Origin of the sequence: Metabacillus sp. B2-18, assembly GCF_021117275.1 — a bacterium.
Taxonomy (GTDB): Bacteria; Bacillota; Bacilli; order Bacillales; family Bacillaceae; genus Metabacillus.
Map to the genome: position 1 here is coordinate 4130830 of NZ_CP088245.1, position 57671 is coordinate 4188500.

The window sequence follows — 57671 nt, forward strand, 5'->3', positions numbered from 1 at the left end:
CAGCTGCGATGGATTTAGTTTAATAAATTTTTTCATATTACATCCCATACTCTTCGAAATCAACAATATCTTTATTTTTACCGATTATTAACAAAACATCACCGAGCGTAATTTTCTCATCAGCACCAGGTGATACAAAAATTTCTTCTCCCCTTTGAATGCCGACAATATTACATCCATACTTTGAACGTATATCCAGATCTAAAAGTGTTTTATTACACAATTTTTTTGTAGCTACGACCTCTACCATGCTGTATTCTCTTGATAATTCAATATAATCGATCATTTTTTCAGAAATAATATGATGAGCAATTCGTTTGGCCATATCTCTTTCAGGATGTATAACACGATTCACGCCAATTTTATCTAATACCTTTTGGTGGTAGTCATTCTGAGCTTTAGCCCAAACCTGTGGAATCCCTAATTCCTTTAAAATTAATGAGGTCAGTATACTCGCTTCAATATCATCACCAAATGATACAAATGCATGATCCACATTTCGTACACCTAACTGCTTTAGAATTGTTTCATCTATCGCGTTGGCTCTTACGGCATGTGTTGCATAGGCAGCATATTGCTGAACCTTTTCTTCACTTTTGTCAATTGCGAGCACTTCAATTCCGAGCTCGTGAAACTCTTTCACAAGGCTTCCACCAAAACGTCCTAAACCAAATACAGCGAACTGCTTTTTCACCAAAATTCCTTCTTTCAATATAAAAGTATAAAAGCTATCTTAGCTACCGTTATCGTTTAGTTATGCCTGTTGCCATCAATATTATTGCACAAAAAAAACACAAAGGTATTGAACCCCTGTGTCTGTATTTAGGCACATGTTCATCCCTTCAACGCTGACGAGGTTAGCTGTCGGATTCGGGCAAAAGAGATTAGCCCTACAAACGCAAAAAACGTTTGATTCACCCCAAGTCAAATTTGACATCTTTCATGGGTCCCCCGCTCCTACTTATAGGATTAAGCGATTATTGATACTCTATTCTATTTTTATGTTTAATCTATAAAAACTAGCATAAGCAAAAACTTAACGATTATGAATGTTATCTTACTCCTCTAAGTATTTGGTCGTAAAGTATTAAATTTTTCTTTAAAAGACGAAATTTGAATAAAAGAACTCGTTTAACCGTTTACAAATATATTTTACTTAATCACTCTTTTTATTTCACTTTTATACATGCACCTACAAAAAAAGAGACAATCCAGATAGTTTGTCTCTTTTTGCTTTATTCTTTATTGTTTTTAACCGAAGAGTCGTCATCATCGATCAGACCCTTTGTTGCATTTTTAAATTCTCTTAATGTTTTACCGGCTGCTCTACCAAGGGCAGGTAATTTATTTGGTCCAAATAATAATAGTGCGACAAAGATAATGAGAAAAATTTCTCCAAAGCCTAAGTTCATCATTGAACACTTCTTTCTAAAAGAATGATAGAAACATCTTTTAAAGTATAATGCATTATTTCGGAGATAGCAAAATAGATTTAAGATGTTTTTCTCACTTGCACATAGAAAAATACTGATAAAAATAAAGCTAGAAATAACGAAAAAGGAACAAGAAGCAACAGATGCTTATTTCCACTTTCCTTCTCTTTTACTTCGTCTGCAACGACAACTTTACTTTCCATTTTTTTATTTGGTTGTTCACTTTGTATTTTTGTAAGCGTAATCTTTTTGATAGATCTACCATTGTCCCCGCTCATTTCAAGTTCTCCAGCAGCACTAACTTCTTTTGTAACGATTTCTCCTATATGTTTTGTAATATACTCATCTTGATTAAGAACATATCTGTTGTCTAAGTTATCTTTAAAATGTTCATTTGCCATAACCAATTCAGTTTCAAAATTTTGGAACCCATAATCAAGCAATGTGACATAGCATTTAATGTAACAGCTATTAAACTAATTTTTTCACGGTTTGCAGTTGTTACTAGTGTAAATCCTGATTCCTGTACAAATCCATTTTTGCCACCAGAAATACCTTCATACTCTTTATCTCGAACCATTTCATGATGGTTTACAATGGTTGTATCCCATGTTTGACCGTCCCAGGCTAATTCACTAGTTTGAAATATCTCCATAAACGTTTCATTTTTCATTGCGTATCGAGTAATTTTTGCCATATCTTCAGCAGTTGTCATGTGTTCTGGATCATAAAGTCCATGAGGATTTTTAAATATTGTGTGCTGTACGCCAATTTCCTCTTTTAAATAAGAATTAAAATCAATAATAAACTCATCAATCGTTCCACTTAAATGTTCAGCTATTGCCACCCCTGCGTCATTACCAGAGTTTATAACCAGACCTTGAATTAATTTTATTAAAGGGACCTGCTCATCAACCTCTAGATAAACACGTGTACCATCCACATTTCTGGCATTCTCACTAACTGTCACAATATCTTCTAAATGACCTTTTTCAATTGCATAAATCGCTGTCGCAATCTTTGTAATGCTGGCAGGCGGCATTTGTACCTGACTATTTTTTTCATATATTGTTTGACCTGACTGGGCATCTAGTAGAATGAATGATTCGCTATAAAGTGGTAAATCTTGATTTTCTAAAGCAGAAATACTATTTGGTATAAATATTGTCCATACTAACAGAATGAAAAAAACAGATTTTATTTTGTTTTTTATCATGTTGTTACTCCTATCAAATTTATGTTCTATTCCATATTAGCATAACAAGTAAAAGATTAAGAGAGCAATGTAAGGTTTTAGTAATTGATTCTTTATTATTGACTCTTTTAAAAAGACAGTATATAATTTGAAACTGACGAACGTAAGGAAGGTTGATCACTATGTCAGCAATTGAAATAAAACATTCTGCATTACAACAATTCGCCATGCATGGTTATGATGGTACCTCACTATCATTAATAGCAAACGACGTTGGGATAAAAAAGCAATCTATTTATTCTCATTTCACAAACAAAGATGAATTATTTCTGACCATCTTAGCTGAGGTAATTGAAGATGAGAAAAACTACCTCCTCACTTACTTTTCAGAAAATGAAAAACTTGAATTAAGGTCGAAGCTCTATCATTTTTTGACAAACAGTTGTCAAAGGTATGAAAGAGAAGCTTCAATGAAATTTTTATTAAGAAACGGGTATTTACCTCCGTCACATTTACATGGACAAGTGATGGACAGCCTTTATTCCTATTACGATGAAGTTGAATCAATCGTTATCAATAATTTACAAAGTCATCAGCCTGAATTAGCATTTCCATTAAAAGAGGTGGCTGTTTCATATATCGGACTATTCGATTCTTTATTAATCGAGCTTCTATATGGTGGATTTGAACGTTTTCAGCGACGGTTAAATGCTTGTTGGAATATTTATTGGAAAGGTATATCCAACTAAAGGAGGATAAGACATATGGGCAAATATTGGTTTCTTGTTTATTTTGCCGTTATTTTTGAAGTTAGTTGGGTAACAGGCTTAAAACATGCTAACAGTACGCTTGCATGGATCATGACTGTTATATCAATTCTTATTAGTTTTTATCTATTAATTCAGGCAACGAATCGACTGCCGATTAGCACTGTTTATGCTGTATTCACCGGATTAGGAGCTACTGGAACTGTTATTATTGAACTTCTCTTTTTTAGTCATGAAATTAACTGGGTTAAAGTTGGACTTTGTGCAATCTTAATTGCAGGGGTTGTTGGTCTGAAAATGGTGACAGACGATCACCAAACCCCTTCTTCGAAAGGAGAGATTTAATGATGGACTGGTTATTCCTTATTTTAGCTGGCCTTTGTGAAGTTGCTGGTGTTGCTGCGATCGCCCGATTTAATATGCAAAAAAGTTGGCTTAATGCATTTTTTCTAGCTTTAGGTTTTGGTACTAGCTTTTTCTTTCTGACCATAGCTATGCAAACTATTTCAATGGGAACAGCCTATGCTGTCTGGACGGGAATCGGAACAGTTGGCAGTACATTGTTTGGCATCTTCTTTTTAGGAGAACCTGCTGGGTGGAAGAGATTATTATTTATCTCAATGATTATTTCAGCAACAATTGGTCTGAAATTTATACCGTCTTAGACGTTAGAAATAGGCAGTGCATCTGATGCACTGCCTTAACTTTATCTTCTAGGTTTAGTCGGATCACAATTTGGCTTTTCTGTATTTGAAGCTTCTGCAACCTTCATTAAGTAATAGCATTCTTCCCTCATCATATGATCTGCCATTAGTGGGGAAAAGGTACTAAGCATTTCATTATTTAATTCCATTTCCTCTATTTCCGCTAAAAAGCCTCTAAATAATTCAATCTCCAGCTTTACATCTTTATTCATTTTGGTTAAGGCTGGGAATGAGTCCACATTTGCTCGTAAATAACCTGATAATTCTACTGCTTTTAAATAAAAATCCTCGAAGTCTTTTGTAAAAACATCACTCTTTTGCTTTAATTGCTTTTCAGCTCTGTCTAGTGTGTCCGAAATAGCTCCTGCATGTCCTGCAGCATCTAACAACCACAATAAATGGTGATGAAGCTCGTGAAAGATTGGTGGCTTCTCCTTCTTTTTCAAATAAGAAAGAACCAATAAATATTCTTCAAGCTCATTGACCATATGATTTATAAATGAAGGTGGAAGATGTATGGTCATTTTTTCAACGAGATGTCTTTCAATAATAGAGAGCTTAAACTTACGAAGTTCTTTTGCATATTCTTCAGCTTCTAATGTTAATGCAACAAAGTTCGTTTGTTCTCTTGATTTTTTTAATAATGTGTCAAATATATCTTTAAATTCCTTTGCCTTCTCTATATCCTTCTGCTCATTTACTGACAAAGCATTTAAAATAAACCGTGCATGATCTCCAAGAACTTGTAGCCAAAACTGATGTTCAAACGCTGCCGCTTGCTCATATGTTTTCATCTTCATCCTCTCCCCTATCGTTATTCCTTAAACTTTATGACTAAAGGGCTTGTATTAGTAAATAAACCTGAAAAAAGCAGCATATCCTCCTTGATGAAGAATATACATAACCATGTTCATACCAAAAAAATGAGGAGGGTTTCTTCATGTTTTATCACATCAAGGAACTTCAATACAATGCGAAACCCGATCGTCCAGATGCCGTTTATGCAAAAAAACTTCAGGAAATATTAGGTGGTCAATACGGAGAGATTTCTGTTGCGATGCAATACTTATTTCAAGGTTGGGGAACAAGATGTCCTGGTAAATATAAAGATATGCTTCTAGATATTGGTACTGAGGAGCTTGCACATATTGAAATGCTCGCCACAATGATTGGCAGGTTACTTGATAACGCTCCACTTAAGGACCAAGAGGAAGCAGCAAAAGATCCAGTTATTGAAGCGGTTCTTGGCGGAATGAATCCACAGCATGCCATTGTAGCTGGATTAGGTGCTCTCCCAGTCAATAGTGTTGGTGTCCCATGGCAAGGAGCTTACATCATTGCTAGTGGTAACTTATTAGCTGATTTTAGAGCAAATTTAAATGCTGAGTCACAAGGTAGGCTTCAAGCAGTACGTTTATATGAAGCAACAGATGATCGTGGCGTTAAGGATATGCTTTCGTTTTTAATAGCTAGAGATAGAATGCACCAAAATCAATGGTTGGCTGCGATTGCTGAATTAGAGGCCAAGGAAGGAAAGACTGTACCTAGTACATTCCCTATTAATCTTGAAGCACAGCAATTTTCTTATAAATTTATGAATCTTTCAAGAGGAGAAGAAAGTGCTAAGGGACGTTGGGCGAGCGGTCCAAGTATGGATGGTCAAGGTGTATTCGAATACGTTCAACACCCACAGCCACATGCACCAAAACCAATTCCACGCCCAGCACCACCTGTTTATCATGACACTCCTCCAGGAGCCTGTTAAAAAACATGAGGCAATCGGTACATTCCGATTGCCTCATGTTTTTTCGTAAAAAGTTAATGAAAAATATGTCTTTCCCAGTACATCATAAGCTCGTCTTCTTCCACTTTTGTCATAGATAACTTTTCTAGAACTTTAATAGAAGCAGTATTGGTCTTTAAGCATTCTGCTATCACCTTTTGTACTTCTCCTGATTTGAAGGCCCAATTAAGGAGTGCTTCAACCGCTTCAGCTGCATACCCTTTTCCTTGTACTTCTTTTAATATTCCATATCCTACTTCCACGATACCATTTTCAGGTTTTCCTTTAAATCCAATATCGCCGATCAATTGTTCATCATCTTTACGAAAAACGAGCCATACTCCCCAGCCTTTGAGATCAGAATCTACTTCTACTTCTTCCAAGTAGTGCTGAACATGTGGACCTCTGTCCATCTCCACTGGTAATAATTCCTCTTCACAGGGTTTAATTATTAATCGGTTCGTTACAATTTCCATGTCTTTTCCTCTTCCTTTGACTAACTAGTTAATGATGAAGATAGCGGGAGAGTGATAGAAACGGTTGTCCCATTTGAATCACTGTTAATTTGCACTTCACCATCATGCTGCTTCACAATCTCAAAGCTTACCATTACACCCAATCCTGTACCATTTTCCTTTGTAGTAAAAAATGGCTCACCTATTTTCTTAAGAATTTCATCGGGAATTCCTGGTCCTTGGTCAATAATTTTAATTATGAGAGATTGATCTCCAACTTTTTCACTTTTGACTAAGATCATCCCACCATTGGTATAACTCATTGCTTCAATTGCATTTTTAATAAAGTTAATAAACACTTGTTTTAATTTGTTTTCATCACATAAAACCTCTAATGAATCCTTTGAGAAAGACGTTTGAATATGTACATCATGTAAAATTGCCTGTGATTTGGTTAGCGCAACTACATGTTGCAATATACCTTTTATATCTTTATTGCAGTATTTATCAAGTTGTGGTTTTGCTAAAGCTAATAATTCGCTTAGGATTATTTCAATCCTATTAATTTCAGCTGAAATCACCGAGAAAAATTCTTGCTTATAGCTCTTCCCACTCTCCATTAACTGCAAAAACCCTTTAATAGCAGTTATTGGATTTCGAATTTCATGTGCAATCCCTGCTGCCAATTGACCTGCGACAGAAAGCTTTTCAGAGTTAACCATCACTTCGTGTGCTAATTTTCTCTCAGTAATATCTCTAATAAGTAAATTAACAGCTCTATCTCCTTGATAGATTGTTGGAATGGCTTTAATTTCAACATCAATCTCTTTATCTGTTAATTGAAGCAACTTCTCTTCATAAAGTTCTGATGCAACACCGTCTTCTTCTGCTTCTTTCAAACATTTAATCAGATGGCTTTCTACTATTTTTGGAATAAAATCCTGAACATTCTTATTAATAACATCTTCTTTCTTTTCGCCGCCTAACAAGATCGATGCTACTGTGTTCGCATATACAAACCTCCCGTTTTGGGTTATTATGACTCCATCAGGGGAATGTTCAATAAGACTTCTGTGTAGACGTTCACTTTCCTGTAGTTTTAATTTTTGACTATTAAACTTTGTAATATCCTTTGCAATGCCGTAAACACCAATCACTTCGTTATCAAAAATAATTGGTGAATTTGTTACTTCTATTTCCTTCTGTGTTTTATCCTTTGTATAAATCTTGCATTCATAATGCTGAAGGTCACCGTTCAATGTATTGTGAAAAACCTCGTCAACATAATCAAAACTATTACTTACAAGGAGATCATTGTAGCTTAAGCAATATAATTCTTCTTTCGAATATCCCGTTAGTTCTTCACAAACGTTATTTACTCTAACATAATTTCCCTCTAAGTCCATAGCATAGTAAGCTTCCTGCTTTAATTTTGCAAACTGTTGATCAAAAAAACTACTATTCTTTATGAATTCATCTAGCTTCTCTCTCTTTCCTTTATTCATTGTGCTACTCATGATGCTCCCCTTCCGTATCTTCTTCTATTTTATGTATGAATAAATGCGGTTTCTTATTTTATACGTATTAGTAATAACAATGTCTATTTTAATTTTACACTATAAATTTTTCAAACTGTTCAATTTTTTAGAAAAAGCTTAAGTTAAAATAGACAAATAAAAAGCCAACACTCCGCAATTGATCCGAGGGGGTTAGATCATTGCGAAAGTGTCAGCTAGTAAAACATCTATATAAAGAGTAACAGCAATTCCTATTACTAAATTGCTTTATGCATTTGTACTATCTTTGTTTGTAAGCTTAATCGTAACGGTCATTTTTTCTCCTGCTCGGTAAAGAGTTACTTTTACTTCTTCACCAATTTCCGTTTCTGAGTATAGAAACTTTCTTAAATCACTTGAACTTGTGATTTCTTGATCGTTCATTGAGACAATCACATCTTGTTGCTTGAGACCTGCTTCATCTGCCGGTGATGCTGGTGAAACATTCCCAACAATAACGCCTTCTGTCACTTCTTCAGGTAGACTCATGTTTTGTTGTAAATAATATTGAGGTACCTCACTCATCTCAACTAATCCTACACCAAGGAAAGGACGTTGGATTTTTCCATTAGACAATAGCTCTTCAGCAATAGGAACTACATCGTTACTCGGAATGGCAAAGCCTAGCCCTTCTACACCGCTATCACTAATTTTTAAACTATTAATTCCGATAACCTGTCCACTCATGTTTATTAATGGACCTCCACTGTTACCTGGATTAATTGCTGCATCTGTTTGAAGAACATCAAGTGCCCAATTACCTTCAGATGTTGTTACATCAATTGTTCGATCAATACCGCTTATGATTCCTTGTGTTACGGTTCTTGAGAATTCTTCTCCTAATGGATTTCCAATTGCGATCACATCTTCACCTGTACGAAGTTGTGATGAATCACCTAAATCTGCCACAACTTCAACATGCTCTGCATCGATTTTGAGTACAGCTATGTCAGTTAATGCATCCGTTCCAACTAGCTCTGCTGGAACTTTCTCTCCATTATAAAGAGTTACTTCAATTGATTGTGCTCCTTCAATAACGTGGTTATTTGTTAAAATATATCCTACATCACCTTCTTTTTTAAAGATGAATCCTGAACCTGTTCCAGCTTCAACACTTTCTGATGAGCTGTTAAAGAAATCTCTGCTTGTTTGTGTTTGCATATTCGTAATCCCAACAATTGCTGGCGTTAGGCTATCAACGATATCAGCAATAGAGCTAGAATTTGTAGATAGTTCTTGTGTTGAGACATTAGGGGCAGAATCATTATTTTGAGTAACAGCTTCAACTGCAGCTGTATTTTGTTCTACTGTCGGTTGTTGCTCCTGTGTATAAGTCGTCACACCTAATACTAATGCTCCACCAACAATTCCACTTAGCAGTGAAGAGAAAATTGGTTTGATACTTTTTTTTGTTTTTTTCTGTTCGCGTGTAATGTCTGTTTGATCATAATATCCCATATTTTTTCCTCCTATAATAATCAATCGTTATCTTTTATAAAATCAGTGAAATGATTTAGATGCCTTGAGAACTTACAAACCCACCTATAATGAGTAAAACAAAAAGAAGGGAAACACCTGTAAAAATTAAAGCTCTCATTTCATTATCTCCTTTTATCACGTCCACCTAAAGTGTTCGCTTTTTTGCTTACCTTAACTATATGACAAGAGTTTGGGATAATAATGAGAGAATTGTGGGAAATTGTGAAATTTATCAAGAATTGAAATAGAACATTGTATAATAGCGATGAAAGGAAGTGACACGATGAGTTACAATGTATACTTAGTCGAGGATGAACAGAATTTAAATGAATTGTTAACCATGTATCTCAAAAATGAAAAATGGTCTGTTACCTCTTGCCTTACCGGGTCCCAGGCAAGAGAGCTAATAGACAAGCCTCCTCATTTATGGATCCTGGATATTATGCTTCCTGATATTGACGGATATCAATTAATTCGTGAAATAAAAGCAGCGTCACCTAACGTTCCTGTTATTTTTATCTCTGCTAGAGATGCTGATATTGATCGTGTTTTAGGGTTGGAGCTTGGTAGTGATGATTATATTTCAAAACCTTTTTTACCAAGAGAACTTGTCATTCGAGCACAAAAACTATTATCAAGAACATATATAGAAGAATCAAATGAATCTAGTAAAGTTATTACTCTTACTCCCTATGAAATAGACGAGCAAGTAAGAATTGTTTACTTTAATAATGAAGAAGTTAACTTAACATCAAAGGAATTTGATCTGCTTCAATTGTTTATACACAATCAAGGTCAGGCTTTTTCTAGAGAGCAAATTCTAACGAATATTTGGGGAGAAGATTATTTCGGAACAGATCGAGTTGTTGATGATTTAGTCCGAAGATTAAGAAAGAAAATGCCGGAACTGAAACTAGAAACAATCTATGGATTTGGCTACAGGATGTTAAAGGGATGAAAAATAAACCGTTAGCCTTTCAAATTTGGGTAGTATTTTCAGGCATTCTTTTAGTTATTTCATTATTATTAGTGATTTTTTTCCCCACCACTTTACGAAGCTTTTTCACAAAAGAAATTTATAAAACGATTGAAAATGAACAGCTTGTATTAATGGAATACGGTAATCCTGGAAACAGTCTGCAAAATGACAAACAAAAAGACCGTACTGTTTCCCATTTGTTTTTACCTATCCAAAGTCGATACTATTTATATAGTGAAGAGCTACCAGCTGATTTTATTCGTCAAACACAGGATTTAGCTGCACAGCAAACAGCATCTAGTGAAAGATATGAAAAGAATTTACGAAATCAAACACTTTTTTATGTGATTCATAAGCTAACAATCAACGGTGAGCCTAGTTACTTACTATCCTATTCATGGGATTCTTATCGGAATGATCTTGTGTTCACCCTATTTCGACAACTCATGATTGTCATGGCCGTTGTTTTTTTATTTAGCTGGATACCGTCGATTTGGCTAGCAAGGTATTTATCAAAACCACTTGTTAAGCTTGAAAAGCATGTAAAAGACATTTCTGAGCAAGCCTGGCACGAACCAGTTGAAGTAGACCGAAACGATGAAATTGGAAAACTCGGGCACATGATTGAAAAAATGCGTCAGCATCTTGTAAGGAAAGACGAAGCTCAGCAAACGCTTCTACAAAATATTTCACATGATTTAAAAACACCTGTTATGGTTATCCGTGGGTATGCTCGATCTGTTAATGACGGTATTTTCCCGAAAGGTGATCTTTCCAGTACAATGGATGTTATAGAAGATGAATCAGAAAAGCTTGAGAAAAAAATAAAAGATTTACTATACTTAACGAAGCTTGATTTTCTATCCACAAGAAAGCCGAAAAAAGCTCCGTTTCGCCTCGATATGCTTATACACGAGGAAGTGGAACGAATTAAATGGGCAAAACCCGAACTTACTTGGAATTTAAATGTTGAAGACGCAACAATTATGGGGGATTCAGAGCAGTGGGAAAAGCTGCTGGAAAATCTACTTGAAAATTCCTTACGTTATGCTGAGACAGCCATTTCAATATCAATGTCAAAATCAGAACATTATCTTACTTTAAGCTTATGGAATGATGGACCGCCTATTGACAAAGAGATCATTGGACAGCTTTTTGAACCTTTTCAAAAAGGACAAAAAGGAGAATTTGGAATCGGATTAAGCATTGTTAAACGTATTGCAGATTTGCATGAATCTAAGGTGTGGGCAGTAAACGAGAGAAATGGAGCTGCTTTCTATATAGAAATTCCTATAGGCTGATCGTAATAAGGAGATCTAACTCAAATGTTAGATCTCCTTTTGTATTATTTAGGGTATGTCATTTCTTCTGGCTTCACATATTGATCAAATTGATCTTCAGTTAATAGCTCCAATTGTAAAGCAGCTTCTTTTAATGTTAATCCTTCTTTATGAGCTAGCTTAGCAATTTTTGCTGCATTTTCATAGCCAATATGAGGGTTTAGCGCGGTAACGAGCATTAATGAATCTTTCACATACTTTTCGATGACTTGGATATTGGCCTCAATCCCAACTGCACAATTATCATGAAACGAAACAATTCCATCTGAAAGGAGTTGTACTGATTGTAAAAAGTTATAAATGATAACCGGCTTAAAAACATTCAGCTCAAAATTCCCCTGACTCGCTGCAAACCCAATGGCAGCGTCATTTCCCATTACTTGAACAGCAACCATCGTTAGCGCTTCACTTTGAGTTGGGTTTACTTTTCCCGGCATGATAGAGCTTCCTGGTTCATTTTCTGGAATTGTAATTTCGCCAATTCCACATCTTGGCCCACTAGCTAACCAACGAACATCATTTGCAATTTTCATTAAGTTAGCAGCCAATGCCTTTAACGCTCCATGAGCATATACCGTTTCATCATGGCTTGTTAAGGCATGAAATTTATTAATTGAAGATTGAAATCTCTCATTTGTAAAATCACTTATTTCTTTTGCCACACGATCACCGAACTCAGGGTGGGCATTAATACCAGTACCAACAGCTGTTCCACCTATAGCTAAATTTTTCATATAGGATGTGGCTTGCTGAATCATCTCCTTCGTTTGCGAAAGCATATGTGTCCAGCCACTGATTTCCTGGCCCAACGTTAATGGTGTCGCATCTTGCAAATGAGTACGTCCAATTTTCACAATGTCCTCAAATCTCTTCTCTTTTTCAATTAACTTAGCATGCAGCTTTTCAATTGCAGGTATAAGCTTACTTTCTACTGCTAAAACTCCGGCTATATGCATAGCAGTGGGAAATGTGTCATTTGAACTTTGACTCATATTCACATCATCATTTGGATGAATAGCTTCTTCTATTCCTTTTTCCTTCAAAAGCTCATTTCCTCTTCTGGCTACAACTTCGTTAACATTCATATTACTTTGTGTGCCACTACCTGTTTGCCATACAACCAGGGGAAAATGATCATTTAATTTTCCTTCTATGATTTCGTCACAAGCCTTAATAATTGCCTCTGCCTTTTCTTTATGTAATTTTCCAAGTGAATCGTTTACAATTGCAGCACTTCTTTTTAAAATGGCAAACCCAGTAATAACCTCGTTCGGCATCTTTTCTCCACCAATTTTAAAATTTTGCTTGCTGCGTTGAGTTTGTGCTCCCCAATACTTTTCAGCTGGTACTTGAATCTCTCCCATTGTGTCTTTCTCTACACGATAATCCAACTAACACACCTCCGAAAAATAAATTCACTTCACTTTCTATTTTATGGGTTTTTAGGTTATTTTAAAAGTAATGACACTTTTTGTTAGTTTCATATAGTAAGCAAAGAATTTAATATTATTTCATATGAATTAAATTTTAAATAAATTTTTTCTTAAATCTTAGTTTATTCATTAGACAAACTAAGAGTTGGTTGTTATAATAAAAAACAGTTAATGATCATTTACTAAGTTCGCCATGTTGTGAAAGCGATAACAGCACGATCATACTCAAACAGAAGGGAGTCCAATAATAGAGCAAATATCGTAATTCAATCTACTAATCTAGCTATGGATAGAATCTTAAATTGATGTTCTATGAAAAATGTGTTTTATATTTACTACATAATTTCAATTTTTAAGAAAGGAGAATAGAGGAATATATAGTTAAAAAGTAATTATCTATACGATCTAATTAAAGCGTTATCATTCCTCTTAAAATTATTATGAAAAAACAAAATTCAATTTATATAATTGCTATTACTCTTGTAGCTACACTTGGTGGTTTACTTTTCGGTTATGATACAGCTGTTATATCTGGGGCTGAAAAGTCTCTAGAAGCGTATTTTATTGATAGCCTCGGACTTGATACCTTTGTACATGGAGTCACAACATCTAGTGCACTAATTGGTTGTATTATTGGTGGACTTATTTCTGGCTATTTTGCTTCTACCTTTGGTCGAAAGAAGTCATTATTAATCGCAGCAGCACTGTTTATCGTTTCGGCATTAGGCTCAGCTTACCCTGAATTTTTATTTTTCACAAAAGGTGAACCGTCTATATCTTTATTAGTTACTTTTAACATTTACCGAATTATTGGAGGTATTGGTGTTGGCCTGGCTTCCGCAATCTGTCCGATGTACATCGGTGAGATCGCTCCAGCGAATATTCGTGGTCGATTAGTTTCATTTAATCAATTTGCCATTATTTTTGGGATGTTAGTTGTATACTTTGTTAACTGGGGAATTGCTAAAGGTCAATCATTAGCATGGATTAACGATCTTGGCTGGAGATATATGTTTGCATCAGAGGCAATTCCAGCTTTACTATTTGCCGTATTTTTATTATTTGTTCCAGAAACACCTCGTTACTTAGCTATGAAAAAACAAGATAGTAAAGCCTTACAAATTTTAGAGAAAATTAACGGATCATCTGAAGCAAAATCAATTTTATCTGAAATTAAGAAAACGGTTACGATCCCTAAAGATAAGCTATTTTCATATGGAAAACTAGTCATTGTTATTGGGATTTTATTATCTATATTTCAACAATTTGTTGGAATCAATGTTGCTTTGTATTATGCACCTCGTATTTTTGAAAGTATGGGTGCTGCTAAAGATGCTTCTATGTTACAAACCATTGTAATGGGACTTGTTAATGTAGTGTTTACGGTTATAGCCATTTTAACGGTTGATAAGTGGGGACGTAAGCCACTCTTGATTATTGGATCAATCGGAATGGCATTAGGAATGATGGGTGTTTCTACTATGGCATTTACAGGTGTAATCGGAATCAGCACACTTATTTTCATTATAATATATACTGCTTCATTCATGATGTCTTGGGGACCTATTTGCTGGGTATTAATCTCTGAAATATTCCCTAACAAAATTCGTGGGCAAGCAGTTGCTATTGCAGTTGCAGCGCAATGGGCTGCCAATTATTTTATCTCTTCTACGTATCCAATGATGATGGAATATAGTGGTGGTTTAACATACGGGTTTTACGGCCTTATGAGTATCCTTTCTGCAATTTTTGTTTGGAAGTTTGTTCCTGAAACCAAAGGTAGAACATTAGAAGATATGGAAAATATATGGATTACAAAGCAAGATAAATATAGTGCATAAAAAACAGGCGTTGGCTAAGACCAACGCCTGTTTTTTGACTTTAAATCGCCTGCAAACCAGCTTGATTCAAGAAATTCCAAGGTTTATTATAATGCGGCTGGAAGAAGAAATCGACGAAGCCTAGCTCATCCATTGTCATGTTATTTTGAATACAAACAGATAACGTATTGATAGACTGTGTCACATCGATCTTAGACATGACCTGAGCCCCAACTATTCGTTTCGTGTCTTCCTCATACACTACTTTCAGCATAATGTCTTCAAAAGTAGGCATAAACTCTGGGCGGTCATGCTCTAAGATTGTGATACTTTTCACATTTAATCCCATACGAAATGCTGAAGCTTCAGTTAATCCTGTTGTTGCAATGTTTTGATCATAGATTTTTATACCTGAAGTTCCTTGTGTTCCCATATATCTAATCGTAGGTTTCACTAGGTTTTTTGCCACCAATGTCCCCATACGAACTGCATTTGTCGCAAGTGGAATATAGGCATAATCACCTGTTGGGTTGTAACGAATGGCACAGCTATCTCCAGCAGCAAACACATCTTTGTGACTTGTTCTCATATACTCATCAACTTTTATTGCACCATTAGTAAGCATATCGACTTGTCCCTTTACTAATCCGGTATTCGGCTGGAATCCGATACATATGATAACTAAGTCAGCATCATAATGACCTTTAGTTGTTTCAACAGCAGCCACCTTTCCTTCTTTTCCTGTGAATCGTGTGACTGTTTCTCCTAATGCTAAACGGATATCTCGATCTTGAAAATCCTTTTCTACTATATTTGTAAATGGTTCATCTAAATATTTGCTTAAAATTCTTTCTTCTCCATCAATAAGTGTTACATTCTTACCACTCATTTCAAAAGCTTCAACCAACTCGATCCCTATATATCCTGCACCTACAACAACAATGTTTTGTGCATCCTTTGCTTTTTCAATAATTGTGTTGGCATGGTGGAAGTTCTTACATAAAAGGACATTCTCCGTGTTAATTCCTTCTATTTTCGGTATGACTGGCCAAGAGCCTGTTGTCATGACAAGCTTATCAAACGTATCTTCAACTTTCTTATTCGTTGTAAGATCACGAGCCTCAATTGTTTTCTTTTCAATATTAATATCTAACACTTCATGCTTCAATTTCATCTTTACGCCGTGCTTTTCTAATTCTTCAGGAGAACAATAAAATAAACCATTAGGATCTTTCACTACTCCGCTAACATGTAAAGCAATCCCACAAGATAAAAAAGAAATATTGTCATTTTTTTCATAAACCGTAATTTCTGCCCCCGGGTAAAGCTTAATCATATTTGAAACAGCAGCAGTGCCTGCGTGTGTACATCCAATAACAGCAATTTTCATTTTGTATTCCTCCTAAATTATATTGTGAAGTTTTTCACATGTGTTTGTGAAATATTTCACATCCACTTGATGTCTTTATTATATTTTACTTATTTCAAAAATACAATACTTTTTTGTGAAGTTTTTCACAATCTTATTTAAAAAGGTGCAGCCTCCTGCTTTAGTGAGGTTGCACCTTTTTAAACTTTTGATTCTATTCCTGCTCAAGATCGATTGTTAACCCTTCGACATACTTACGATTCAATAACTTTTTCTTCTTTCTTACATCTTTTGCATCAAAAACCTGGTCCATGTCATATTCATCTGGATACAGTTCCTCCGCTTGGATAAAAGGCTGAACTCGCTTGTGATTAAGCGTCATTTTTTCTCCCTTTACAATTAGCTTCATTTCTCCAATAGCATTGGCTGTCATTTCAACAATTCCCTTTGTTTGAAGGTGAGGAATCCAAACTGCATCCCCTATTTGATACTTCCCTGTATGCTTTTCACTTCTTACTTTGTCTATTTTACGTTCAGATTTTTTCCTATTCTTTGTTTTTGGAACAATCGTTACTTTCTCTGTTAAACGGGAGTTGGAAATCTCTTTTGCTCGGTTAATAATATTGGTGGGCATACCAAGCTTCTGCGCAATTGAGAATGCCTGACTATCCCCTCCTTTACCTACAATCAGTTTATAAAGAGGCTGAAGAGTATGAATATCAAAATCCATTGATCCATTTTGAAAGCCTTCTGCTTTTTCGGCATAATCTTTTATTTCACTATAATGGGTTGTAGCAATTAGCATAGCACCTGAGTTATAGATTTCTTCTAGTATAGAAATGGCTAATCCCATTCCTTCACGTGGATCTGTACCTGAGCCAATCTCATCTAAAATAACAAGAGTATCTTCACGTGATTGTCTCAAAATATCAATCACATTTCGAATATGTGATGAAAACGTGCTTAATGAATGCTCGATGCTTTGGTGATCACCAATATCAACAAAAATGTTTTTAACAATGCTAAAAGTACTAAAAGAGTCAGCTGGTACATGAAGACCTGATTGAACCATCATTGATAACAAGCCAACCGTTTTTATTGTGACTGTTTTACCTCCTGTGTTAGGACCTGTGATAACAAGTGCCATATATTCTTGGCCTAATGACAAAGTTAAAGGAACAGCATTCAATCCTAATAAAGGATGTCTGGCATTGATAATTTCGAAGCCCTCATACTGCTTTATTTGGACTTCACTTCCTTTCATCGATTGACTTAACTTTGCTTTAGCAAAAATAAAGTCGTAAGATACCATTCCTTCTATATTAATTTGAAGTTCTTGTTTGTATGAGGCAGTAAGATCTGTTAAGTGACCCAAAATCTTTTGAATCTCCACCTCTTCTTCAACTTTTAAATAGCTAAGCTCATCTTGAAGTTTATTTAAATCATGCGGCTCCATAAAAACGGTTTGCCCACTTGATGATTGATCGACTATTGCACCTGAAAACTTCCGCTTGTATTCATTTTTCACTGGGACAACATACCGTCCATTCCTTACGCTAACAACTTGTTCCTGAAGATAAGTTGAAAAAGATTTCATGACTTGCGTTAGTTTTGATTTAATCTTTTCTTCAATTGTGATGATCTTGCCTCTGATCTTTGCTAATGAACGGCTAGCATAGTCATCTACTTGATTGTTTCTTATACAACGTGAAATTTCATCAGCCAAATCAGACAGTTCATACAAAGAATAGGCATATGAACTTATTGTGGGTGCATGGTATTCCTGCTTTATCATAAACCTTTTGATTTTCTTCACACTGTCTAAAAAAGCTCCTAAAAATTCAAATTGCTCTGGAGTTGGCATATATCCTTTATCAACTAGTGTAATGATTTGTTCAACACCGTGGAGGGAATGCACAGGGATACTCGATGATTTTTCAATAATAGTGCAAGCTTCTGTTGTTTCATTTAACCATCTTTTTATTTTCCCTTCATCTGTGATTGGTGTTAGTTCTCTAGCTCTTTGCTTGGCTTTTTCACTCATAGCAAATTTACTGAGTAGGTCTAAGACTTTGTTAAATTCTAAAACTTCAATTGTTTTGTTGTTCAATGGTTTGAACCTCCGAATATTTCTTATTTTGATTTAAAGTAAAAGCTGTTTTTGGGCTTTTAATGTTATTAAAAGTGAGAACTTGGTCGTTCCATTTTGCTCCAGACACTTGCTTTCCGCGGGGAGGAAGCCAAGCCTCCTCGGCTTTGCCTGCGGGGTCTCGGCCTTTCCTCTACCTCCCACAGGAGTCAAGTGTCTTCCGCTCCATTCCACTCTCATTTTAAAAATAGTTACTAAAACAACATCTTTGCTAAAAACAGCCAAAATAAAAAGAGGTGATGAACAATGGTTGTTCATCACCTCTTAAAACCTCTGCATGTGCCTAGGAGTCTACACTTAAGAACAAATGACTTAATGCCATTTGTTTTTTTGTAAACATAAAAATCCGTACTTAAACAAGCACGGATTTATCCACGAGCACTATGCTAAGAGATCGTAAATTGTGTACATAACCGTTTTTGTTCTTAACTGTCTACATGGGTACACTTTAATAAACCTTTCAATTTGAAAAGTTTTTAAAAGCTTTTACATGTAGATGAAGTATTTACTTCGATTAGTTAAGAACAGAAACCCTCACAAAACACATCTCCTAAAATATAATTACTTATAAAATATCAGAATCTAAAGTGAATTGTCAATATAAGGTTATTTAATTAAAGCCCTTTTCGAATTTCCTCCACGCTTTTTCCACCTAGGAAGGCGTGACCAGCTTTTATATTCATGATTGTCTCAAAACCTGATTTTTGATAAACTTTCTCTACTTGTTCGTTTATTGGGAAAACCCAAAAACGTTCAACATTTTTCTTTTTTACTTCTTCCTGAATGTAATGGATAAGTTGCCCTATTAAACCTTTTCCACGATATTCTTTCAATGTAGCCACACTCTCTAACCTTGCATTTTGTTCATGAAAAAATACACAAGCTGTTGAACAAGGAACTCCATCATATTTTAATAGATAATGTGTATAGCACTTTTGTGCAAATTCCTCTTTAAAGGCATTTTCTCGAATACTGCCACCTAACTCTTGGATTTGGCACTCGATCTCAATAGCAGCTTGCATATTTTTCGTTGTTATTTTTTCAATCGTCACTTTTGGATCAACAGCAATCTCAACATTTCTCTTCCATAATTGAACAGGACTCTCAAATTCCTCAAATCTAAAACCCTTATCTTTTAATACAGTTAAAAATGCTTTCTGCTTTTCATAATTTGTTAAATAAAATCTTGGAATAATGTTCTTGCTTTGATAAAAATCAATGACTTCATTTATGATCTCTTCTGTATTACCTTCATATGATGAAAGATTTGCATGATTCGCATCATAATAGGTTGGTTGATTTTCATTATAAAAAAGATAGCCCCAGCTCTTCTCAAGCTTCGTTGAAAAAGATGATAGATAAGCTATATCCAGTTGATGAATATATGTTTCGATCATAATATATTCCCCACGTTCCATTTAAATTAAGGTGTCGCTATCCTCATCATATAGCTTTTAATAGAAACATTCTACTGATTTTTTGTATCACATCACTCATAACTCCATATTAAAGCTGGTATAATTTAAAGCGTTATCAAAGGAGGAATCTTCATGTCTTTTTTACAACAAGTTTCTCAATCTGAGAAAGCACCGATTAAAACGCGTTTCTTTTATGGATGGGTGATTGTCGCCATTGCTGCGGTCAGCGTTTTTTTCTCAGGACCTGGCCAAACTTATTCCATATCTCTTTTCATTGATGAATACATAAAGGACTTTGATTGGAGTCGTTCGACAGTCTCTTCTATTTATTCGGCCGCCACTTTACTTGCAGGACTTTTACTATTTCTTATTGGTCGTTTAATCGATAAATATGGTCAGCGAAAAATGGTGGTTATTATTTCGATTATGTTAGCTATCGCATGTTTTTGGAACGCAAATGTTACTAATATGTTTATGCTTTTTGTTGGATTTTTTCTTATCCGTTTATTTGGTCAAGGGTCCATGACCTTGCTACCCAACACATTAGTCGCACAATGGTTTATCAAATATCGGGGACGTGCCTTTAGCTTCATGGCAATCGGCGGTTTTATCAGCTCTGCCTCCTTTCCGATTCTTAATGCTTGGCTAATTAAACACTATGATTGGAATACAACATGGCTTGTTTGGGGGACTTTACTAGTAATCTTCTTTATACCGCTTGCCTTTTTCTTTATTCGCAATAAACCGGAGGACATCGGGATGTTACCCGACCATACTAGTGTTATAAACCAAAATCAACGTTCATCTGGTGAGAATCAACCTGAGCTCGAAGAAAATTGGACACTGCAAGAGGCAAGGAAAACACTCTCCTTTTGGCTCCTGCTTTTTTGTGTGGCCATTCCCGCTTTAGTGAATACCGGGTTAACGTTTCATCTTGTTTCAATTCTTGGGGAGGGTGGAATAAAACCAACAACAGCGGCAATGATTTTAAGCTTAATGGCCATTATCGGCTTTCCTATTTCCTTTATATCCGGCTTTCTTCTAGAACGAGTAAAGGTTAATATTTTGTTAGCAGCTGTTTTTATTGGTGAAGTGATTATGATTATCCTTCTTCTGTTTACTGATAGCTTTTTAATGGCTATCATTTTCGGAGTAATCTGGGGAATTACCGGTGGACTTGAACGAATTACACTTGCTGTTGTATGGCCATCCTATTATGGTCGGACACATATTGGAAGTATTAAAGGTCTTGCCATGACTGTAATGGTCATTGGCTCAGCTTTTGGTCCCCTCCCTTTTGGTGTAGCCTTTGATTTTTTCAAAGGTTATGAGGAAATCTTGCTATTTACTTTGATATTACCTATTGTCGCAGTAATTGCCTCTTTATCTGCTAAGCAACCTGTAAAGAAGCAACTCACGAACTAAAACATCCCTCCTTTTACGGGGGGTTTTCACTTATTTTTCACCTTATCATGCTAAAATACGTTAAAATGCTTTCTCGAGAGGAGTTTCATAAGTGAATTTATTATTAGCCGAAGATGATGTAAAGCTTGGTGAGCTTACTACATATATGTTAGAAAAAAAGGGGAAATATCAAGTTGATTGGGTGGAGAATGGTGAAGATGCTTATGACTATGCAATAGCTTCACACTATGATGTCATTATCTTAGATTGGATGATGCCTAGAGGAGACGGAATTGAGGTTTGCAAAAAATTACGTGTTGAAGGTTATGGTGGGGCCATTTTAATGTTAACAGCAAAAGATGCGATTCAGGACAGGGTGATGGGACTTGATGCAGGTGCAGATGATTATCTTGTTAAACCTTTCGAAATTGAGGAATTATTAGCGAGAATAAGAGCATTAGGTCGCCGCAATTTTTCTCCAATACGTGAAGAAGTTCTTAAACTGGATGAACTTATTCTTAATCGCACAAGTCAAACACTTCAAGTTGATCAACAGATTGTTCAATTAACACCTCGTGAGTATCAGCTACTGGATTTATTAGTGCAAAATAAAGGACAAGTTCTTACACGAGACATTATTTATGATCGAATCTGGGGAACCGAAACAGATGTTTCCTATAAAACGATAGATGCAACAGTAAAGCTGCTTCGTAAAAAACTGTCTTCATTTGGAAAAGGCGATTGGTTGCAGAGCATAAGAGGAGTTGGCTATAAGCTTGAAACGTAATAAAAGAGATCTATTTATGAAAACACAACAAAGCTTAACGGTAAAATACAGCTTACTTATCCTTCTGTTCTTACTACTGTTTATTACCATTTTATATGCTATTGTGTATGTATGGTCAACAACAGCTGAGAAAAATGAATTAAGGGAAATGGCTCTTCAAGAGGAGGACATCATTGAACAGCTTCTTTCATTTAACAATGGTCCTAATACTCGTATAGATGAATCACAGTTTATGTCAGTAAACAGTAATCAACTCTTCTTTTATGTTGTAAATAATCGAGGAGAATTAATTTTGCAAAATGAGCAGCTCTCTTTACTTAAAGGTAAATTTCTTCCTTTAATAAATGATTGGCATCCTAATGATGAGCAAATCAAGACAGAGGCCGTGAACATTGATGAGAAATTTATCAGAGAAAGTAGAGGTCGAGATAAAGAGGAATTTTCAGCTTATACTCCTAAGGAGCAAAATCTGAAAGTCATGATGATTGCTATGCCAATTTACGATCGTAATCAGCTAGTTGGATATCTTTATATCGGTCAAAATATTACGGATTTATCAGATCTATTAAGGGGTTTAATTATTATCTTGGGAATCACTGCACTTATTTTTTCTGGTATTGCTTTTTACTTTAGCCGAGTTATGTCAAGACGAGCAATGGTGCCGATCAGCACAGCATTTAGAAGGCAGCAGGAATTTGTCGCAGATGCATCACACGAGCTCCGAACTCCGTTAAGTGTCATGATGTCTTCTCTTGACATCCTTGAAATGGAGGATGATCAGAGAAACAATATGTCCTCAAGGATGATCGGCAATCTAAAGGATGAGGTAAAACGAATGACAGGCTTGGTTGGCGATCTCCTTCTGTTAGCGCGCTCTGATACAGATGATCCACACGCGATTTCATTTGAGGTTTTTGATATACAGCCTGTTGCGGACCGAACTGTGCAAGCTTTTGAGCCTCATGCTCTTGAGAAAAATATACAGCTTGAATTTGAAGGGGTGTCCTCTCTTACAATTTTCGGTAATAAAGAACGAATAACTCAGTTATTCTACATACTTCTTGATAATGCTATAAAATATTCACAGCAAAATGGCAGGGTTCAGTTATCGATTTCCTCTGAAAAGGATTCTGCCGTCATTTCTGTTTCAGATGATGGGATTGGTATGGATGAAAAAGAACTCCCACATATCTTTGAACGCTTTTATCGAGTTGATAAAGCAAGAACAAGACAGCATGGAGGTCATGGACTAGGCTTATCCATTGCGAAATGGATTGTTGATCTACATAATGGAAAGATTTCTGTTATAAGTAAATTGAATGATGGAAGCACGTTTATCGTGAAATTACCTTTAAAAAGCAGCATGTAGGGTGGAAACTCCTGCTAGCTGCTTTTTATTTATTTGACTAAAATCCCCCCCACTTACCCTGCATTGTAGTCTTGATGGTTTATCCACGATTCGATTTGCATAAAAAAAATTCCTCTCGGCTCTATTTTTCACCGTCTTTTCACCAAACTCTATTAAATTAATATTCATAGCAAGGCATGACACATCAAAAGGAGGTGAATGGATATGAAAAAGAGTCCTTTATTTTGGATAGGATTAAGTATTCTAGCTCTCGTTTCTGTCACGATTGTATTGAATGTAATTGGTCATTTCTTTCATACCTTACATTATATACAACCACATATGGGATATGGACGTGGTGGTGGATCTCATACTTTTTGGTTTTACGGTTACCTAAATAACCTGAATTTCTTGCCCTTCCTTTTTCACATAGGATTAATGATGATTGGTTGGTGGATTTGGAAAAAAGCAGATGGTAGAACCGTCAAGAGGTGGGTTGGAATTCTTTTGCTAACGATTGGATTGTTTTCAATCCTACCATTGCTTTTAGCAGTTCCAATTTTATTCATTGCCGTTTATTTCACTACAAAAAATAAGAAATCAACTGCAGATTACAAGTATGAGCGGACTATTTTTACGTACTCAACTTACCCCTCAACAAATAACATTCTTGATGAATGGGAACGCTCGACTAAAAAGGAGGAAAACAAATAATGGGTATTTTTAAACGAGTAAAAACGATTGCTTTAGCAGATATGAATGATGTGTTGGACAAGCGGGAGGATCCTATTAAAATGGTCAAGCAATATAGTAGAGACCTTGAAGTTGAGCTGGAGAAAGCACAGGCTGCATTAGCGAATCAACTTTACTTAGAGCAGAAGCTTGAGGCTCAAATTAAACAAGTGAAACAGACAATTTGTGACCGTAAAAGACAAGAGCAATTAGCTCTAGAAAAAAACAATGACAACATGGCTAAACTAGCGATTCAAGATCGTCTAGATTCAGAAAAGCAGCTAGCCCTTTTAGAAGATCAATTTTTGTTCATTCAAAATCAAACAAACCAAATAAAAGCTCAAGTCATTACTTTAAAAGAAACTTATGCAGATCTAAAAAATCGCCAGTCCTTATTAATCTCTAGGGCAAATGTTGCTAGTACAACAAATACAATTAATAGTAAAGCCTATTCTTTTCAGTCTAAAAATATTGCGAACGAATTTGCTAGAATGGAAGACAAGGTCTTACACCTAGAAGCTGTAGCAGCAACACATGATTACTTATCAGAAAAGACCGCCCTATATGAAAAAAGCAGTTCTATTGAAGTTGAAGAAGAATTTCTTAAAGCCAAAGAAGCACTGAACAAAAAAAGTGAGTAAAAGTTACAGGGGCCGCTATCGACAGGCCCCTTTACTTTTTACAATTACAGTACATCATACCCCTGATCTTCAATAGCATCCTTCATCTTATCTTTCGTTACTTTTTCCGGATCAAAATCAATATTTACTGTACCTCTATCCAAGTCCACCTTTACAGTAGATACCCCTTCTAATTTACCTACGCTGCCTTCTATGCTATTAACACAATGTTGACATGACATTCCCTCTACTTTAATTGTGACAGTTTCCATCTTGAAACACTCCTTATTTTTTCATTAACCTTCCAACTGTGACTAACAACTCATCAATAATTTCCTCGTCACCATTTTGAATTTTTTCAACAACACATGTACGTAAGTGACCTTCTAATAGCAATCTCCCAACACTATTTAATGCCGATTGGGTTGCAGAAATCTGAGTAATCACATCATCGCAATAAGTATCTTTTTCAATTAGTGCCTTGATGCCTCTAATTTGTCCTTCAATACGGTTCAAACGAGTAACTAAATTTTTCTTTACTTTCTCTGAGTGATGACTGTTCCTTTGTTCATTAAGATGACACGAATCCTGAAAATCATTCTCTGAGCTCATCCAATCTCCTCCTTATGTATCTTATTCTATTATACCCCCAGGGACTATACAAATCATTTAGTTAATCCCTTAGCAAAAGTCTATATTAAAAGGCCGACACCATTTGTGCCCGCCTTATCTTATGTACTATTTTTTTGTTTGTAGCTGCTTATCTAAATAAAACGTTCCGAATGGGATAAAGGCAAGCAACACAGCCCACAATGCCCATAGGATGGACCACCCTTTTCTAAACTTCACAATTGCCACCATAAGCAGGTAAGCAATAAATAGAAATCCATGGACTGCGCCTACTAACGTAACTGCAAATGGGAAGTCTAAGAAATATTTTAAAGGCATAGCGATGAGTAAAAGAACCAAATATGAAATCCCTTCCAAAATTGCTGTTAAACGTAGTAACCCTAAAGAGGTATGAAACATTCTCTCAACTCCATTTTCTACAACATAGTTCCATTATACATGTCCTTAGGAAAAATAAGGGCTATTAAGTTTGACAATTTCATAACATTGCTTGTTCTATGGATAAAGGAATTTTTCCTTTTCCATACTATAAAGGGAGGTGTGTTTCTATGAACTTTTTACATAAATATGGTATTGAGAAACAAAGTGAAGGTGTTATCCTCACTCTTTATGTTTCAGATTTTGATACTGAGTTTGCAAATGAGTTAGGAACATCAGGTACAGCAACACATCAAGATGAAATCAGTGAGTATGCAAAGCAACGGTTTCCTAATTTAAAGATTAATGCCATCAAAATCGTTGCAGGTGGAATACTTATAGGGATGTTCTCTTTTACATCTTTAACACAATCTAAAACAACTGTTAAAGCTGCAACTCAAGATCATACTTTGCTAAATACTCTAACGTATTCCGTTAAAAGTGGTGACTCATTAAGTCTTATAGCAAAAAAGTACCATTTAACAACAAATGAAATAAAATCATTTAATCAATTAACAACTGATACCATCAAAGTTGGACAAGTATTAAAAATTCCGCTACTTAAATATGATGTAAAATCAGGTGATTCACTTTCGGGACTGGCAAAGCAATTTGGAACAACAATTGATCGAATTAAACAACTCAACAGCCTAACATCAGACGTGATCTACCTTGGACAATCTTTATATGTTCCTGTATCCGATACAGTATCAACTTTGCCATCGTCTACAACCAATAAGTCAGAAACAAGCACCTACATTGTTCAGTCAGGTGATTCTTTGTCAGTAATTGCTAAAAGGTTTCAAACAACTGTCTTATCTATAAAAGAAGCTAATTCTTTGACAACTGACATCATTAGAGTGGGACAAACATTAAATGTACCAGGAAAAGCAACTGAACTCCCACCAGTAACAACCCAACCATCACAAGAAATAACAAAATATACTGTGGTGAGTGGTGATAGTTTATCTGTTATTGCAAAAAAATTTAATACTAATGTGGAGGCTATAAAAAAACAAAATTCTTTAACAACAGATATCATTTATCTTGGTCAATTGCTACTCATTCCGTCATCAAGTGAAGCTAAATCAAGTGAAGCTAAGTCAACTGTAGAAAATGAAACAGCCTCTGGTACCTATAAGGTTGTGGCTGGTGATACTCTTTCCGGTATCGCAAAAGCATTTGGGCTATCAGTGTCCTTTATAAAAGAAATAAACAACCTAACATCTGATACGATTTACTTAGGGCAAACTCTACAATTAAAAAAGCAGCCAACAACGATTAACTATGTAGTTAAAAGTGGTGACACTCTTTCTGAAATTGCTAAAGAGCATGGTACGACAACAGAAGAAATGATTAGAATAAATCATTTAAATAGTACAAACCTTGCTGTTGGACAAGTTCTTACCATTAACAGCACGAACGGGACCGCTTCTGCAACACCCGAAAGCTCCATTACTTATCGTACACATACTGTTCAGTCAGGTGATAATATTTGGAACCTTAGTGTAAAATATGGCATACCTCAAGCAGAACTTTTAAGAGCAAATAATCTAACAACATCAAGTAAATTATCAATCGGGCAAAAGCTAAAAATTCCTGTACATCAAATTGCAGTGCAAAAAACAGTTAGTGAACGACATGGAGAATATTTAACGTGGTGGACAGAGGCACAATATGTTTTTCCTATTGGCAAGGTTGCAACAGTCATTGATTTTCAGACAGGCAAATCTTTTAAAGTAAAGCGTACAGTTGGAGCCAATCATGCTGACAGTGAAACACTAACAACAACTGATACAAATATAGCCAAAAGTATATGGGGAGGCTTTAGCTGGTCCACACGTGCTGTAATCGTTGAAGTTGACGGCCGTAAAATTGCTGCAAGTATGAGCTTTTATCCCCATGATGTAGACTACGTACGAAATAATGGCATTAATGGGCATTTTGATATTCATTTTAAAGACTCCACAAGACATAAAGATGGTAAGATTGATCCTTACCACCAAGAAAAGATCCGTATAACTGCCGGTGTAGAATAAAGATAACTAATATACCGTTGATCTCAAAGTATAGAAAAAAGGGGCCTAATAGCCCCTTTCCATTAATTAGTACCAGCCATATCCATAACCTGGATAACCCGCACCATAACCTGCACCGTATCCACCAGTGAAGCCACCAGCTCCAACAATAATTAAAAGAATAAATAAAACGACTAGTAAAGCAAAGCCGCCGCCATATCCTACTGTACCACTCATTCTAGTTCACCTCCAGATGATTTACCTTAATACAATATGTAAAACGTCTAAAAGTGATCTAGGCATTTGACTAGTAGTCTTCTTTTGCTTCTTTAACTTTAAACTTATGAATCGTGTTCTCAAGCTCGTGAATTGTTTTGGATAAAGATGAGGCAAGATCGCCCAATTCCTCAGCTGCAGCTGCTTGTTCTTCCGTCGTAGCCGTTACTTCCTCCGTTGTGGCAGAAGATTCTTCAGCTACTCCGACCATTTCACTGATTGCCTTTTCAACTTTTTCTTTATTACTATTAATTTTGCTGATTGACTCTTCAATATAATCAATTTCATTTATGATTGAGTCGGTACCAGATAAAATATTTTCAAATGCTTGTTGAGTATCATGGATGGAAGTCGATTGCTCCTTAAATAGTGCAATCGTCGTTTTGACAAGCTCAACTGATTGTTTCGTTTGACTTAAAATACTAGTAATAACAGTTTCAATTCGTAAAGAAGAGCTTTTCGTTTGATCAGCAAGCTTACGGATTTCCTCAGCTACTACTGCAAAGCCTCTACCTGCTGCTCCTGCTCTTGCAGCCTCAATACTTGCGTTTAGTGAGAGTAGATTGGTTTCTTCACTTACGCTCTTAATCATTTCGACAATGTCCTTAATCTGGGCTATTTCTATATTTAATTTGTCCATCGTTGTGTCAACCTGGCCAATATTTGTGCCCATTTCTTCACTTTTCTTTGTTAATTCTTTTATCGTTTCGATTGACTGACTACTTAACTTTTTCGTTGTTTCAGTAATCGATGAAACTTTAACCATATTTCCTGCTACCTCGTTGATTTCACTTGATAGCTCCTTCATTTCACGATTTGTTTTCTCTGAATAATCAACCTGACTAACCGCTCCTCTAGCCACCTCATCAATTGCTGTTGCAATTTGTTCTGAGGCGGATGCAGATTCTGAAGCGATACGTTTTAGATCATTCGAACGGTTAACAGCATAAGCAGAAACCTTTTTATTTTCTTCTATCATGATTGTTATATTATCAATCATATTGTTAAAGCTCGTTCCAAGCTGACCTACTTCGTTTTTATATAAATAATCCGCACGATGGGTAAGGTCTCCCTTTTCAGCTTCCTTCATAATCTCGACGATTCGATTAATTGGTTTAATCATGCTTCTAGCTAAAAAGATACTAACAAAAACAGATAATAAGACAAACGCAAAAATAATGATATATACCAAATAAAGTACGTTTTGAATTTCTTTCATTAAATAAGATTTAGAAGTGGATACTGCTACATTCCAGCCATTTTCGGTTTCTTTAATAGAAATTAAATTGTCTTGTGCATTTTTATGATCTTCAAATTTTGTTCCGATTAATTCTTCTTTATTACTTGAAATCACCATACCATCTTCGTTGAAGATCGTTATTTCTCTCGAAGAGACATCAAGGTCACTTTCAAACACCTTTTCAAAAAGTGTTCCATTAGCAACAAGGATTAGAGTTCCCGTGCGGTTATACTTACGAAATAAATATACGTTTTCGTAATTACCATCTATACCTGACTTCCAAAGTACACCTCTTGATAGATTTTGAACTTCTTCCGAAAGAGTAGAATTTATACTTTCAATATTAGTATCTTTTGCATGACCCTCGTCTCCAAAGATCGTTTTTTCCTCATTAATAAAAAACATGGCTTTTGCATTGTTATTAGTTGAAGTAATGCTTAGAAAAAAGACTACCGCATCTTTATGCAAAAGGAACTTCTCATAATCTGTTAATCCTTCTACTGATTCAAATTTTTCCATTAGCTCTAAATTTGAAAAAGGCACTAACGTTAAATTTTCAATCTCTTTTAATGAGTTATTCACATTTTTTGTTACCTGTACACTAATATCTTCATTCATAGTAGAAACTTTATCTTCAATTGTATTCTTCGATACAAAGTAAACAACGTTTCCAATGATCAAACTAGGAATAATCGTAAATAAAAGCAAAAACATGATAATTCTTGATTTAAGTGTCATCCCATTCAAAAAATGAGGCGTTTTTATTACACTCTTTCTCTTTTTCTTGGAAGCTTCTTCTCTTGATGACGTCCGCTTTATTCTACTCTTTATTCGTTCCATCATCTCTTTCTCCCCCCTTCTTAAATTTAAATTGTTAGGAAAAGACATGCAAAATTTATTACAAAGACAAAATTCCTAATCTTTTTCTAACAATTATGTATTCGCTTTCAATTATACTATATTTCGACCAAATTTTTCATAATATTTTAATATTTTCTCTCTTTTCTAGGAGAATTATCATGGTTACACTTAAACTTACGCATAACTGTCTGTAGTACTCTATTCCTATAAACAATTGTAGAATACTGTCGATAAAATCTAATATAAAACATTTTTTGGGGGGATTTCTTTGTTCAATCATCTTAGATGGAAAAACACCAAGATTGGAGGCAAGTACTTTTACATATTTTTAGTTGTCATCGTTACCTTTCTAGTTTCAATTTTTATTACGTACGGATTGCTTAATAAAACAAGTCAAACAATTGACCATTCATTAGCAAAAAATGAAATAGCTTTATATAGTTCAGACTTGGCTTCTCTTTATCATGAAAAGTACAGTCAAATTCCAGAGTATCTACTTCTTGCTGATGAAGAAAGACTAATGAATTATTTAGAAGACAGCCGAACATTTGTAGACATTGCTAAAAAGTTAAAAGCTCAATTAACAAACAAAGAACAAATTGACATTTTTAATAAAATCATCGAAAACAACCATAAATTAGATGAATATTTCTTTAGTACGATTGTACCGAATGTCCAACAAATTAATTCAGAAGAATTTAACAAGCTACAAGGAGATGCTAGCTCATTAAAAAATGAAACTAGTGAATTAAGCGAACAGTTAAAAACAATCGCAACAGAATCTAACAAAGCTTCTTTAACAGAATCACAAAATGCCATATCTACTACGATCAAATTATTAATGATCTCAGTCGCCGTAGCGATTATCGTTTCAACTATCTTACTCATTTTCATTAGCAGAAAAATTTCATCACATTTAAATCAATTGGTTTTAACAAGTGAAGAAATTGCCGGTGGTAACCTAACGTTTGAACCTCTAACGAATGATGGAAATGATGAAATTGGAAAGCTGTCTCAAGCAATTAATCACATGGGTAGTCGTTTAAGAGAAATGATCTTAGAAGTTTCTCATATCGCTTCAGATGTTGATCATCAAAGTTCCGCGTTTGCTGAATCTGCCTCAGAACTAAAACAAGGCAGCACACAGGTGGCAAATACAATTGATGAATTAGCCTCAGGTGTTAACAACCAAGCAAACGAAGTATCAGATATCTCTGAGCATATTAAGGAATTCAGTAATCGTTTAATTGAAATGAATCAGGACGGAAGCAAATTGGTGCAGTTTTCCGATGACATGTTAACAGTATCCGTTAACGGTGATCAGCAGATGAAGAGTTCTTTAGAGCAAATGAAGCTTATTCATATGATCGTTGAACGATCAGTTGAGAAAGTGAAAAATCTTGAATTAAAAACGGAATCAATCACAGAGCTTGTTACAGTCATTAAATCAATTGCAGAGCAAACAAATCTTCTCGCACTTAATGCCTCAATTGAAGCAGCAAGAGCTGGAGAAAGCGGGAAAGGCTTCGCTGTTGTAGCCTCAGAAGTTAAGAAACTAGCAAACGAAGTAACAGCTTCAATTGAAAACATTACTTCTATTGTTACTAGTATTAAAGAAGAGACAACATCAATATCAAATGAACTAAATAGTGGGTTTCAAAAGGTAAATGAAGGAACGGAACAAATTGAAGTAACAGGTAAGTACTTCTCAGATATTAAGGAAAAAGTTTACGATATGACAAATCGTGTAAAAAATATCTCATCAGCTTTTCATTATTTTGAACAAACAAGTCAAGAAATCAATCAATCCGTTGAACAAATTGCAGCCATATCTGAAGAATCAGCTGCAGGGTCAGAGGAAATCTCTGCTGCTATCTTCGAACAAACGCAATCAATTGATACTATTTCAACAAGTGCAAGCACGCTATCAAAAATGGTTATTCGAATGAATGAGATGATTGGTAAATTTAAGGTTTAAGTCAAACTAAAAGATGGAGGTCACAAGGTGCTTAGATACTACAAAAAAACAAGCTTAAGTCTACTCCTTTGTTTTGTTGTACTCATAACTACAGCCTGCTCGTCAACAGAAAAAGCAACATCAACAAAAACAGCAGGTAAACTTATTACAAATGACAATGTCCCTTACGTTGGATTTTTATTAGATACTCTTGAAGAAGAAAGATGGTACAAAGATAAGCAATTATTCGAGGAACATATTAAGTCATTAGGTGGACAAGTAAAAACTCTTGCAGCCAATGGTCATGATGCTGTTCAACTAAAACAAGCTCAATTGTTAATTGAAGAAGGCGTTGATGTTCTAGTTGTTGTCCCACATAATGCAGAAGAAGCGGCAAAGATTGTGGAACTTGCTCATGAAAATAATATAAAAGTCATTTCCTATGATCGACTTATTACTAAGAGTAACCTAGATTACTATATTTCCTTTGATAATGAAAAAGTAGGTGTTTTACAAGCAACCGAAATTGTAAAGAACACCTCAAAAGGGAAGTTTGCGTATATTGGTGGTGCAGAAACAGATAATAATGCTATTTTGTTTAGAAAAGGCGCTATGTCAGTTCTACAGCCATTAATTGATAAGGGTGACATTACCTTAATAGCAGATCAGTATACAGATGGATGGGATCCGAAAGTTGCTGAACAAAATATGAAAGAAGCATTAAATAAATCAAGTAATCAAGTAAATGCAGTGGTTGCTGCAAATGATGGAACTGCAGGTGGAGTTATTTCAGCACTAGAAGCTGTCGGGCTAGCAGGCAAAATCCCCGTTTCAGGACAGGATGCTGAATTAAACGGTATTAAACGTATTGTTGAAGGCACTCAAACGATGACTGTTTACAAACCGATTAATGTGATTGCGACCCAGGCAGCGGAAATGGCGTTTAAGGTTGCTAAAGGAGAAAATCCAAAAACGGATACTACCATTAATAATAATAAAATAGAAGTTCCTACGATTTTATTAGAGCCTACTGCCGTAACGAAGGAGACAATTGATTCAACTGTTGTGAAGGATGGCTACTTAGCTAAAGAAGATATTTATGGAAAGTAAAGTTGATTAGTAACTATTTATAAACAGAAAAACGCTGGTGACTTGAAATACAAAGCTACCAGCGTTTTTTCTAATTTTTATTAAACTGCAATTGTATCTTCTTGCTTCTTAACTTGATTTCTTTGCTTTTTTGATTTTCTAAAATAAAGAAGCTCATAAACAACTGGAATCACTACAAGAGTTAAGAGTGTAGCTACACTTAGTCCCCCAATTACTACAATGGCAAGACTTGCAGAAACTAAGTTTCCTGACTCTGCTTCTTTAAATAGTAGTGGTAGCATAGCTGAAATAGTAGCTACTGCTGTCATAATGATTGGTCTCATACGAATGGTTGCAGCTTCAACTACTGCATCACGAATAATCATCGTTTTCTCATTTTGCTTCACTCGATCAAGTAGGACGATCGCATTTGTTACAACAATTCCGATTAACATAAGTGCCCCAAGTAATGCTGTTACATCAACGGAAATACCACTAATCATAATTCCTAGAATTGCACCAATTGCAGCTAGTGGAAGTGAGAACAGAATAGCAATCGGTGCACGGATTGTTTTAAACGTAATCACCATGATTAAGAACACAATTCCAATGGAAGCGAGCATTGTCATAAATAAGTCATTAAAGTCACTTGCTTGGTCTGCACTAGCCCCGCCAACAAACACGTCAATATCATCTGGAATGTCTATTCCTTCTGTTTCTTTATCTCCAAAAATCTTACTATTTACTTCAGTAGAAATTTCTGAAAGTTTTTCAGGATTTACATTAGCTGTTACCCTCACATATTGCTCACCATCTTTATGGAATGTGCTAGTAGGCTCTTCAGTTTGTTGAAGCTGGGCAACCTTCGAAATAGTTGTCATTCCGTTTGCTGTCATAATCGGAACTTCAGATAAGTCTTTTTCCGTGTCAGGTGTGTAAACAGGCTCAAGCATGACCATTGTTTGTTGATCATTTACTTCAATTGTGCCAAGCGGTGTTTGATTGAGCATAACAGATGCTTGTTGTGCGATTTGATCGGCCTTAGCTAAGCTAGGATTAACAACAAAGGAATAAACTGTTTTTGTTTCTTCTTGGTTTGATGAAACCTTTTCAACTCCGTCAATACCGTTAATTTCTGCTGTGATTGTTTCTGAAAGATCTGTTAATTCCTTAACATCCTCACCAATTACATCTACGGTAATTGATGTAGAACCGCCACTCATCATAGATGCTTCAGTTACTTCTAATGTAGCATCTTTATATTCTTCTTTCTGTGTGTTCACCTTGTCTATGAATGCCTGCATATCTGCATCTTCTTTAAGAATTGCCATAATCTGAGTTTGAGTGGGATCTCCTACCTCACCATATTTTGCAGAATCTGCAGAGTTGCCAAGTTGCAAATAAACATTTTCAAGCTCATCTTGTTCCATCACAAATTCTTCAAGCTTTGATGACTCTTCTTTTACTTTTTCTATTGGTGTTTCATTAGGATATTTTAACGAAACATAAACATAATCTGCTTTTGTTTTATCTACAGAGCCTTTAGGAAGTAACATATATCCCCCAATTGACCCTGCGAATAAAATAAATGATGTTAAAAGAACAACCCATTTATGATTCAGTGACCAAGTTAAAAATCTAGTAAACTTTACAGAAGGTTTGTGCTCTATCATTTTTGCATTTTTTAATAATCCTGCACTCATAACCGGAACAATAGTTAAAGCAACGATTAGGGATGCTAGTAATGAATAAGTGATTGTTAAGGCGAATGGTAATAGGAAATCTTGTAAGCTGCCTCCTATTAATCCCATCGGTAAAAAGACAGCAACTGTTGTTAACGTCGATGAAGTGATTGCAGATCCTACTTCTTTCGTTGCATCTATGACCATCTTGACTGAAAACTTCTCAGTTTGAGCTCTTCTAAAGATGTTTTCTATAACAACAATACTATCATCTACTAAACGGCCTACCGCAACAGCTACTCCACCAAGTGTTAAAATATTTAATGTTACACCTGATTGTGCTAGTAGAAACAGTGTAAAACCTAATGACAATGGAATCGATACGATTGTAATTAATGTTGAGCGTAAGTTACGTAAAAAGATCATAATAACAATAGTAGCAAAAAGTGCACCTAATAAAACTTCTTTAATCATACTGTGAACAGATGATTCAACCATATCTGCTGATGCTAAAACCACGGTTGTTTCTAACTGATTGTATTTCTCGTTAATTTCTTCTGATACTTTCTCAGCCTCTTTACTGATTGTTACAGCATTCGATTGACTGTCTTTTGTAATAACAAAGGTTAAAGCATCAGAACCATTTACTTTTGTAAGATTATTATCTTGTTTTTCTATTTTAATTTCTGCTATATCTTTTAAAGCAGCGCCTGGGATAACCTCTGTATTTTCTAGTTTTTCAATTGTATTAACGTCACCAATCACTTTAATATTTGATGCTTTTCCATCAACTGTATTCTCAGCTATGGACGCTGAAACATTCTGTCCCTGAAGCAGCGTCATAATACTCTCAATAGATACCTGCTTTTCTGCCATCTTTTTCTCATCTAATTCAACGGATACAAAAGAAGGGATAATACCGTTTGTTTGAATATCTGCTACACCATCAATGTTTTTAAAATAAGGAACTATTTCATCTTGTGCATATTGAATGGTTTCTGGATTGATTCCTTTGTCAAATGTTAGAGCAATGTATGATACTGGAATCATTGATGTATTAAGCTGGACAATATTGGGTTTCATGACGTTCTGAGGTAATTGAACATTCGCCAATGCTTCCTCGATTTCACGTTTGGCTTCCTTCTTGTCAATTTTAGATTCTAGATGAATATCCACGGACGAATAGCCATCACCAGTAGTTGAAAAAACATTTCTTTTACCATTCACTCCGTCCATCGCATTTTCTATCGGGGTAGTAACTTGATCTTCCATCGTTTTTGCATCCACCCCGTTCCCCATCGTTACTACTGAGATGAACGGCTGATCTGCTGAAGGTAAAAACTCCATTGGTAATCGAAAATAACTTAAAACTCCCATCACTAAAATCAATGTAGACATTAAGAAAACAGCTGCTTTGTTTTTAAATGACCATTTTGTAAACCAAGACATAATATAAAACTCCTTTTTCTTGTTTTTTTGGCTAAGTACGGGTGAATCTCTTAACTCCTTCCTAATCATAGGTAAAATTTGTCATATCAAGTTAGTTACTACAGTCATTATTTTAATAACAAAAAGTGGAAGCGTTAAATGACCTGAGGTGTAAAATCATCTACGGCTTGAGACGTATTATGAAATTAAAAATAAAACAATTATGATCTTTCGCTCTCAACCTAGGAATGAAAATGGTTCCCCTCTCCCATAATGTAGATACCACAAACAGTGAGTATATAACGTGTCTTTTATTGGTGGTTTTACCCTGTAAATAAAACTGTTGGAATGAATTTGGTGTACAACCTATTGTTAGCTCTCTTTCTAAGAGATGACTACGAACAGAAAAATGTCTAATTTCAAATTCATTCCACTGTTTGTGGAATAATCTTATCGAAGGTGAATAAAGTGGAGACTTTACACAAATGTTGTGCCGGTTTGGATGTTCACTCAGAAACCATTGTTGCTTGTGTATTACTAGGTGATTCAGAAACTGATATGGAAAAAGTGATTGAAACTTTCCCAACTTTAACCAAGGATTTATTTCGTCTTCTTAAATGGTTAGAAGAAAAAGAAGTTACTCATATTGCAATGGAAAGTACGGGAGTTTATTGGAAACCAGTTTACAACATCTTAGAAGATTTTTTTGACATTACTTTGGCTAATGCACAAAGAATTAAAAACGTTCCAGGTCGGAAGACAGATGTTTCGGACGCAGAATGGATAGCCAAATTATTAAGACATGGACTAATTGAAAAAAGCTTTGTCCCTCCAGAAGACTTTCGAAATCTACGAGATTTGACACGGCTTAGAAAGAAATGGATTGGGCACATGACATCTGAGAAGAACCGAATTCAAAAAGTGTTAGAGACTTCAAACATTAAATTAAGTACAGTTATTTCAGATGTATTTGGTGTTTCAGGAAGGAAACTCTTAGAACAACTAATATTTGAAGGTTTTATTGATCAGGAAGAAGTTGAAAAAAAGATACATGGAAGAATGGCTCATAAAAAACAATTGATTACTGATTCATTATTCGGTACATTAAATGACCATCAACTTTTTCTAATTAAACAATCCTGGATGCATATTACCTATCTAGAAACGTTAATATCCGATATTGAGAAAAGGATCGATGAAATTTTACTAGATTATCAGGAAGAGGTTCAACTTCTAATCACAATGCCGGGTATTAAAAAAGATACAGCAGCAGTCATCATTGCAGAAATTGGAGTAGATATGGGACAGTTTCCAACTTCTAAACATCTCGCTTCATGGGCAGGGTTGTCACCTGGAAATCATGAAAGTGCAGGAAAAAGAAAAAGTACAAGAACGGTTAGAGGAAATCCACATATTAAATCTGCATTGTGCGAAGCTGCATGGGCTGTTTCAAGGAGTCGTAATAAAAGGTTGGGAATCAAATATTGGTCGTTGGCTGCGAGAAGAGGAAAGAAAAAAGCACTCGTTGCCATAGGGCATCGAATGCTTACGATTGTCTATCATATGCTTCAGAACAAAGAACCCTACCAGGAGTTAACTTCAAATTAGCATTATAGACAAAAAATAGAAAAGTTAAACGAGAAACCGTAAGGTACGGTAGCTCTGCTTTCCTATTGCCAAATTTAATTATCTATAGCTTAATCAAAGTTGATCAAGTTTAAACAAGTAATTTATTTTCACAGAAAAAAGACAGACTATTGTCTGCCTTTTTCAACGTATTTCATATATTATTTTTTTCTTGGGATACTAAACCCATTATTTATTGATGTAAATCCGATTTTTGGATAATATTCCATTGCTTCAGGAGCAGAAAGCAATAAAAGTGACACCTCTTCTCCTATTTCGTCTTGTAATAGTTGTATAAGGTTCTTACCTATTCCAGCTTTTTGATGATTCTTATCGACTGCTAGATCTGATAGATAACAGCAATAACTAAAATCTGTAATCGCTCTCGCCACGCCAATAACTTTATTGTCTGCTCGTGCTGTTATGACAATATCTGCCATTTCGATCATTTTTTGTAGTCGGTCTAAATCATCAACAGGTCTTCGTATTCCGGAAGCTTTAAAAACTTGTGAAAGCTCAGTTACATCAATGTTATCGTGGACTTTGTATGTATAATTCATCTACGTTTCCCCTTTGTGTTTTTTCTAAGTATATAATGAAGAGAATCGTTATAAAAGTGGTTTTTTTGGGGAATTTTCTCTTGAATTCGGTTATGAGGTTACTTGTATGCTACTCAGTGGGTTTGTAACGTTAGACAATTTGAAAGAAAAGAGAAATCAGTTCAAATTAAGGAAGAATTTGTACAAGATCTTGCTGGTGAGGGATGTGTTTTCTGGATTTAGACACTGTTTCGAGACACAAGTTTGATCCTTCCCGCTCTGCTTTCTGTCTCGATTCACCTACTATCGGGACCCATTTTCTCTGCTTGCTCTGGTTTCTGTCTCGATTCATCTACTATCGGGACCCATTTTCTCTGCTCGCTTTGGTTTCTGTCCCGATTCCCCCACTATCTAGACACAACTTGACTGCTCTCTCTATTTTCTGTCCCGATTCCCCCACTATCGGGACCCATTTTCTCTGCTCGCTTAGATTTCTGTCTCGATTCATCTACTATCGGGACCCATTTTCTCTGCTCGCTTTGGTTTCTGTCCCGATTCCCCCACTATCTAGACACAACTTGACTGCTCTCTCTATTTTCTGTCCCGATTCTGTAAATGTCAAGCTAACGATGTACAATTTTGATCATTTAAGAATGTATAAAATTAATCATCATCTTCTTTTGCTAAGTGATCTTTAATTCTGTAAGATGGACCAACAATGTTGACGACTGTGGCGTGGTGTAATACACGATCCAATATTGCATTTGCTAATTTAGAATCCTGGAACACCGCATCCCACTCTTTAAAGCTAATATTTGTAGTTAAGATTGTACTTTTCTTTTCATATCTCAAATCAATTAGCTGAAAGAATAGTTTTGCATCTTCTTTGTCAATTGGAAGGTAACCAATTTCATCAATAATTAGTAATTTATATTTCCCATAGTGCTTTAATCGAGACTCTAAGCGATTTTCTAGCTTTGCCTTTTTCAAGTTTAAGATAAGTTCATTACATTTAATAAAATAGGTACTTGTTCGTTTTTTGGCTGCAGCGATTCCAATCGAAGTCGCTAAGTGAGTTTTGCCAACACCACTAGTCCCCATAAAGATAATATTCTGTTTATCTTCGATAAAACGCAGAGAAAGAAAATCAAGAATTTGTTGTTTATTTATCGTTGGTTGAAAATCAAAGTTAAACTCATTTATCTCTTTACGGTGGGGAAATGCCCCCACCTTAACCATTGAATTTATCATTGTTTTCTCACGAACATCTATTTCATAGTTCGTTAATTTCATCAATGTGTCAACGAGAGATAATTCATTCTTGGTACTAAAATCAATGGTATCGTTAAGATGAGTAATCATCTGTTTTAAGTTTAAATATTCCAAATTACTTACTAATTGTTGATAACTACTATTCAATTTTATACACCTCATCCATTGCCAGTAGATTCTTTTTAGCTAGCTCATCAATATCAGGATAGTCTGGCATTCCCCGTGACAATACGTCTGTATAATGTTCTTCCTTATAATTCAGTACCTTATTACTGATTCGATGTTGAGCGATCAAATCCGTGTTATAATATACATGTATGTGATCGTCATAGACTTGTAAACCAACGGTTTTCCCTTTGTATTCAGCTGGTACTGAATACTGGTTTGATTTGTACGTAATCATGCTCGCAGGGTTAACCTTTACAAGCTTGTGTTTGATCTTATAAGAGTCTCTTATTTCTTTCCTTGGTAGGGGGAGTAAGTGACTCTTTTCTTGTTTTAAAGCAAGTATTGGAATCTTTCTATTTCCTTGATTAAAACTTTGATTATGGCGTTCACAAAGCTTTTGAACAAATTGGTGAAGTCCTTCGTAAGTGAATTTCCCCTGATAAGCATGAATCTCATCTAAGAGCTTCATAATACTCTCTACTTTCCCTTTTGTCCTTGGCCTTCCTGCAATACAAGGTTTGATTTCAAATCCACTATCACTGGCAAACTGTTCAAATCGTTCATTAACCACTCCTTTTGAATACTCTGTTCTATGTTCATCCATTACTGTTTTCATATTGTCCGTTAAAATGATCTTTGGTACTCCACCAATTGCTTCAAAGCACTCCATCAAAAAGGACATTAATATACTTTGTGATTTGGACATGGTTAAACCATAAGACTTAAACCTTGAATTTCCTAACACCAACACTCCTACATTAACGTGTATAATCTCCCCATCACACGTTATGTATTTTATGTTCTCCTTCCAGTCGAATTGAGCCTGTTCCCCCGGAGGGGTTTCATAACGAACAACAGATTGTGTTGCTTGAGTTCTTTTACCATCGGTAAAATATGCTTGGAACTCAGGTTTGTTTGATATGTATCGTCGGAAAGATGACTGGGAACAGTTCAAACTATGGTTATCCTTTAAGTACTCCCAAAGAACTCTCTTGTAGTAAAAAGTTTGTATTGAATCCTTTGAGAGTAGGTCTGATATAACTTCATATAACTCATCTATTCTAGATTTTCTATTACGGGTTTTACTTGGCCCCTTTCCATTTAAATATCGATCCACAGTCCTCCGATCTACTCCCAATTCTCGCCCTATCTTACTTTTATTTATTTTCATGTTTAAGCTCTCCATTAGAAATTTTAACTTTGGTAAATCTTCTAGACTTTTTACTTCTATCTCTGTCGTTAAATCTAGCTGTACATGCATTCTCTCCACCTCAAACTAAGTATGCATGTACATCACAAAACTGTACATTCTTATGTAATCATCTTTGTTCATTTTTAAATTAGCATTTATACCGATTCCCCCACTATCGGGACCCATTTTCTCTGCTCGCTTTGGTTTCTGTCTCGATTCTGCCACTATCAAGACTTATTTTCTCTTCCCGCTCTGCTTTCTGTCCCGATTCTGCCACTATCGAGACTCTTTTTCTCTTCCCGCTCTGCTTTCTGTCCCGATTCTGCCACTATCGAGACTCTTTTTCTCTTCCCGCTCAGTCAAGTCCAGAATATTGTGTAAATTTAATACAATGTTTTCAACTACTACATTTGGATATGTGTATTATCCCCTACATTTTTTTTTGCGTAAATTCCATGGGCTTTCACTTACATATCCAGGGAAGGCTGTCAAAGGTTCCTCACTTTGACAGTCTTTCCTGGATATGTGATCATTCCATAATGGAAGCTACGAAAAAATTAGCATCTTCTTATAGATTTTGTAGAGTAAACAGATTCTTGGTATTCCATTAAAACAGCTCCTACTAAACGAAAAGCAGATTGTGTGTTTGGGAAGATACGAATAACTCTTTCTCTTCTTCGTACTTCTTGATTTAATCGTTCAAGAGAGTTCGTACTTCGTATATGAGGGCGCATATTCACTGGATGATTCATATATTGAATGGTATCTTCGAACCCTTCATCGAAAATAGTAAGAGCCTTTTCGTACTTTGGATTATTTCCAAATTGAGTCATCAGTTCATTCTTAAAGGTTCTGATATCTTCAACAGTGATTGCCTCAAACACACGCTTGATCATCATACGAATATCAGCTGAATCCTTTTTGGGCAACTTTTCAATAATGTTCCTTTTAAAATGAACATTACACCTTTGCCAGCTAGTACCTAAAAATTCACGTTGTATGGCTTTTTGTAAGCCTTGGTGAGCATCTGATATCACTAGTTTCGGAGACTGAAGTCCTCGTGATTTTAGCTGTTGAAGGAAGCGACTCCAACTCTCGTAATTCTCTGCATGATCAATACTTAGACCAAGTATTTCACGCTGGCCCTTATCTGTAATAGCTGTGGCAATATAAACAGCCTTTGAGACCACCTTATGGTGTTCTCTCACTTTGATATACATGGCATCTACAAAAAGATAGGGATAATATTTGACGTTTAAAGGACGCTTTGCCCAATCATTTACGATTGGATCTAATTTCAAGGTCAATGAAGAAACAAACGATTTTGAGACAGATTTACCACATAGCTGTTCAACTATTTGTGTTACCTTGCGTGTTGAGACCCCATTAATAACCATTTCCAACATGGAGATCACTAAAGCTTGATCACATCTAGCATATTTTTCAAAAACTGTAGTCGAAAACTCACCATCACGAGTTCTCGGCACCTTGAGTTGTATCTTGCCGATACTCATAATTAATTCACGTTCATAGTAGCCGTTGCGATAGTCACGACGGGCTGCAGAGCGTTCATAAGAAGCAGCATGTAGATAATCATCTCTCTCTTTTTCCATAAACTCATTTAAGACCAAAACAATTGCTGATTTAACTACTGCATCAATATCAGAATTTAATACAGAATCTTTTAAAACTTCCAAATCTAGGTTAAACTGTAACTGGGTCATCTTATTCCTCTTTTCATGTTTATCGTAGCTGAAAACATTGTAGCCAAGAGTGAATAAAATGAACCCTTTTTCTTTTTACACAATTATACGGACTTAATCTCCCGCTCTGCTTTCTGTCCCGATTCTGCCACTATCGAGACTCTTTTTCTCTTCCCGCTCTGTTTTCTGTCCCGATTCTGCCACTATCGAAACTCATTTTCTCTTCCCGCTCTGCTTTCTGTCCCGATTCTGCCACTATCGAGACTCAATTAACTGCTCGCTTCTGCTTTCTGTCCCGATTCTGCCACTATCGAGACTCAATTAACTGCTCGCTTCTGCTTTCTGTCTCGATTCTGCCACTATCGAGACTCAATTAACTGCTCGCTTCTGCTTTCTGTCTCGATTCTGCCACTATCGAGACTCAATTAACTGCTCGCTTCTGATTTCTGTCCCGATTCTGCCACTATCGAGACTCAATTAACTGCTCGCTTCTGTTTTCTGTCCCGATTCACTCATTTTCTCTCCCCACTTCGATTTTTGTTCCGATTCTCTCTGTTTCGAGACGCAATTTATTTAGAACAATTCCTGTCCCCATAGAGACTGTAAGCAATACTAGTCCTATACAAACAAAGCCCCCTTTTTAAAACAAAAGGGGGCTTTTCACGTACATTATTTATCCTCTAACACCTTAATAAATTCTCTCATATAGTCCGGCAGATCAGGTGGGCGACGACTTGACACTAGGTGACCGTCGACAACAACAGGTTCATCAAGCCACTTGGCACCGGCATTTTCCATATCATCACGGATTCCAGGTGTGCTTGTCACAGTTTTTCCGTTCAAAATCTTCGCAGAGATCAATACCCAGCCAGCATGACAGATTTGACCAATTGGTTTTTGATTTTCTTCCATATGCTGAACAATCTCGATTACTTCCTTAAAGCGTCGAAGCTTATCAGGAGCCCAACCACCTGGAACGAGTAATGCGTCATAGTCGTTCGGATTAATATCTTGAAATTGAAAATCAGAAGTAGCCGTAACTCCGTATTTTCCTTTATAAGTAAAGTTTGCATCTTCACCTGCTAAATGAACCGTGGCTCCTTCTTCACGTAATCGATGAATTGGGTACCAAAGCTCCAAGTCCTCAAAATCTTCATGAACAAAGCTTAGTATTTTTTTACCTGAAAATCTCATATACTTCTCCCTCCTTATTCATAGTTTCACAATACCTTAACAATCCAAATAAAACAAATGATTAAACTAGACATCCATTTCGATCAACAAGCTTGCTGTATGTTGATCTGTAATTAACACATTTGCATATTTCCCTTTTAGTGCTCCGTATATAGCTTCCAGCTTTTTGGATCCACCCGCAACCAATATCGATTTCTCTTTTTTGGCTAATTCATGGAGTTCGATACCGATCGTTCGATTGTTTAGACTTTCTACACAAATCTCACCATTCTTATCAAAAAATCTAGAACAAATTTCTCCAGCTGCTCTAGACTGAATTAAATGTTGATCTTCCTTTGATAGATACTCAGCTTGTAAAAGAACAGAATCTACAACAGGTGTTCCAACACTAAATATGGCGATATTCGCCTGTTGACCAAGGTTGAGAATTTTATGAATATGTCGATCTGCTTCAATTGCTTGCTTCACCACAATATGATCAACAATTGCTGGTAACGGTAACAAAAAGGTTTGAGTATTATAAGCTTCTCCAAACAAATGAATGATTTCTGACGCATATGTCTTTGTCTCTGAATGGCTAACCCCACCATTCAGCTGAACGATTGTTGTATGGCTTAAGGGTCTTTGCTTCAGCCTTGTTGCGACTTCATAAATTGTCGTACCCCACGAAGTTGCAATCACATCATAATCTTTTACAATTTTGTTTAGATAGTCAGCTGCAACCTCACCTAGCTGTTTTTTTATATTTGTATTGTCATGTTCAGACATAGAGACAACAATCACTTCTTTTAGGCCGAACTTTTCTCTTAATCGTTCCGTCAATTGTTCACCTGCCTCAACAGGATTATGGATGGTAATCTCAACAATTCCGGAATCCTTGGCTTGTTTAAGCAATCTGGAAACAGTTGGTCTGGAAACGTCTAATTTTTTTGCAATTTCTTGCTGACTATAATCTAATTGATAGTAAAGTCTAGCAGCTTCAATGATTTTATTAAGCTTATCTCTTTCCATTTTCTGCACCTAATTAATTAGACTTTTTTTCTTGCGATAATAACATACAAGAGGCTGACATCCATTTCCGTCAGTCAGCCTCTTAATGTTCTATATTATTCTTGGATTAACTTTTTCACACGCGCTACTACGTTTTCAACTGTAAAGCCGTATTCAGCTAGAATACGTTTCTCAGGAGCTGAAGCACCAAATGTATTGATTGCTAAGATATCTCCTTCATCTCCAGTGTAACGATCCCATCCAAGTGGAGAAGCCATTTCAATTGCAAGGCGTTTCTTCACTTCTTTTGGAAGAACAGAACGCTTGTATTCCTGAGTTTGTGCTTCGAAGCGATCCCAAGCTGGCATACTCACAACAGCTGCTTCAATACCTTCTTGAGCTAATACTTGTTGTGCTTCTATTGCTAAACCAACCTCAGAACCTGATGCTAGTAAAAGAACATCTGCTGTTTCTTTACTAGCTGGTGAGATCACATATGCTCCTTTTTTCACACCTTCATAAGCTGTTTCGTTCGTACCCTTAATTGTTTTTAAGTTTTGACGAGTTAATACAAGTGCAGTTGGAGTAGATGTTGACTCAATTGCAGTTTTCCAAGCTGCTGCTGTTTCATTTCCATCAGCTGGACGTACAACAGAAAGATTAGGCATTGCACGTAATGATGGAAGCTGCTCGATTGGCTCATGTGTAGGGCCATCTTCACCAACAGCAATACTGTCATGTGTAAACACATATGTTACTGGTAAGTTCATAAGAGCTGCAAGACGAATTGCTGGACGTAGGTAATCTGAGAATACAAAGAATGTCCCACCGAACACATGAAGGCCACCATGTAACGCCATACCATTTAATGCAGCACCCATTGCAAATTCACGAACACCGAACCAGATGTTGCGACCGCTGTAATCTTCGCTTGTGAAGTCACCGCTACCACTAATTGTTGTTTTGTTAGAACCTGCTAAGTCTGCTGAACCACCAAAGAATGATGGAAGACCTTGTGCAATCCCATTTAATACTTCACCAGAAGAAGCACGAGATGCCAGGCTAGAACCTTCTTCGTATACTGGAATGTGTTGATCCCAACCTTCTGGAAGCTCACCGCTTACTGCATGTTTGAATTGTTTTCCTAACTCAGGAAACTCTTTTTCATATGCTGCTACTAAAGAATTCCACTCTTCTTCTTTCGCTTTTCCAGCTTCATGGACAGTTTTGTTAAAGTGGTCATAAACTTCACCTGGAACATGGAAGTCCTCTTCAAATGTCCAGTCGTATGCTGCTTTCGTTAATTTAATTTCATCCGCACCTAGTGGAGAACCGTGAGAAGCTGATTTACCTGATTTGTTTGGTGAACCAAAACCGATCGTTGTTTTTACTTCGATTAATGTTGGGCGATTTAAATCTTGTTTCGCTTGTTCAATTGCTGCTGAAATTTCGTTCAAGTCATTTCCGTTTTCAACGCGAATAACTTGCCAGCCTTGTGCTGTGAAACGTTGTTCAACATTTTCAGAGAATGAGCGATCAAGGTCACCATCTAATGAAATATCGTTTGAATCATATAATACAACTAGACGACCTAGTTTTAAGTGAGCTGCTAATGATGCTGCTTCAGAAGAAATACCTTCCATTAAGTCTCCATCACCACAGATAGCGTAAGTATAGTGATCCACTACATTATATGAAGGCTTGTTGTAAGTTTCTGCTAAATGACGCTCAGCCATTGCCATACCTACTGCCATTGCAATCCCTTGTCCAAGTGGACCTGTTGTTGCATCTACACCTGGTGTGTGACCAAACTCAGGATGTCCTGGAGTTTTGCTTCCCCATTGTCTAAATTCTTTTAAATCGTCCATTGTTACATCATAACCTGTTAAGTGAAGAAGGCTGTAAAGTAACATAGAGCCATGCCCTGCTGAAAGAACAAAACGATCTCTGTTAAACCAGCTTGGGTTTGATGGATTTACATTCATAAATTTTGTCCATAATGTGTAAGCCATAGGAGCTGCCCCCATTGGCATTCCTGGATGTCCTGAATTTGCCTTTTCAATTGCGTCAATTGACAAAGTACGGATTGTTTCAATTGATAACTTTTCTGTTTGTGTTAATTCACTCATTTTATTCCCTCCGATTGTTTCAATTCACTTAAAATGACTTTATTATCTTGGATGAGTAATTGACCTGATTTGTGATTTGACCTAACCCATTCTACAACTGATCTTTTTAATTGATTAGCAAGAAGTCGATCAACGGCAGTAGGATAAGGCCCGCCACATTGTGACTCATCGATCACAACAGCCTTCCAATCAAGATCAAACTCTTCAAAATGCTTTCCTAATTCCATTGGGTCTACAGAGCTATCCATGACAAAAAAGGTGTATCCTTCTTTATTTGCTTCCTTGTATCTAATATGCAGCTTTAAGCGATTTACCACATCATTGTTCACTTGATCTACAACCTCAGCATCAACTGCCAATGCTGTGTCATTTACTAACTTTGTTGACTCAAATCCAGGAATTTGAACATTAAAGACGCGAACCTTTCCATACGATAATGAACTAGCTGTATCCCTAACACTTTCAATGCTTTCAACAATTGAATTTAATGCTGTATCATAACCTAATGTAGCTTGTGAACCACTAACATTATTATAATAACTAACAGGTACTAGCAGTAGTTTAGATGAAAAATGGTCCAAATTAGCTTTTGTGTCCCCTAATAAAATAACCTGATCAAGCTCAGATAATTCACTTGCAATCTTATCTAGCTGTTCGTTCCATATATTAATAGAAAATCGATTCAACCTATACCGATTAAAGCCAAATGTATGAAGTGAATTTCTGTCAAATTCAGTTTGTTGTATCTTATTTGTTGAAGAATCCCATTCAATGCCGTAAACCTTGTTCCCTTGAATAGATGCTTCTTCTACTAGGGTACGAACGATCTCTGTTGCACCTGCTGAAGCACAACCAAAATGAACTACACCTATTTTCATTATCGTTACCCCTTCTCAAGAAATTTCGTTCAACTCATAATGAACATTTGTAACAATGACTAGTATACACGAAATAGTTGTAAAGATAAATATATAAAACACTAAATTATTAGAAATTTTACTTTTTCCATATTGTAAAAGCTTTACAATGTGTTGAATTCTTAACCCTACAAAAACAATAAAAAAACCGACCTCTCTGTTTAATCTACGGTCGGTTTCTTTTCATTTATAGGAAGTGTGATGATAAATGAGGTTTTATTCTTGTATGACTCACAATATATCGTTCCATTATGCTTTTCAATCAGAGATTTACACACATATAATCCGATTCCTGTTCCTAGACTCTTAGTAGTATAAAAGGGCTCAAAGATTGCTTCTTTTGTTTCTTCCGGGATTTCTGGTCCGTTATTTGTAATATTAAACAGAATAGACCCTTGCTTTGCTTCACTTTTAATACATAGTTTACGATCAATTGAGTTATTATGTTTTAAAGCATCTATTGAATTTAAGATTATATTGACTAATACTTGTTTGATTTCATCTTTTACTGCAACAATTGTACAGGTAGGATCTATTGTCATTGATAACTTCACATCACCATCGACAATGCTGGGATAAAGAAACGCTGTGATTTCATCGAAAAGCTTCTTAACCAATATTTCTTCTTTATTCTTATCAGCTACTTCCAGCTTAGATGCATGCAAGAATTGAGTGATTCTAAATTTTAACTGATCAAGTTCATGCTCTATTGTGTCCATATACTTTAAAGCGGGATTTTCATTTTTTAACAACTTTACAAAGCCCATAACTGATGTAAGGGGATTTCGAAATTCATGTACAAAGCTAGAGGACATTTGCCCAAGCAGGGATAACCGGTCTTTATGAGATTGATTAACAAACACCATTTTCTCTTTTATTTCAATATCTTTTAATTCAGTATATCTAGTAACAGCATGATAACAATAACGATCAAAATGATCATTTATTCTGTTAATAATTGGCTGTAAATCGTCAATTGAAATTCCAGATTTAATAATATACTTTATAACCGTGCTTCTCCCAACATTTACATTGTAAACAAATTCACCAATATTACTCTTACTAAGGACCCGTTCCTTCGCCACTTTATAGGCTAACTCTTTTATCTCTTCATCTTTGATAGAGCTTTTCAATGATTTTTTCACCAATAAGTACATTTGATGCCCGTTCCCACTCACTCTATCTTTAAAAATATCATCTTCGCGTAAAATGATGCTTTCTTTCCATAATGATAAAAAGTCCTCTTCTGTTTCCTCTAGAAACTTAATTAATTTCTCTTCAACAGAATGAATCGATCCAGACATTGAGTTCAATATTTATCACCGCTTTCAATGAGTCAAAGGCCTATATAAAAAATTAGACAAAAAACGATAAAAACCCTTTCTTTTTTCAAGAAAATATTATTATTTTTTAAAAATTTATCGATTAATATTGATTTTAATTCAATTATATAATAATCCAAAGGGAAATTAGCCTTATCCTATCAATAGGTCATTTGCATGAAATTTTAAGTGATTATTATTCTCATTGTACAAAAAAGAGCATCGAATAATTTCCATGCTCTGCGTTTATATATTTATTTAACTTCTAATAACCCATACTTTTTCCTGAACCTCTGGAGAATCTTCATCCAGCCTGTTGCAAAAAGTAGCAAGAAAAACACATTTGAGATAGCATGGGCTAAATCAAAATATAAGCTTGCTCCATAATACGCCAAAAACTCCACTAGTTTTATATCATCGCCAAGACTAACAAAATACCATAGATTCATCATCCATCCGAATAATATCCCTGTTATAAATCCAAAGATTGCCCTTCCGATCGGTGACACTTGTATCCATGTCCCGCGTAAGAATCCAGCACATAACCCTATCATCCCCCAGGCATACATTTGCCAGGGAGTCCATGGTCCCTGACCCAAAAATAGGTTCGATACAAGGGCAGCAAGTGCACCAACAACAAACCCACTTTCTGCTCCGAAAACGAACCCTGTAACAATGATCACAAACGTTGTTGGCTGCACACTTGGAATAGAGGCAAACGGAACACGGCTAACCGCAGCAATGGCTGCAAGAATGGCTAAAATAACAAGCTCCCTTCCCATAACCTTTCTTCGTTCAAAACGAATCATAAAAGGAAGGAATGTACCGAGCATAAATAGCACACTAACAAGAAGAAATTGCTTCTCCGCAATGAGTGTTCCACAGAGTAGAATGAAGGTGATGATTAAGACAGAAATCAATAGTATTATTTTTGGACGTGCCAAGACAATCGAGCCTCCTCAACCGTTAAGACATCAGGAATATGACTGCCTCTTGTCATTCGATTTACGACCGTTGTATAAAATGCATTTCCTTGAAAAAAACGCTTAGAAGGGGCTTCTGTTGTAATAGCCCCTTGAAACATCATTGCACATCTTGTTGAATAACTTGCCGCAAATTCAATATCATGTGTAACCATTACAATCGTTAAACCTTGTTTTTGAAGTTCTTTTAACAGCTCTCCGAATTGCTGCTTAGAATCTGGATCAAGACCTTTCGTTGGTTCATCCACAAGAAGCAAAGAAGGCTGTGGCAACAGCACCCCAGCTAGGGCTGCCTTTTGCATTTCCCCGCCACTAACGTCATATGGATGCCGCTTTAAAAGATGCTCTAATTTAAAAAGATCGAGCAACTCTTGTATCCTTTCTTCTCCAGCATTCACATGATGATAGTGAATAATCTCTTTTAACTCATCTTCAATCGTATCTTGTAGAAAAAACAACTTAGGGTTTTGTGGGAGAAAGCCTATTTCATTAGAAAGTTGTTTTTTCACTTTTTTACCTTTGTAATAAATTGAACCTCTTTGTGTTCTAGCTAAGCCTGCCATCACCTTTAAGAGCGTAGATTTTCCAGTACCATTAGCCCCGACTATCGTTAGCCATTCCCCTTCATATACGTTTAGTGACAAGTCATTTAATATTTTGTTCGTACCCTTCGAATATTGGAAGTCAAGGTGCTTTACCTGTAAAAGTACATTTTGGTAGGTTATTTTCTCTGTGATTTTATTTGTAACCTTAACTTGCAAGTTATTTAACCATTTCTTCCCTTCCTTAACAGACAGGGGAATCAAACTAGAATGTTTTTCAGAGCTTTGATCTAAAAATAATCTTGCAGGACTTGGTAAGTAATTGTACATCGCATGATTCTTATCTAGTCCAAGCCTTTGAATAACTCTACGCGGGTGATCAAAGTAAAGTATTTCACCTTTATCCAACACCATTGCTCGGTCGGCAATCGCAAAGAGCTCTTCTAACCGATGCTCAGCAATAATAATCGTGATGCCAAATTCTTCATTCATCGTTTGAAGCATTCCGATAAACTCTCTTGCTGCAACAGGATCTAATTGAGACGTTGGCTCATCAAGTAACAATACCTTTGGCTCCATTAACAGAACAGCCGCTAAGTTTACAAGTTGCTTTTGTCCTCCAGAAAGCTCATATGTTTTCTTATCAAGTAAACCTTCTAATCCGAAGAAATGGACAATCTCTGCTACTCGCTTTCTCATCTCTTCTGTTGATGCTCCCATATTTTCAAGGCCAAAAATAAGTTCTTCTAAAACCTTGTCCATAACGATTTGATTTTCAGGGTCTTGAAAAACCATGCCGATACTTTTTGCTACTTCTTCTGCTTCAATAGTTAAAAGGGGGTTATTCTCTAAAAAGAACTCTCCTTTTTTTTCTCCATGTGGAGCAATCTCTCTCTTAATAAGCCGAAGTAAAGTGGATTTTCCACTTCCAGATGAACCACAAAGAACAATAAATTCCCCCTGTTCAACTGAAAATGAAACGTCCTTTAATACATGCTGTTTTTCATCAGGATAAGTAAAGCTTATATTTTTTGCTTCCAAAAATGCCATCGAACTGTTTCCCTCCCCTCAATAAATAGTGGGATGGCAAGATATAGAGTGAAAACACCAAGATAAAACCATTCTCTGCCTTGAATAACTGGTGATTCTAAGATAGGATAGATGCTTAACACCCCATCTCCCAGCCACCAGCCTGCTACTGCTACACTTCCTATTAATAATAACGTAAACAGTACAAGCCAATCTTGGACCTTCATTTTAAAAGGCGTATATTTGCTTCTTTTTTTAAGACCATACCCACGTGCTGCCATAGAATCTGCTGTTTGAATTGCTTCCTCTAAAGACCATGTTAATAAAATTTGTATAAGTAAAATACCGTTCTTTGCACGAGTTCGAATTTTCCCCTCTGAAACAGACAAACCCTTCCCTTTTTGTACCGATTCTATTTCTCTTAATCTTCGTTTTAACAATGGCACAAATCTCATAGAAAGCATCGTTAGTAAAGCCCATTGAGGAAGGATCCTAGAAAAAAGAAATAAAAACTTTTCAGCTGTGATCACAAGGTTATATGAAGCAAATAAAACCAATAGCGTAAAGATTGATAATGCTAAAATCACTCCCTGTATAATTGCCTCTAACATGACAGGGTTATGATATAAATAAAATAGGATATGAGTTCCTCTTCGATTGATTAAAGGGTTAATAATCAGAAAGAAAATAGATAGAAAAAACATCATAACAAGCCAGCTTCTTAGTGTTTTCCCCCTATCAAGCTGCAAATGAAAAAGAATGAACAAAAGAGCTGCAACAAATAAAAACACCGGATGCTTATAAAGCATTACCAGTGCTGCTGCGCCCACATAATAAAAAAAACTAACGAAAGGATGAAAGCTATGAATTCCTTTATTCATGATCAATTAATCCTCATTATAATTTGTTGTATAGATCCACTGAACAGTATCACCATTAGTGACTGTTATAACACCTGCACTTCGGTTTAACGTTGAACCATTTCTTTTTACAGTCCAGCCACTAAATTGACCTCGGTCGAATTCAAATAAATTATCAATACCCTCCACATACGCAGATGAACCGCTTCCTGTTACGCTAACAGGTATACCTTTTTGTTTTAAGATAGTTAATGTTACATCCAAAACTGTATTTCCTTCACTCATCACAACCTTTGTAGCAGGAAGAATTGTTCCTTTTTCACTATCACCTGCAATTGAGATGGTAACCGCCTGCTTTGGTTCTTCCTTTTTCGGTGGTGGAGTGGTTGATTGTTCTTTTGTAGCAGTAGTTGTATCTTGTTTCGTTGATTCATTTGTAGCTTTTTTAGTTGGTGTTTCAGTCTTTTGAGTAGTGCTTTGTGTTTTTTCTGTTACTTTCTTTTCAGAAGTGTTTGTTGTATTAGTTGTTGTACTAGAAGACTTGCTTTGTGATGATGATGTAGAAGATGGTTCTTTTGTTTCTTCTTTTTTATCTTCTTCAACAGCAGCCGTTGTTTCTTCTGTAGTTATCTCTTGTGTTTGCACTCCTTGTTTATCTTCCGATTCGACTTCTCTTGTAGAATCAGCTATTTGTTCAGCTTCTTGATCACTCGTATCGTTTGACTGTGTTTCCTCACTTGTTTCTTCATTTAATACCGGTGATACTTCGTCTTTTTCACATGCTGCAGTAAAGAATAAAATTGTCGAGAACACAATCAGCAGAAAGGTTTTCATTTTTGACAAAGCGTTACACCTCCAATAGTTTTTCTGATACGATCATCCATAAATGGGAAACGCCCCTCCAAATGGAGAGGGCATTTCATTTTGTTATTGTTGTTGTCTTTTTCTAACATACAAACTAGTTATTCCGATAATAAGTAAAGCAAGACCAATTAATGCCATGTTATAACTTTGGGTAGCAGTATTTGGTAGAGGATAACCCTTGGTTTTTGCTGGTGGATCATTTTTAGTCGTACTAACATTTTCAGATGTATCTTTTTCAACATCTTCCTTCACTACAACAGGGGTTTCATTGTTGTCAGCAGGAGTCTCTGTGTTTTTCTTTTCAAGAGTTAAGCTATACAAAGATCCTTTTCCATTTAAAAATAATTGATACGCAACGATTCCTCTATAGCCTTGATCTGTTGTAAATAAGTCACTAGTGTCTCCACCTTGCCAGTCAAAGCCACCATCATCATTTTGGTAGGAAAGCAGAAAATCGATTAAACTAACACCGTCTTTTGAAAACTGATCACTATGTGAATCAATTGATAATGCCGATAACGCAATAACTACTTGTGCAGCTGTTGAGCTGTTATCAATTTTTGAATTTTTGTATTGAGCTGATAAATAATTTACAGCTTCGTCTACCGCACTCTTCACATCAGCATTTGATTCAACATACGGAGCAAGTGCAGTTAATACCATAGCCGTTGTATCACTGTCACTCGTTGCTTCACCACTCCATGTCCAGCCACCATCACCGTTTTGATTTTTCAGCAATTCATTGACCAATGCTTCTCGCGTCCATTTTGCTGAAGATGGAACTTCAAAGTTAGCACTATCTAATGCAATAAGAGCATAAGCTACCCCATTTAGTCCCTGCTTTGTTACATTTCCATTATAGATAGCTTGAACAAGATTATATCCTTCAATATTTGTTGGATCTTCACCTGCTGCTAAAACGCCCAATGTAAGTCGCTCATAATCTGTTATTTTTGAAAAACTTCCTTGACGTTCAGTTAATTGTTTTTTCAAGTTTTCTAGATAACTAGCCGGCAATGTCTTTCCTGCCTTATTCAAAGCCACTGCCTGCCAGTCTCCAACCTCTTGTTTTAAAACATACTGACTAGCTGCATTTATAGCATTCTTAAGGGCAGCTTGATCAAACTCTTCAACTGGCTCTTGTTCCTCTTCAGGTTGCTGCTCTTCCTCTGTAGGTTCTTCAGCTGGTGTTTCCCAAGATTCATATTTTAACGTTACTTTATCAGCTTTTTTAAGCGCGTAACTGTCAACCCCAACTGATGCCATCTCATCATTTACATAAAATGCCCAATAATAAGTACCTTCAGCAGCTAATCCTCCGATACTTGTAATCATCACGCCATATTCAGATGTTTCATATTCAATGTTTTCTTGTCCGTAACCAATCTGTAATAAATCGAATGCAGTTGGTTGATCAATGTATGCAATTGATGAAGGCTCCGGTAAAATCACATGATCTTTATCACCAATTATTTGCAGTGACACACTATTTTCAGAAGGCTTTGTCCAATCCGTATAACGAAAACTTAACTCGTCACCCTCTTGTACAACATAACTGTCTGCGCCAACTTGTGCTTGAACACCATTAACATAAAAAGCCCAATAATATGGATCCTTTGCTTCTAATCCGTTTATTTCAGTAATAAATACCCCGTATTCAGACTCACTGTATTTAACTTGGCTCTCGCCAACAGCTTGAACGAGTACATCAAATGCAGTTGCATCCTCTGCAAATGTATAGTTTGTTTCATCTAATAATAGTTCATTGTTATTTCCAACAACTGATATTGTTTCCCCTTCTGCAGCAAATACAGTTGTCTGAAAAGTGCTAACGAATAAGGTAGAAACTAAAAGGACAGATAATATAATATGTTTTACTTTGTTGAACAACGTGTTCTCTCCTATCTATAAAAATTTATTGAGGCAAAAAAAATCCTCTATGTAGGAGGATTGCAGTCGTTAAGAAAAAAATGTCCAATAATTGACTCTTTCTTTTCTTAACACCCTCCTATCCGCGTAGTACGAGGTGAAAAAATAGGCAGGTCTCCTGACTTATGATCAACATCCTTACAGTCTTCCCTTTTCATGATAGGATAATACTATCAACCTATTTTTATCATATTCATTTTAACTGTTTTAATCATAGTCTAGTATGAAAATGGTGTCAATATATGTAGGAGTCTGCATATATATGGTAGAAACTTCAAAAATCCATTTCTCCTTTCATTCATTTAATAATTGAGTTATTTATTCCCTGGTTGATTCAAAAGAAAAAGCCATGATCTTTGAAGCATGATCATGACTTTTGCGCTTATTTAGTTTCTCTATGCACTGTATATTTCTTTAATCGTGGGCAATATTTTTTAAGTTCAATTCGATCCGGGTTATTACGCTTATTCTTTGTTGTAATATAATTTCGATCACCAGTTTCTGTACATGCTAATGTAATTTTCACTCTCATTATCATTTCCTCCTTGAAAAAATAAAATTAATTTTCTGCAGTAAAGGCTGGAAGAGGATCGTTAAAAGAAGACCAATCCCTCTTCATTTCATCGTTTGTCAATAAGCATTCATCTAGAGATCTTTCAATCAATTCACGGTTCATGTCGATTCCAATCATAACAAGCTCAGTTAATCGATCACCGTATGTATGATCCCACTTTGCTAATAACTCCGGTTCTTCTTTTAAAAATTGGTCCTGCTCTGCTTTTGAATAAGAAGCAATCCAATTTCCTGTTCCCTGAATGATAATAGAAGGACCTGCCTGTGAGAGAAGTCCTGTTATATCATTACGTGAAGCAAGCCAGAAGAACCCCTTAGCTCTAACAACATCTACAGGCCAACTCTCAAGCCAAGTCATAAACCTTTCAGGATGAAATGGTAATTTCCTCTTATATACAAAAGAGGTGATTCCGTATTCCTCTGTTTCAGGTATATGTTCATTCATAAGCTCTTGTATCCACCCTGCGGATTGGCTAGCTTTTTCAAAATCAAAAAGGTTCGTATCTAAAATCCTTGTTATTGGTACCTTTGAAAAAATAGACTCGATGATCGTAGCATCAGGATTCAGTTTATGAAGAACGGCTTTTAATTCATCTATATCTTCTCGCTCAACTAAATCTAATTTGTTTAATACAAGAATGTTAGCAAATTCTATTTGATCAATTAACAAATCTACTACCTCCCTTGTATCTGTTGGATCTATTGCTTCGTTACGGTCAAGAAGACTCTCCCCAGAGGAATAGTCAAGCCAAAACCGATATGCATCTACAACAGTTACCATTGCATCTAGTTCACATATGTCAGTTAAATTTATCCCTAATTCTTCATCTATATATGTGAATGTTTGGGCTACAGGAATAGGCTCAGAAATACCGGATGATTCAATAACTAGATAATCTAAATGCCCTTTTTTCACTAATTTTTTCACCTCTATAATGAGGTCTTCTCTCAGTGTACAGCATATACAGCCATTCTGAAGTTCAACAAGATTTTCCTCCGTTCGGGAAAATCCACCTTGTTTAATAAGCGACGCATCAATATTTACTTCACTCATATCATTAACTATAACGGCTATTCTCTTATTATCTTTATTACTTAAGAGGTGGTTTAATAATGTAGTTTTCCCAGCACCTAAATAGCCACTTAAGACCGTTACTGGTACCTTTCTATTTTTCATGTAATCCTCCTATATAAAACAAAATGATTACGATTTGAATTTCATACTTTTATGTAAGTAATCAGAAAAACGCAAAGTAAATCGTAATAGTTACGTTTTATATATTATATTATCTCCTGTTGATATGCAATAAGTTTAATAAAAAAGTTTTAAAAAGAGAATTTCGGGAAAAACATAAATAAGAAAGGCTGACACCTAAATGCCAGCCTCTCTGTTTCTATTATAAATTTACACGCATAACGCGACCATTAAATTTTTGAGCCCAGTAACCACTAGACATATTAGCGATTGCA

At 35.8% G+C, this 57671-nt stretch carries 52 protein-coding genes, 1 pseudogene and 2 riboswitches (2 of these 55 only partly in view); of the genes and pseudogenes, 16 read left to right on the top strand and 37 right to left on the bottom strand.

Features of this window, described 5'->3' with window-relative positions; genetic code table 11:
- The 5 genes from LPC09_RS21035 to LPC09_RS21055 form a co-directional block, all read right to left on the bottom strand.
- Nucleotides 1-36, bottom strand: partial view of a TrkH family potassium uptake protein gene (locus LPC09_RS21035; protein WP_231308202.1) — the beginning only. 1284 nt of this gene lie to the left of the window's left edge; 36 of the gene's 1320 nt are visible here — the first part of the coding sequence; the start codon lies at nucleotides 34-36; its stop codon lies off the left edge, out of view.
- Between the two features lies 1 nt (nucleotide 37).
- A complete protein-coding gene (locus LPC09_RS21040) occupies nucleotides 38-694 on the bottom strand; it encodes a potassium channel family protein (protein ID WP_098796416.1) in 657 nt (218 codons plus the stop codon).
- 137 nt (nucleotides 695-831) lie between these two features.
- A riboswitch (cyclic di-AMP (ydaO/yuaA leader) is annotated at nucleotides 832-986 on the bottom strand.
- A 249-nt stretch (nucleotides 987-1235) separates the two neighbouring features.
- Nucleotides 1236-1412, bottom strand: a complete 177-nt coding sequence (locus LPC09_RS21045; protein WP_098796455.1) for a twin-arginine translocase TatA/TatE family subunit — start codon at nucleotides 1410-1412, stop codon at nucleotides 1236-1238.
- Between the two features lie 80 nt (nucleotides 1413-1492).
- Entirely contained in the window at nucleotides 1493-1834 is a 342-nt protein-coding gene (locus LPC09_RS21050) for a hypothetical protein (RefSeq protein WP_231308203.1), read from the bottom strand.
- On the bottom strand, nucleotides 1804-2649 hold the full coding sequence (locus tag LPC09_RS21055; protein WP_231308204.1) for a D-alanyl-D-alanine carboxypeptidase family protein: 846 nt from the start codon (nucleotides 2647-2649) through the stop codon (nucleotides 1804-1806). Before LPC09_RS21055 ends, LPC09_RS21050 begins: the two co-directional genes overlap by 31 nt.
- A 161-nt stretch (nucleotides 2650-2810) precedes the next feature.
- Here LPC09_RS21055 and LPC09_RS21060 point away from each other — a divergent pair, with 161 nt between their 5' ends.
- The 3 genes from LPC09_RS21060 to LPC09_RS21070 are packed head-to-tail and all read left to right on the top strand — an operon-like array spanning nucleotide 2811 to nucleotide 4060.
- Nucleotides 2811-3377: a TetR/AcrR family transcriptional regulator gene (locus tag LPC09_RS21060; protein WP_098796414.1), complete on the top strand. Its 567-nt coding sequence runs from the start codon at nucleotides 2811-2813 to the stop codon at nucleotides 3375-3377.
- Between the two features lie 15 nt (nucleotides 3378-3392).
- The gene (locus LPC09_RS21065; RefSeq protein ID WP_098796413.1) at nucleotides 3393-3740 is read left to right on the top strand and encodes a DMT family transporter; all 348 of its coding nucleotides are present in this window, start codon (nucleotides 3393-3395) and stop codon (nucleotides 3738-3740) included.
- Between the two features lie 2 nt (nucleotides 3741-3742).
- A complete protein-coding gene (locus LPC09_RS21070; protein WP_098796454.1) occupies nucleotides 3743-4060 on the top strand; it encodes a DMT family transporter in 318 nt (105 codons plus the stop codon).
- Nucleotides 4061-4101: 41 nt separating this feature from the next.
- Here LPC09_RS21070 and LPC09_RS21075 read toward each other — a convergent pair whose 3' ends face one another.
- A complete protein-coding gene (locus tag LPC09_RS21075) occupies nucleotides 4102-4893 on the bottom strand; it encodes a DUF2935 domain-containing protein (RefSeq protein WP_098796412.1) in 792 nt (263 codons plus the stop codon).
- Between the two features lie 146 nt (nucleotides 4894-5039).
- On the opposite strand from LPC09_RS21075, the gene LPC09_RS21080 reads away from it, so the two are divergent.
- Nucleotides 5040-5864 (top strand): manganese catalase, encoded by an 825-nt coding sequence (locus tag LPC09_RS21080; protein ID WP_098796411.1) that lies wholly within the window; start codon nucleotides 5040-5042, stop codon nucleotides 5862-5864.
- 53 nt (nucleotides 5865-5917) lie between these two features.
- Here the strand turns inward: LPC09_RS21080 and LPC09_RS21085 are convergent, their stop codons facing one another.
- The 3 genes from LPC09_RS21085 to LPC09_RS21095 all read right to left on the bottom strand — a co-directional run bounded on the left by LPC09_RS21085 (nucleotide 5918) and on the right by LPC09_RS21095 (nucleotide 9351).
- The gene (locus LPC09_RS21085) at nucleotides 5918-6358 is read right to left on the bottom strand and encodes a GNAT family N-acetyltransferase (RefSeq protein ID WP_231308205.1); all 441 of its coding nucleotides are present in this window, start codon (nucleotides 6356-6358) and stop codon (nucleotides 5918-5920) included.
- 20 nt (nucleotides 6359-6378) lie between these two features.
- On the bottom strand, nucleotides 6379-7854 hold the full coding sequence (locus tag LPC09_RS21090; RefSeq protein ID WP_098796409.1) for a PAS domain S-box protein: 1476 nt from the start codon (nucleotides 7852-7854) through the stop codon (nucleotides 6379-6381).
- 267 nt (nucleotides 7855-8121) lie between these two features.
- Nucleotides 8122-9351, bottom strand: a complete 1230-nt coding sequence (locus LPC09_RS21095; RefSeq protein WP_098796408.1) for a S1C family serine protease — start codon at nucleotides 9349-9351, stop codon at nucleotides 8122-8124.
- Between the two features lie 304 nt (nucleotides 9352-9655).
- Here LPC09_RS21095 and LPC09_RS21100 point away from each other — a divergent pair, with 304 nt between their 5' ends.
- Both LPC09_RS21100 and LPC09_RS21105 read left to right on the top strand, forming a co-directional pair.
- A complete protein-coding gene (locus LPC09_RS21100; RefSeq protein WP_098796407.1) occupies nucleotides 9656-10330 on the top strand; it encodes a response regulator transcription factor in 675 nt (224 codons plus the stop codon).
- The gene (locus LPC09_RS21105) at nucleotides 10327-11652 is read left to right on the top strand and encodes a sensor histidine kinase (RefSeq protein ID WP_231308206.1); all 1326 of its coding nucleotides are present in this window, start codon (nucleotides 10327-10329) and stop codon (nucleotides 11650-11652) included. The genes LPC09_RS21100 and LPC09_RS21105 overlap by 4 nt, the downstream gene beginning before the upstream one ends.
- Nucleotides 11653-11696: 44 nt before the next feature.
- Here the strand turns inward: LPC09_RS21105 and fumC are convergent, their stop codons facing one another.
- Nucleotides 11697-13082 carry a class II fumarate hydratase gene (gene fumC / locus LPC09_RS21110; protein ID WP_231308207.1) on the bottom strand — a complete coding sequence of 462 codons (1386 nt, stop codon included), beginning with the start codon at nucleotides 13080-13082 and terminating at the stop codon, nucleotides 11697-11699.
- A 482-nt stretch (nucleotides 13083-13564) separates the two neighbouring features.
- Between fumC and xylE the strand changes: the two genes are divergently transcribed.
- Nucleotides 13565-14965 (top strand): D-xylose transporter XylE, encoded by a 1401-nt coding sequence (xylE, locus tag LPC09_RS21115; RefSeq protein ID WP_285842938.1) that lies wholly within the window; start codon nucleotides 13565-13567, stop codon nucleotides 14963-14965.
- 40 nt (nucleotides 14966-15005) lie between these two features.
- Here the strand turns inward: xylE and LPC09_RS21120 are convergent, their stop codons facing one another.
- From LPC09_RS21120 to LPC09_RS21135, 4 genes are all read right to left on the bottom strand, one after another.
- The gene (locus LPC09_RS21120; protein WP_231308208.1) at nucleotides 15006-16334 is read right to left on the bottom strand and encodes an FAD-dependent oxidoreductase; all 1329 of its coding nucleotides are present in this window, start codon (nucleotides 16332-16334) and stop codon (nucleotides 15006-15008) included.
- Between the two features lie 193 nt (nucleotides 16335-16527).
- A complete protein-coding gene (locus tag LPC09_RS21125; protein ID WP_231308209.1) occupies nucleotides 16528-18423 on the bottom strand; it encodes an endonuclease MutS2 in 1896 nt (631 codons plus the stop codon).
- 33 nt (nucleotides 18424-18456) lie between these two features.
- Complete coding sequence (locus tag LPC09_RS21130) at nucleotides 18457-18723, bottom strand: hypothetical protein (protein WP_231308210.1); 267 nt, start codon at nucleotides 18721-18723, stop codon at nucleotides 18457-18459.
- A 353-nt stretch (nucleotides 18724-19076) separates the two neighbouring features.
- The gene (locus LPC09_RS21135; protein WP_231308211.1) at nucleotides 19077-19859 is read right to left on the bottom strand and encodes a GNAT family N-acetyltransferase; all 783 of its coding nucleotides are present in this window, start codon (nucleotides 19857-19859) and stop codon (nucleotides 19077-19079) included.
- Between the two features lie 153 nt (nucleotides 19860-20012).
- On the opposite strand from LPC09_RS21135, the gene LPC09_RS21140 reads away from it, so the two are divergent.
- From LPC09_RS21140 to LPC09_RS21160, 5 genes are all read left to right on the top strand, one after another.
- Nucleotides 20013-21305: an MFS transporter gene (locus LPC09_RS21140; protein WP_212137597.1), complete on the top strand. Its 1293-nt coding sequence runs from the start codon at nucleotides 20013-20015 to the stop codon at nucleotides 21303-21305.
- Between the two features lie 91 nt (nucleotides 21306-21396).
- On the top strand, nucleotides 21397-22071 hold the full coding sequence (locus LPC09_RS21145; RefSeq protein WP_231308212.1) for a response regulator transcription factor: 675 nt from the start codon (nucleotides 21397-21399) through the stop codon (nucleotides 22069-22071).
- A gap of 16 nt (nucleotides 22072-22087) precedes the next feature.
- Entirely contained in the window at nucleotides 22088-23440 is a 1353-nt protein-coding gene (locus LPC09_RS21150; RefSeq protein WP_231308213.1) for a sensor histidine kinase, read from the top strand.
- A gap of 204 nt (nucleotides 23441-23644) precedes the next feature.
- The gene (locus tag LPC09_RS21155; RefSeq protein WP_212137593.1) at nucleotides 23645-24133 is read left to right on the top strand and encodes a hypothetical protein; all 489 of its coding nucleotides are present in this window, start codon (nucleotides 23645-23647) and stop codon (nucleotides 24131-24133) included.
- Complete coding sequence (locus LPC09_RS21160; protein ID WP_231308214.1) at nucleotides 24133-24792, top strand: PspA/IM30 family protein; 660 nt, start codon at nucleotides 24133-24135, stop codon at nucleotides 24790-24792. Before LPC09_RS21155 ends, LPC09_RS21160 begins: the two co-directional genes overlap by 1 nt.
- Nucleotides 24793-24836: 44 nt before the next feature.
- On the opposite strand, the gene copZ is transcribed toward LPC09_RS21160, so the two are convergent.
- The 3 genes from copZ to LPC09_RS21175 form a co-directional block, all read right to left on the bottom strand.
- Nucleotides 24837-25043, bottom strand: a complete 207-nt coding sequence (copZ, locus tag LPC09_RS21165; RefSeq protein WP_212137589.1) for a copper chaperone CopZ — start codon at nucleotides 25041-25043, stop codon at nucleotides 24837-24839.
- Nucleotides 25044-25056: 13 nt separating this feature from the next.
- Entirely contained in the window at nucleotides 25057-25383 is a 327-nt protein-coding gene (locus LPC09_RS21170; protein ID WP_121663369.1) for a metal-sensitive transcriptional regulator, read from the bottom strand.
- Between the two features lie 126 nt (nucleotides 25384-25509).
- Nucleotides 25510-25800: a DUF3817 domain-containing protein gene (locus LPC09_RS21175; protein ID WP_121663370.1), complete on the bottom strand. Its 291-nt coding sequence runs from the start codon at nucleotides 25798-25800 to the stop codon at nucleotides 25510-25512.
- Between the two features lie 149 nt (nucleotides 25801-25949).
- Between LPC09_RS21175 and LPC09_RS21180 the strand changes: the two genes are divergently transcribed.
- Nucleotides 25950-27857 (top strand): LysM peptidoglycan-binding domain-containing protein, encoded by a 1908-nt coding sequence (locus LPC09_RS21180; RefSeq protein ID WP_231308215.1) that lies wholly within the window; start codon nucleotides 25950-25952, stop codon nucleotides 27855-27857.
- 138 nt (nucleotides 27858-27995) lie between these two features.
- Here the strand turns inward: LPC09_RS21180 and LPC09_RS21185 are convergent.
- Both LPC09_RS21185 and LPC09_RS21190 read right to left on the bottom strand, forming a co-directional pair.
- Nucleotides 27996-28073 (bottom strand): annotated as a pseudogene (locus LPC09_RS21185) (YjcZ family sporulation protein); the annotation flags it as partial.
- Nucleotides 28074-28143: 70 nt separating this feature from the next.
- Nucleotides 28144-30195 (bottom strand): methyl-accepting chemotaxis protein, encoded by a 2052-nt coding sequence (locus LPC09_RS21190; protein ID WP_231308216.1) that lies wholly within the window; start codon nucleotides 30193-30195, stop codon nucleotides 28144-28146.
- Between the two features lie 286 nt (nucleotides 30196-30481).
- Between LPC09_RS21190 and LPC09_RS21195 the strand changes: the two genes are divergently transcribed.
- The gene (locus tag LPC09_RS21195) at nucleotides 30482-32191 is read left to right on the top strand and encodes a methyl-accepting chemotaxis protein (RefSeq protein ID WP_098797942.1); all 1710 of its coding nucleotides are present in this window, start codon (nucleotides 30482-30484) and stop codon (nucleotides 32189-32191) included.
- 27 nt (nucleotides 32192-32218) lie between these two features.
- Nucleotides 32219-33280 carry a sugar ABC transporter substrate-binding protein gene (locus tag LPC09_RS21200; RefSeq protein WP_098797941.1) on the top strand — a complete coding sequence of 354 codons (1062 nt, stop codon included), beginning with the start codon at nucleotides 32219-32221 and terminating at the stop codon, nucleotides 33278-33280.
- A gap of 80 nt (nucleotides 33281-33360) precedes the next feature.
- Here the strand turns inward: LPC09_RS21200 and LPC09_RS21205 are convergent, their stop codons facing one another.
- Nucleotides 33361-36390, bottom strand: a complete 3030-nt coding sequence (locus LPC09_RS21205; RefSeq protein WP_098797940.1) for an efflux RND transporter permease subunit — start codon at nucleotides 36388-36390, stop codon at nucleotides 33361-33363.
- Between the two features lie 447 nt (nucleotides 36391-36837).
- On the opposite strand from LPC09_RS21205, the gene LPC09_RS21210 reads away from it, so the two are divergent.
- Nucleotides 36838-37977 carry an IS110 family RNA-guided transposase gene (locus LPC09_RS21210; protein WP_231307882.1) on the top strand — a complete coding sequence of 380 codons (1140 nt, stop codon included), beginning with the start codon at nucleotides 36838-36840 and terminating at the stop codon, nucleotides 37975-37977.
- Between the two features lie 179 nt (nucleotides 37978-38156).
- Here LPC09_RS21210 and LPC09_RS21215 read toward each other — a convergent pair whose 3' ends face one another.
- From LPC09_RS21215 to LPC09_RS21295, 17 genes are all read right to left on the bottom strand, one after another.
- On the bottom strand, nucleotides 38157-38555 hold the full coding sequence (locus LPC09_RS21215; protein ID WP_098797939.1) for a GNAT family N-acetyltransferase: 399 nt from the start codon (nucleotides 38553-38555) through the stop codon (nucleotides 38157-38159).
- A gap of 642 nt (nucleotides 38556-39197) precedes the next feature.
- On the bottom strand, nucleotides 39198-39953 hold the full coding sequence (gene istB, locus LPC09_RS21220; RefSeq protein WP_212138677.1) for an IS21-like element helper ATPase IstB: 756 nt from the start codon (nucleotides 39951-39953) through the stop codon (nucleotides 39198-39200).
- The gene (gene istA, locus LPC09_RS21225; RefSeq protein ID WP_231308217.1) at nucleotides 39946-41235 is read right to left on the bottom strand and encodes an IS21 family transposase; all 1290 of its coding nucleotides are present in this window, start codon (nucleotides 41233-41235) and stop codon (nucleotides 39946-39948) included. Before istA ends, istB begins: the two co-directional genes overlap by 8 nt.
- A gap of 488 nt (nucleotides 41236-41723) precedes the next feature.
- Nucleotides 41724-42890, bottom strand: a complete 1167-nt coding sequence (locus LPC09_RS21230) for an IS256 family transposase (protein WP_098798984.1) — start codon at nucleotides 42888-42890, stop codon at nucleotides 41724-41726.
- 648 nt (nucleotides 42891-43538) lie between these two features.
- Nucleotides 43539-44063 carry a type 1 glutamine amidotransferase domain-containing protein gene (locus tag LPC09_RS21235; protein ID WP_231308218.1) on the bottom strand — a complete coding sequence of 175 codons (525 nt, stop codon included), beginning with the start codon at nucleotides 44061-44063 and terminating at the stop codon, nucleotides 43539-43541.
- Nucleotides 44064-44129: 66 nt separating this feature from the next.
- Nucleotides 44130-45074, bottom strand: a complete 945-nt coding sequence (locus tag LPC09_RS21240; RefSeq protein ID WP_098799089.1) for a DNA-binding transcriptional repressor DeoR — start codon at nucleotides 45072-45074, stop codon at nucleotides 44130-44132.
- Between the two features lie 95 nt (nucleotides 45075-45169).
- Entirely contained in the window at nucleotides 45170-47182 is a 2013-nt protein-coding gene (tkt, locus tag LPC09_RS21245; RefSeq protein WP_231308219.1) for a transketolase, read from the bottom strand.
- Nucleotides 47179-48060, bottom strand: coding sequence for a 6-phosphofructokinase (locus tag LPC09_RS21250; protein WP_231308220.1), 882 nt, complete (start codon nucleotides 48058-48060; stop codon nucleotides 47179-47181). Before LPC09_RS21250 ends, tkt begins: the two co-directional genes overlap by 4 nt.
- A 200-nt stretch (nucleotides 48061-48260) precedes the next feature.
- Nucleotides 48261-49403: a histidine kinase N-terminal domain-containing protein gene (locus tag LPC09_RS21255; RefSeq protein WP_176551199.1), complete on the bottom strand. Its 1143-nt coding sequence runs from the start codon at nucleotides 49401-49403 to the stop codon at nucleotides 48261-48263.
- Between the two features lie 272 nt (nucleotides 49404-49675).
- A complete protein-coding gene (locus LPC09_RS21260; RefSeq protein WP_231308221.1) occupies nucleotides 49676-50365 on the bottom strand; it encodes an ECF transporter S component in 690 nt (229 codons plus the stop codon).
- A complete protein-coding gene (locus LPC09_RS21265) occupies nucleotides 50347-51996 on the bottom strand; it encodes an ABC transporter ATP-binding protein (protein WP_098799086.1) in 1650 nt (549 codons plus the stop codon). The genes LPC09_RS21260 and LPC09_RS21265 overlap by 19 nt, the downstream gene beginning before the upstream one ends.
- The gene (locus LPC09_RS21270) at nucleotides 51969-52856 is read right to left on the bottom strand and encodes an energy-coupling factor transporter transmembrane component T (protein WP_098799093.1); all 888 of its coding nucleotides are present in this window, start codon (nucleotides 52854-52856) and stop codon (nucleotides 51969-51971) included. Before LPC09_RS21270 ends, LPC09_RS21265 begins: the two co-directional genes overlap by 28 nt.
- A 6-nt stretch (nucleotides 52857-52862) precedes the next feature.
- Nucleotides 52863-53669 (bottom strand): DUF4430 domain-containing protein, encoded by an 807-nt coding sequence (locus LPC09_RS21275; protein ID WP_231309793.1) that lies wholly within the window; start codon nucleotides 53667-53669, stop codon nucleotides 52863-52865.
- A gap of 93 nt (nucleotides 53670-53762) precedes the next feature.
- Nucleotides 53763-55589 carry a DUF4430 domain-containing protein gene (locus LPC09_RS21280; RefSeq protein WP_098799084.1) on the bottom strand — a complete coding sequence of 609 codons (1827 nt, stop codon included), beginning with the start codon at nucleotides 55587-55589 and terminating at the stop codon, nucleotides 53763-53765.
- 130 nt (nucleotides 55590-55719) lie between these two features.
- Nucleotides 55720-55825: riboswitch (cobalamin riboswitch) on the bottom strand.
- Nucleotides 55826-56010: 185 nt separating this feature from the next.
- Entirely contained in the window at nucleotides 56011-56160 is a 150-nt protein-coding gene (gene rpmG, locus LPC09_RS21285; RefSeq protein WP_098799083.1) for a 50S ribosomal protein L33, read from the bottom strand.
- 27 nt (nucleotides 56161-56187) lie between these two features.
- On the bottom strand, nucleotides 56188-57378 hold the full coding sequence (locus tag LPC09_RS21290) for a GTP-binding protein (protein ID WP_098799082.1): 1191 nt from the start codon (nucleotides 57376-57378) through the stop codon (nucleotides 56188-56190).
- Nucleotides 57379-57598: 220 nt separating this feature from the next.
- Nucleotides 57599-57671, bottom strand: partial view of a coiled-coil domain-containing protein gene (locus LPC09_RS21295; RefSeq protein ID WP_098799081.1) — the end only. 1124 nt of this gene lie beyond the right edge of the window; only the last 73 of its 1197 coding nucleotides appear in the window; the start codon falls outside the window, past its right edge — the gene reads right to left on this strand; the stop codon is at nucleotides 57599-57601.

Excerpts from the sequence above, each read along its gene's own strand:
- LPC09_RS21055 (WP_231308204.1), bottom strand. The coding sequence starts at position 2,649 with ATGATAAAAAACAAAATAAAATCTGTTTTTTTCATTCTGTTAGTATGG.
- xylE (WP_285842938.1), top strand. The coding sequence starts at position 13,565 with ATGAAAAAACAAAATTCAATTTATATAATTGCTATTACTCTTGTAGCT.
- LPC09_RS21180 (WP_231308215.1), top strand. The coding sequence starts at position 25,950 with ATGAACTTTTTACATAAATATGGTATTGAGAAACAAAGTGAAGGTGTT.
- LPC09_RS21120 (WP_231308208.1), bottom strand. The coding sequence starts at position 16,334 with ATGAAAATTGCTGTTATTGGATGTACACACGCAGGCACTGCTGCTGTT.
- rpmG (WP_098799083.1), bottom strand. The coding sequence starts at position 56,160 with ATGAGAGTGAAAATTACATTAGCATGTACAGAAACTGGTGATCGAAAT.
- LPC09_RS21050 (WP_231308203.1), bottom strand. The coding sequence starts at position 1,834 with ATGGCAAATGAACATTTTAAAGATAACTTAGACAACAGATATGTTCTT.
- LPC09_RS21190 (WP_231308216.1), bottom strand. The coding sequence starts at position 30,195 with ATGATGGAACGAATAAAGAGTAGAATAAAGCGGACGTCATCAAGAGAA.
- LPC09_RS21075 (WP_098796412.1), bottom strand. The coding sequence starts at position 4,893 with ATGAAAACATATGAGCAAGCGGCAGCGTTTGAACATCAGTTTTGGCTA.
- LPC09_RS21105 (WP_231308206.1), top strand. The coding sequence starts at position 10,327 with ATGAAAAATAAACCGTTAGCCTTTCAAATTTGGGTAGTATTTTCAGGC.
- LPC09_RS21155 (WP_212137593.1), top strand. The coding sequence starts at position 23,645 with ATGAAAAAGAGTCCTTTATTTTGGATAGGATTAAGTATTCTAGCTCTC.
- LPC09_RS21070 (WP_098796454.1), top strand. The coding sequence starts at position 3,743 with ATGGACTGGTTATTCCTTATTTTAGCTGGCCTTTGTGAAGTTGCTGGT.
- LPC09_RS21250 (WP_231308220.1), bottom strand. The coding sequence starts at position 48,060 with ATGAAAATAGGTGTAGTTCATTTTGGTTGTGCTTCAGCAGGTGCAACA.
- LPC09_RS21100 (WP_098796407.1), top strand. The coding sequence starts at position 9,656 with ATGAGTTACAATGTATACTTAGTCGAGGATGAACAGAATTTAAATGAA.
- LPC09_RS21135 (WP_231308211.1), bottom strand. The coding sequence starts at position 19,859 with ATGATCGAAACATATATTCATCAACTGGATATAGCTTATCTATCATCT.
- LPC09_RS21240 (WP_098799089.1), bottom strand. The coding sequence starts at position 45,074 with ATGGAAAGAGATAAGCTTAATAAAATCATTGAAGCTGCTAGACTTTAC.
- LPC09_RS21270 (WP_098799093.1), bottom strand. The coding sequence starts at position 52,856 with ATGAATAAAGGAATTCATAGCTTTCATCCTTTCGTTAGTTTTTTTTAT.
- LPC09_RS21275 (WP_231309793.1), bottom strand. The coding sequence starts at position 53,669 with ATGAAAACCTTTCTGCTGATTGTGTTCTCGACAATTTTATTCTTTACT.
- LPC09_RS21080 (WP_098796411.1), top strand. The coding sequence starts at position 5,040 with ATGTTTTATCACATCAAGGAACTTCAATACAATGCGAAACCCGATCGT.
- tkt (WP_231308219.1), bottom strand. The coding sequence starts at position 47,182 with ATGAGTGAATTAACACAAACAGAAAAGTTATCAATTGAAACAATCCGT.
- LPC09_RS21290 (WP_098799082.1), bottom strand. The coding sequence starts at position 57,378 with ATGAAAAATAGAAAGGTACCAGTAACGGTCTTAAGTGGCTATTTAGGT.
- LPC09_RS21175 (WP_121663370.1), bottom strand. The coding sequence starts at position 25,800 with ATGTTTCATACCTCTTTAGGGTTACTACGTTTAACAGCAATTTTGGAA.
- LPC09_RS21205 (WP_098797940.1), bottom strand. The coding sequence starts at position 36,390 with ATGTCTTGGTTTACAAAATGGTCATTTAAAAACAAAGCAGCTGTTTTC.
- copZ (WP_212137589.1), bottom strand. The coding sequence starts at position 25,043 with ATGGAAACTGTCACAATTAAAGTAGAGGGAATGTCATGTCAACATTGT.
- LPC09_RS21170 (WP_121663369.1), bottom strand. The coding sequence starts at position 25,383 with ATGAGCTCAGAGAATGATTTTCAGGATTCGTGTCATCTTAATGAACAA.
- LPC09_RS21085 (WP_231308205.1), bottom strand. The coding sequence starts at position 6,358 with ATGGAAATTGTAACGAACCGATTAATAATTAAACCCTGTGAAGAGGAA.
- LPC09_RS21160 (WP_231308214.1), top strand. The coding sequence starts at position 24,133 with ATGGGTATTTTTAAACGAGTAAAAACGATTGCTTTAGCAGATATGAAT.
- LPC09_RS21255 (WP_176551199.1), bottom strand. The coding sequence starts at position 49,403 with ATGTCTGGATCGATTCATTCTGTTGAAGAGAAATTAATTAAGTTTCTA.
- LPC09_RS21150 (WP_231308213.1), top strand. The coding sequence starts at position 22,088 with ATGAAAACACAACAAAGCTTAACGGTAAAATACAGCTTACTTATCCTT.
- LPC09_RS21045 (WP_098796455.1), bottom strand. The coding sequence starts at position 1,412 with ATGAACTTAGGCTTTGGAGAAATTTTTCTCATTATCTTTGTCGCACTA.
- istA (WP_231308217.1), bottom strand. The coding sequence starts at position 41,235 with ATGCATGTACAGCTAGATTTAACGACAGAGATAGAAGTAAAAAGTCTA.
- LPC09_RS21265 (WP_098799086.1), bottom strand. The coding sequence starts at position 51,996 with ATGGCATTTTTGGAAGCAAAAAATATAAGCTTTACTTATCCTGATGAA.
- LPC09_RS21215 (WP_098797939.1), bottom strand. The coding sequence starts at position 38,555 with ATGAATTATACATACAAAGTCCACGATAACATTGATGTAACTGAGCTT.
- LPC09_RS21095 (WP_098796408.1), bottom strand. The coding sequence starts at position 9,351 with ATGGGATATTATGATCAAACAGACATTACACGCGAACAGAAAAAAACA.
- LPC09_RS21230 (WP_098798984.1), bottom strand. The coding sequence starts at position 42,890 with ATGACCCAGTTACAGTTTAACCTAGATTTGGAAGTTTTAAAAGATTCT.
- LPC09_RS21060 (WP_098796414.1), top strand. The coding sequence starts at position 2,811 with ATGTCAGCAATTGAAATAAAACATTCTGCATTACAACAATTCGCCATG.
- LPC09_RS21140 (WP_212137597.1), top strand. The coding sequence starts at position 20,013 with ATGTCTTTTTTACAACAAGTTTCTCAATCTGAGAAAGCACCGATTAAA.
- LPC09_RS21065 (WP_098796413.1), top strand. The coding sequence starts at position 3,393 with ATGGGCAAATATTGGTTTCTTGTTTATTTTGCCGTTATTTTTGAAGTT.
- LPC09_RS21090 (WP_098796409.1), bottom strand. The coding sequence starts at position 7,854 with ATGAGTAGCACAATGAATAAAGGAAAGAGAGAGAAGCTAGATGAATTC.
- LPC09_RS21235 (WP_231308218.1), bottom strand. The coding sequence starts at position 44,063 with ATGAGATTTTCAGGTAAAAAAATACTAAGCTTTGTTCATGAAGATTTT.